This window comes from Nocardioides sp. AN3 (genome assembly GCF_054653495.1).
Map to the genome: position 1 here is coordinate 1 of NZ_BAAIGC010000008.1, position 57462 is coordinate 57462.

Genomic DNA, 57462 nt, shown 5'->3' on the forward strand with positions numbered 1-57462 from the left:
AAGAGCATACCGGTCGGCATCTACATCGCCCCGCGGGTCTTGCGCGTGGCCCCGAGGAGCGACTACTGTCTCCAACAGACCAACCGGTCGGAATGAACAGCAGTGTCGGACAGAGTGGTGAAGTGAGGCAGGTATGCACACCGGATTGACGCTTACGTTCCAGAACCTCGATCGTGAGCGCACTGACGCGGACGTCTACCTCGAGGAGCTCCCGTTCGCCGTGCGGGCGGAGGAGCTCGGCTTCGACTCCCTGTGGTGGCCCGAGCATCACTTCACCAACTACGAGCTGACTCCGAGCGTGGGTCAGCTGCTTGCCTGGGTGGCTGCGAAGACGTCGCGGATCAAGCTGGGGACCATGGTGACGGTGCTTCCGTGGCAGGACCCGATCCGCACGGCCGAGAGCTTCGTCGTGCTTGATCACCTGTCAGGCGGCCGCGGCCTTCTGGGTATCGGGCGTGGTCTGGGCCGTGTCGAGTTCGAGGGGTTCCGAGTTCCGATGGGGCAGTCACGCCGTCTCTTCAGCGAGTACGCGGACGCGGTGCTCCAGGCACTGGAGACCGGGGTGCTCGAATACGACGGCGAGCTCTACAAGCAGCCCCGGGTCGAGATCCGGCCCGACCCGTATGCCTCCTACCAAGGTCGTGCGTTCGCCTCCGCCGTGTCTCCCGAGTCGATGGACCTCATGGCCAAGCTCGGAGTCGGCGTCATGGTGATCGCGCAGAAGCCCTGGCACACGGTCGAGGAGGAGCTCGAGGCCTACCGTCGCCGGTTCGTCGAGGTCAACGGTGGGCAACCACCAAAGCCGATCATCTGTGTCTTCACCGGGGTGGCGAAAGATGCCGCCGGCGCCCGCGTCATGCGCGAGGAGTACCTCCACCGCTATGCGCTCTCGACGGTGGAGCACTACGAGTTCGACAACGTCGGCTTCTCCAAGATCGAGGGGTACGAGTACTACGCCGGTCTGAGTCGCAACATCCAGAAGCACGGCGTCGACGGGTTTGCCGGGTTCCTCGCTGATCTCCAGGTGTGGGGCACCCCTGACGAGGTGACCGAGCGCCTCCTGGACTACGTCAAACGACTCGACGCCGGTGGCATCCTGCTCGTTCCTGCGTTCGGAGGGATGCCTCGCGATGTCGCGAGTGAGAACTTGGAGCTGATGGCGAGAGAGGTCCTTCCTCACCTGAAGGCGTACGACGCCGGCGGGGATCTCGGAGTCACGTATGAAGACGTCGTCACTGCCTGAACGCCCACCCCAAGAACCCGACCCACGCGACTCGCACTGCGCCAGCCTGCGCCTGCGCCTACGCCCCAGAGAAGTGAGATGAGGAACGACATGTCCGTCGAGATCGACAACGCAGCGCAGCTGCTCATCAACGGCGAGTGGCGAGACGGCACAGGTGAGAGCATCGCTGTGTTCGACCCGGCCACCGGGCGACAGATCAGCACCGTGAACGCTGCCACCGTGAGCGAGGCTGACGACGCCGTTGGCGCTGCGGCCGCTGCGTTCGAGGGCTGGAGCTCCCTATCGATCCAGCGTCGAGTGCAGTGCCTTCATCGCATGCGCCGCAACATCGAGGACCACAAGGAAGAGCTCGCTCGCACCATCACCCTCGATCAGGGAAAGACCCTCGAGGAGGCTCGGGGTGAGGTCCTTCGTGCCACCGAGTTCATCGAGACCGCGATCGCTGCTCCGATGCTCTACCACTCATCCTCAGGCAATGTCGCCGGTCCGATCGACGCTCGGCATGTCAGGGAGCCGCTCGGCGTGTGCGTCGCCATCACGCCGCTCAACTTTCCCGTCATGAATCCCAGCCAGTTCACCGCCTGGGCACTGGTCACCGGCAACACCCTCGTCCTCAAGGGATCCGAGCAGGATCCCATCGCCACCACCTCGGTGGTCCGTCTCCTGCAGGATTCCGGCCTTCCTGACGGCGTGCTCAATCTGGTCCACGGGCGGGCAGACGTGGCACAGCGGCTGATCGACCACCCTGCGGTCGCGGCCATCTCCTGCATCACGTCGTCGCCCGTCGCAAAGGCGATCTACGAGCGCGGTGTCTTGCAAGGCAAGCGCGTTCAGGCCAATGGTGGTGCGAAGAACTCGATCGTCGTGTGCGCCGACGCTGACATCGACCTGGCGGCAGAGGGCATCGTGACATCCGCCTTCGGCATGGCGGGGCAGCGATGCCTGGCCGGCACCCGGATCATCGCCGTCGGTGATGTTCACGACGAGCTCGTGGAGAAGGTGGCGCTCAGGGTCGACAAGCTGGCGCTCGGCAGTGGCTTCGACGGTGGCACGTCAATGGGACCGGTCGTCAGCCTGGCAAGCAAGCAGCGCCTCGTCGAGGCCATCACCCGCGCAGTTGCCGACGGCGCGAGCGCCGTCCGGGACGGTCGCGAGGTCGTCTTGCAGGGTGACTCGGCCACGAGCGACGGCTACTTCGTCGGTCCGACGATTCTCACGGGCCTGCCCCTCAACCACTCGATCGACGCGGCGGAGACCTTCGGCCCCATCATCCTGATCCACCGAGTGGAGTCTGTGGAAGCCGCCCTCGCGGCGGCCAACGCCACCGAGTTCGGCAACGCTGCGACGGTCTTCACCCGGTCCGGCAGCACCGCCCGCGTCTTCGAGCGCGGTTTCCGGTCCGGCAACATCGGCGTCAACACCTTCCCGGCCCCGCCCGCGAACTTCACGATGGGGGGCCTCGGGACGTCGTTCTACGGCGACATCCACGTGTGCGGTGACGCCCCTCTGCGGTTCTACACCGAGGAGAAGCTCGTGGTCTCGCGCTGGTGACACCGCGAACACGAGGACACACAGATGACGAACACGTTCCTGTACGAGCCGGGCGCCTGCGGCAGTCCTGCCGGGGCGGTGGCAGGAGATCTGGTCTTCGCCACCGCGAGGGCACTGGACAGCGAGACGATGCGACGCGAGCGTACCGCCATCAGCATCGCCGAGGAGCCCACCGTCTGCCTCGAACGGCTTGCGCAGATCCTCGGGCAAGCAGGCTGCGGTCTCGAGGACATCGTCAAGATCAACTGCTACCTATCCGCGGACTCCTACCGATCCGAGTTCTGGAAGACCTATGACACGGCCTTCGCGGATATCGACACTCGGGCGGTCCGGCTGACCCAGGTGGTCGGCATCGCCCGCGGGCGCCGCGTCGAGCTGGATGCTGTTGCCGTGCGCCGGGACCCGACCGAGGGCGGAGCTGACGGCTACCTCTTCGCGACTGGCTCGGCGGTCGACCCGAGGACCGGCCGACTTGCCACAGGCGTCGAGACGATCGAAGAAGAGGTTGCCAGGTCGTTCGACGTCCTTGACGAGGCCCTTGGGCGTGCTGACATGAGCCGTGCGGATCTGGTGAAGACGACGTGCTGGATCACTGATGAGTCCTTGAGGGCCGACGTTGTCGCCGCCTACCGGGATAGGTGCGAGCGGGGCGTCGATCCCGTGGGGGTCATGATGACCGCCACGCTCACCGGAGGTGCTCGCTTCGCCGTGGAGGCGGTGGCTTATGCCGCCAGGACAACCCAAAGGGACACCTGATGCCCACTCCCGCTGACCGCAGCCCCTTTGTCTACGCCTCTGCCCTCGCCATCGAGGTGGCATCGATGACGCTTGTCGAAGAGGCCGACACGGTCGCACATGAGACCGAAGTAGTGCTTGCTCGAATCGGCTCTGCCCTTGAGACCGCAGGCCTGACTCTCGGCGATGTCGTCAAGACGACGTGCTACCTGAGCGACGTGAGCCACCTCGAGGAGTTCAACGAGGCCTACGCGAACGCGTTCCCGGCAAGTGGCCGCCCGGTGAGCTGCACAGTCTTCCTTGGTCTTGCAGGGAACTGTCGGGTGCAGATCGACGCAGTTGCGATCCGCGGCGTCGCCGCATGTCGCGATCCTCGAAGCAGTGAAAGGAGACGAAGTGATGGACGGTAGCGGCACGCTCGCACCCGGTCCGCTGTGGTTCGACGAGGCTCGAGTCGGACTCTCTTTCGTGACCGCTGCCCAGACGATCACCGAGACCGATGTCGTCAACTTCGCCGGCCTGTCCGGAGATCACCACGAAGTGCACACCAACGCCGAGATGATGCGCGACAGCGCCTTCGGCGCCCGGCTCGTCCACGGCGCGTTGGTGCTGTCCCTCGTCACCGGTCTGCGGAGCCGCACCGGTCGGTTCGACGAGACCATCGTCGCGCTTGTCGAGATCCGAAGCTGGAAGTTCAAGGGCCCGGTCCTGATCGGCGACACGGTGAGGGTGCACAGCGAAGTCGTCGAGGTGTGCGAGGTGTCGACGCCCGGACGCGGGATCGTCATCGAACGGATCGAGGTGCGAAACCAGCGCGGCGAGACGGTCCAACACGGCGAGATGGTGACGATGCTGAGACGAAGGGGCAGTGAATGAGGATCCGGACGGCGTCGGCCGAGGATCGTGAGGACCTCAGCGTCCTGGGGTCGCCCGAGGCCGATGCCGCGCACGGCGTCGTGTTCGTGGCCTCCCGCGGCCTGCGCAGCTGGCAGGAGGCGGAGGACGAGCTGAGCGACGCGTTCACCTTGGCTCAGCAAGCATCGATGAACGATGCCGACATCGTGTTCGTCGTCGACAGCGATGCCATGCTCGGACGGGCCTCAGCGCTGGACTCGATGGTGGCGACCGGTCTGGTGTCAGGCGCGAGGTGCCTCGCTTTCGAAGGCCTCCGAAGGGGGCGCTACGTCGGCATCATCGCCACTGACAGGACTGACTCCGCCGGGGATCTGGCCTCGGCCGTGCAGTTCGCCGTCGAGACCCGCGCAGGGCTGGGCCAAGTCATCGCCCTCGGGACCGGTCATGCAGGAGGGATGTTCCCATGACGCAGTGTGTTGTCACAGGTGCCGCTCGGGGGATCGGTCGGCAGATCGCCGCTGATCTCATCGAGGGCGGACACCAGGTTGTCCTCGTCGACATGAGCGAGGCGGTCGTGGAGACGGCGAACGAGCTGGGCGCCATAGCCGTCCGCGCCGACATCACCGACGCCGGAGGCCGTGACGAGGTGAGAGCCGCAGTCGACCGTGTCGCCGAGCCACTCACCCTGCTCGTCAACAATGCGGGAATCACCCGCGACGCGCTCATCGGGAACATGTCGCCAGAGGACTTCCGCGCGGTGCTCCGGGTCAACCTCGGAGCGACGTACGAGCTGACCACCGCTCTGGCGAGCCTGATCGTCGACGGCGGGTCGGTCGTGAACATGAGCTCTCGGGCTCAGCTGGGCAACGTCGGGCAGTTCAACTACGCCATCTCCAAGGGAGGCGTGATCGGGTGCACCCGAGCCCTCGCCTTGGCTTACGCACCACGGATCCGGGTCAACGCCGTCGCGCCGGGCTTCATCGAGTCTGAGATGACGGCAGCCATGCCCGAGCAGGCGCGCGATCGGGTGCTGGCGGCCGTGCCGATGAGGCGGGCTGGCCGAGCGGCGGACATCGCGGAGGCCGTGCGCTGGCTCGCTTCACCGTCGGCTGCCTATGTCACCGGCCAGGTCATCTACGTGTGTGGCGGACGAAGTGTCGGCTGACAGGCCTGGCGGCTCGGGAGCGAGATTCAGCATTCCCGGCGATCTCCATCATCCGATCACCAGGCAGAGGAGCAGACGGCATGTCTGAGAGCAGAGTCCCCGAGGTCCGACTCGAGATCGACCGAGGCGTCGCGCTGATCAGCCTGGATGCGCCCGCTCGGTACAACGCCATCACTGTGCCGATGGCCCGTGAGTTGAGCGCGGCTCTGGAGGAGGTCGATCGGAGTCCATCAGTGGCCTGCCTCGTCTTGCGGGGGGAGGGCAAGGCGTTCTGTTCGGGCGGCGACATCGCGACATTGAGCGCTGTCGGTCAGGACCCCGCTTCCCCAGGTGCGTACGAGGACCTCGGCGCGATGTATGACTCGTTCGTGCGGCTCGGGCGCGTGAGCGTCCCGACGATCGCCGCTGTGCAGGGGGCGGTCGTCGGCGCCGGGATGAATCTGATGCTCGCGGCAGATCTCAGGATCATCGCCGAGGACGCGCGCATACTCTGCGGGTTCCTCACGAGAGGTCTGCACCCCGGTGGCGGTCACTTCATGTTGCTCGAGCGCTTGGTCGGCCGTGAGACCGCGGCTGCGATGGCGCTGTTCGGCGAAGAGATCGATGGGCGAACCGCGCAGCGCATCGGACTTGCATGGGACGTTGTCGCCGCAGCGGACATCAGTGACCGCGCTCTCGAGCTCGCTCACCGCATCGCAGGCGACCCTGAGCTCGCGCGAGCTTCGATCGCCACCTTCCGTCGCGAGCTCGGGCCGCCGAGCGTGCCCTGGGACGTCGCGGTCCAAGTGGAACGACCCATCCAGATGTGGTCCATGCGCCGAAGCGCTCTAGCTGCAGCCGACAAGGAGAAGTGATGCGCGAGGCCGTCATCGTCGACGCGGCGAGAACCCCGATCGGCCGGCGCGGAGGAGGACTTGCGGGGGTCCATCCCGTCGACCTGAGCTCGGAAGTGCTGCGCGGCCTCGTCGCGCGGACCGCGATCGACCCCCTGCTCGTCGAGGACGTCATCTGGGGATGCGTGACCACCATCGGCGAGCAGTCCTCGAACGTCGCACGCTGGGCTGCTCTCGCTGCTGGCTGGCCCGAGACCGTCCCCGGCACCACGGTCGATCGGGCCTGCGGCTCTTCGCAACAGGCGCTCGCCTTCGCGGTCGGGGGCGTCATGTCAGGGCAGTACGACGTCGTCGTCGCTGGAGGCGTGGAGTCCATGTCTCGCGTCCCTATGGGATCCACGCGGACGAGTGGGCACGGTCAGGCGCGCGGCCCGTTGGTCGCCCAGCGCTATCCCGGTGTGGAGTTCTCGCAGGGCGTCGCTGCCGAGCTGATCGCTCAGAGATGGGGGCTATCGAGGACCCAGCTCGACGAGCACAGCCTTCGCTCACACGAACTCGCCGCCCGCGCACAGAGCGAAGGTCGGTTCGACAGCCAGCTCATCGGCGTCGGTGACATGCGAGCCGATGAGGGCATCCGGATCGGTGGGAGCCTGGACTCACTGTCGAGCTTGAAGACGCCGTTCGACGAGAACGGTGTGGTGACAGCAGGCAACTCCTCGCAGATCTCGGACGGGGCGTCCGCGGTGTTGGTCATGAGTCGCGAACGCGCCGATGACCTCGGACTGCGGCCGCTCGCGCGGTTCCACAGCTTCGCCGTCACCGGCGTCGATCCTGTCATGATGCTGACCGGCCCGATCGGCGCGACGGAGAAGGTCCTCTCACGCGCTGGACTCCGGCTCGCCGACATCGGGACCTTCGAGGTCAACGAGGCGTTCGCATCCGTGACCATGGCCTGGCTTGCGGAGACACGCGCCGATCCAGCCCGGCTCAATCCGGACGGCGGAGCCATCGCGCTCGGGCATCCGCTCGGGTGCTCGGGGACCCGGCTGACGACCACGCTCGTTCACCGCATGCTGCAGAACGGCACACGCTATGGCCTCCAGGCCATCTGCGAGGCCGGTGGAATGGCGAATGCGATGGTGCTGGAGCTGTGTTGACGAACCGACCGTCTGCAGACGCGGGAAGGGGATGCCGGACATGAGCGACGATGCAGCGCGCCTGAGGGCCCTGCGGCACGAGGTTCGTCAGTTCGTGGACGAACAGATCATGGCGAGCTCGTTCGAGGTGACGGCGGACAGCTGGCTCAGCGGCTGGGACCCCAACTTCAGTCAGGCGCTCGCGGCTCGAGGCTGGGTCGGCATGACGATCCCCGAGGATCTGGGCGGGCGCGGTCGATCGTATGCAGAGCGCTTTGTCGTGACCGAGGAGTTGCTCGCGGTCGGCGCGCCCGTGGCGGCCCACTGGGTTGCGGATCGGCAGATAGCGCCGTCGCTTCTGCGACATGGCACTCGCGAACAGCAGGAGAGATTCCTTCCCGAGATCGCAAGCGGCAGGTGCTACTTCGCGATCGGCATGAGTGAGCCCGATGCAGGGTCGGACTTGGCGGCTGTGCGGACCAAGGCCGTGCGGGTCGACGGCGGCTGGCAGCTCGACGGCAGCAAGGTCTGGACGTCCAATGCACACCGAGCGCACGCCTTCATCGCGCTCGTGCGCACGACGCCGCGCGAGCAGTCCTCGCGTCACGACGGGCTCACCCAGTTCATCGTCCATCTGGACTCACCGGGTGTCGACGTACGCCCGATCCAGTCGCTCGATGGTGAGAGCCACTTCAACGAGGTTGTCTTCGACGGCGTCTTCGTGCCGGACGCCGACCTTCTCGGCGTCGTCGGCGCCGGCTGGAGCCAGGTCACTTCTGAGCTCGGCTTCGAGCGAAGCGGACCTGAGCGGTTCTTGTCCACATTCCCGGCACTCGCGCGCTTGGTCAACATGATCCGGGCGGGTGAGTCTGACCCTGATCCGAGGATCGGTCGGAGCCTCGCCCGTCTCGCAGGACTGCACCAGCTGTCCGCCCACGTTTCTCGCATGCTTCAGGATGGGCGACCGGCTGACGTGGAGGCGGGCATGGTCAAGGTCATGGGAACGCTCAACGAGGGCGATATCGCGGATCTCGTGGCTGAGCACGCGGCCTCAGGACCCGCGTCCTGCGACCCGGCGCTCCGAGAGTTGGCCGCGCTCAGCCTGCTGCGGCGGCCGGGCTTCACGCTACGTGGTGGCACCAACGAGATCCTGCGCGGGATAGTGGCGAGCAAGCTGGGAGCACGAGCATGATGATCGAGTTTCCTGTCGACCGCGACTACGTGGCGATGGTCGATGCGGTGCTGACTCGGTGGTCGACCGAGGTCGTGCCTGGTTCGGCCGCAGCATTCGATCCGAAGGCATGGCTGCACCTGGAAGAGCTGGGACTGACCAGGCTCACCGGTGCCGAAGACCGTGGTGGCAGCGGCGCGGGTTGGCTCGAGGCCGCCGTGCTCCAGCGACTCGCCGGCTACCACTGTGCGGCGCTTCCGCTGGCTGAGCACGACCTCCTGGGAGGCTGGCTGGCCGAGCGCTTCGATCTGCCGGCCGATGATCGGTTGACCTCCGTGGGACTGCGGCGTGCGACTGACGCCGACATCGTCGTCCCGTATGGCCGGAACGCCGATCGCCTCCTCCTCCTCATCGAGTCGGACCAGTGGTCGCTTCTCGACGTGCCCGCCGCGGATGTCGAGTGGCGTCGCGACCAGAATCTCGCTGGAGAGCCGCGCGATCGGCTCATCGACCTCCCCGACGCCGGTCGGCCGGTCGATGCTGGCGTCGCGGAGGAGGTCATGGCCTCCTTGCAGCTGCGCGGCGCTCTTGCCAGGTCGGCCCAGCTGTGCGGCGCGCTCGACCGTTGCATCGAGCTCGCCGTGGAGCATGCCGCGGTCCGAGAGCAGTTCGGGCGCCCGCTGGTCACGTTCCAGGCGGTGCAGGCCCTCCTCGCCGATGCCGCGGCCGAGACGGCGTTGGCGCAGGCCGCGACCCTGGGTGCCGTCGAGGCCATGGCGGCATCCGAGCAGGCTCGCGAGGCTCAACGGGCGGTCGCCGTCGCGAAGTCGTGCGCGTCCCATGCTGCAGGCGTCGTGTGCCGCAACACGCACCAGGTGCTGGGAGCCATCGGGTTCACCACCGAGCATGCGCTGCACCGTTCAACGGGCCGACTCCTTGCCTGGCGCGACGAGTTCGGCACTCGCGACACGTGGGACCGGGCTCTGCTCGATGACGTGATGCGGCCCGACGGAGACGCTTGGCTGTCCGTCGTCGGACACTGAGCGAGACCTGGGATGTGTGGGAAGTCCTATCAACCATCGAATACCGACTGATCGGTGACGCTATGAGTCCCGTAGGAGGCTGCCATGGAACGGCCCGCTCCGTCTGACGCGACATGGTTCCGAGAGGTGCTCGGGCAATATCCCACAGGAGTCTGCGTCATCACCGCCGCCGGCGACGACAGCACCCGAGCGGGCTTCGTTGTCGGTTCCTTCACGTCGGTCTCGCTCGACCCTCCCTTGGTCGCGTTCTACCCCGACAGATCGTCGAGCAGCTGGCCGCGCATCGAGCGCGTCGGCCGGTTCTGCGTCAACATCCTCAGCGCAGAGCAGGAGTGGGTGTGTCGCCAGTTCGCGTCGAAGGACGGCGACAGGTTCCAAGGCATCGAGACTCGCGCGACCGGCTCAGGCTCGCCCATCATCGACGGCGTCGTCGCCTGGATCGACTGCGAGATCGCCGACGTGCACGAGGCTGGCGATCACTTCGCCGTGTACGGCCGGGTGCTCGACCTGAACGTCGAGAACGGGTCGTTGCCGCTGCTGTTCTTCCAAGGCGGCTACGGGCGCTTCGCGCCACTGTCGATGGTGGCCCCCGAGGGGCGCTCCGTCTCAGCCGAGCGGCTGCGGGAGGTCGATGTGGTTCGAGCGGAGATGGAGCGGCTGGCAGAGGACCTTGCCGCTCGATGCATCGCGACGAGCGTGGAGGATGACAGGATCGTCGTCCTCGCCAGCGCCGACAGTCCGGCATCGACCGGGCTCCCGACACTGGTGGGTGTCGATCTCCCCTTCGTGCCGCCGAACGGCAATGCGTTGGCTGCCTGGCTCGACGGCGACGACATCGAGACGTGGCTGAGTGTCATTCCTGGCCGAGACATGCGTGGGGAGCAGCGGGAACGACTCGACGCAGTCCGCCGGCGCGGCTATTCGATCGGACTTCTGAACGACGCTCAGCGCGAGTTCGCTTCGGCGCTCGACCGGCTGGCTCGCGACCCACGGGCGGTGTCAACCGACAGGCTGACCCACCTTGCCACCCGACTGTGCTACGACCCGCCTGAGCTCACGGATCGCACGCGCCAGGATGTCCGCGTGATCGCTGCTCCCGTCTTCGACGCGACTGGTCGAGTTGCGCTGGCATTCACCGTGTCCGGCTTTGCTCGACCGGATGGACGTGGGGGGATCGATGCCTATATCGCGCGCGCCGTGGAGGCGTCCCAGCGCGCGACCGAGCTGCTCGGTGGCCGGCGACCGACGTCCGCGTTCGCCTAGCGCACTGCGGCGCGGATAGGCGCCACGGTGCTTCCGACTCATCACCCGGGCGTGCCGTTGGCGGTCTGAGGTATCAAACTGATAGGAATGTTAGGCCCCTCCCGGGTGTCCGGGCGGCCACCTTCGAGTCCGGCGTGGAGACAGCACTGATGGCGAAAGCAAGAGGCAAGCGCGGCGTCGTGTCGAAGTCTGGACCCGTGAAACGGGACCCCGACGCAACCAAGGCGGCACTCCTCAAGAGCGCGCTCACCCTCTTCGAGAGACATGGCTACGACGCGACGTCGGTCCAGCAGATCGTGGAGAATGCGGATCGCACCAAGGGTGCGTTCTACCACTATTACGAGAGCAAGGAAGACCTGCTCCATGAGCTCCACGACACCTTCATCGACGACCAGCTGGAGCGCGCTCGCGCCGTCCTCGCGCGCGACGAGCCGGCCGACGTGCTGCTGGCCGACATGGTGACCGAGGTGCTGATGGAGCCACTCGGCCGCTACAAGTCGGAGATCTCGGTCTATCTCCAGGAGCAGCGCTTCTTCTCGGAGGAGGCCTTCGAGGAGATCCGCGCCAAGCGCGACGAATTCGAGAGCCTCGTCGTGCAGGTGGTCGAGCGCGGGATCGAGGAAGGCGTCTTCAAGGACCTCGGCCCTGCCCGGCTGATAGCGTTCGGCGTCATCGGCATGTGCGCATGGAGCCACACCTGGCTCACGACCGGCGCCGGGAAGGCAACGCCCCATGAGATCGGGGAGATGTTCGGGCAGATCCTCGTCTCCGGCCTGAAGGCGACGTAAGCGCCTCCTGCCCAAGCTGTCGAGGGCACCGAGGGCAGTCAGCGGCTGAACAGCTGCTTGGCGACCCCCATGGCTGCCATCGCCTTCGGCCAGCCGGCATAGAACGCCAAGTGCGTGAGGGCCTCGACCAACTCGCCTTCGGTGTTGCCGTTCTTCTTGGCGAGGCCGAGGTGGAACGTGAGCTGGTCGAGGTTGCCCAAGGTCGCGATCGCGGCAACGGTGATCAGGCTCCGCTCCTTGGGGGAGAGGTCGGTCCGTCTCCATACCCGCTCGAACAGAACCTCGTCAGTGATGGCCACCAGCTCATCGGCAAAGCCGCCAAGGAGGAGCTCGGCACTGGACGGCTGACGGCTGGGAACATGGGCGTTGTTGCCGTGGTCCGATCTGGTGCTCACTGATGCGCCCTCCTTCGGTCTACGTTGGTTGTCGGGCGGTGGCTGTCGAGAGACGGAATACCGCGGACTTCTTGGAATGCGATGGTTACAAACCAACGGGTCGGTATGTTAATGTGGTGCGGGTCACGACGCAACCCTTCCGAGGCGTTCGGGGAGCGGCCGGCCGCGGCGCACCGGATGCGGTTGACGACTGACAGAAGAATCATCACCATACCGACTGGTCTGTTCGTTGGAGCAGGCGCTGGCAATCGAATGACTGGGAGTTGCTGAGATGAAGATCGACCTGCTGTACGCGCTCACTAACCGAACCGGCGAGATGTCGTGGAACGACGTCCTGCAGACGGCCCGGCATCACGCGCAACTGGCTGACGAGCTCGGCTTCGATCGCATCTGGCTGGGCGAGCACCACTTCGACGTGGACGGCACCGACGCGAGCCCGAACCCGATCCAGCTCGCGACGGACCTTGCCGCCCGCACGAAGAGCATTCGCTTCGGCATGGCCGCCGTCTCCATCACTCTGTGGCACCCGATCCGAGTGGCAGAGGACCTGGCCGTGCTCGACCACTGCGCAGACGGTCGGCTCGACGTTGCGTTCGGCCGCGGCATCCTCCCGATCGAGGTGATGAACCTCAACCCGGAGGCGGACCGTTGGGGCGGCGCAGACAACAGCATCGAGATCTTCGACGAAAAGTACGAGATCGTCCAGAAGCTCTGGACCGAGGAGGTCTTCAGCCACGAAGGAAAGCGCTATACGCTTCCCACGCCGGGGACGAAGTATCTCCACGCGCCCGGTGCGCCGGACCCCGAAGGCTGGCTCGACGACGACGGCAACCTGGTTGCGTTCTCACTCTACCCGAAGTGCTACCAGCAACCGCACCCGCCGCTCTTCGCCGTCACGGAGACTGAGCGTGGGTTCCGCGATGCAGCCCGCAAGGGCATCGGCGCCATCACGTGGTATCCGACAGGCAAGGTTCTGGCCGGTCTGAACCGGGCATATGTGGAGTCGTATGAGGAGGCGCACGGAGTCCGGCCTGCCCTCGGCGCCCATACGTCAGTCCTGCGGATCGCGTTCGTGGCGGCGACCGACGAGGAGGCTCGACAGGCGACGCAGACAGCAGTCGTCGACTTCTTCAAGTTCATCTGCATGGTGCGTGGCGTCGGCGTGTTCCTTGATGCTGATGAGGACCCGAAGGACCCGCGCTGGCAGGACCTTGACGGTGACGACGCCTACGACTTCCTGATGGAGCGCGGGCATCTCTTCATCGGCTCGCCTGAGACTGTCACCCGGCAGATGCTCGCCATGACCGAATCGCATCAGGTCCACAACTGGCTCCTGCAGATGGGCGTGCCGGGCATGTCGAGCATCGAGGCTATCGACCACTCCATGCGGCTGTTCGCTGAGAAGGTGATGCCGGCCGTGCGAGAGGCCGGCGCCAAGCTGCCGGCGAGCGACATCCACTGACGGTCACCACAGGAGGAATGTCTGATGCCTGAGTACCTCAACCCTTGGGGCCTTCCTTACCCGGAGTTCGGCATGAACCCGGGTGTGGCGACCCGCGACTTCGTCTTCGCGGGCGGAATGGCCCTCGACTTCGACACCATCACGCGTCGCCAGGACGCCGACACGATCGCCTCGGAGACGCGTATCTGCCTGGAGGAGATCCAGGCGATCCTCGAAGCAGCGGGCTGCACCATGAAGGACATCGTGAAGATGACCTGCTATCTGAGCGACGACGCGTACCGCCAAGAGTTCTGGACCGCCTACACCGAGTTTCTCGGAACCGGCCCATACCCGGCCCGGGTGACCTTCTCGGTCGGGATCGCCGGCGGCTGTCGTGTTGAGCTCGACGCGATCGCCGCGCGACCGTCGGCGTCGTGACGGCGATGTCGAGCGGCGAGGGCACGCAACGGCGGAGCCTCCTCGACTGGCACACTCACATCTTCAAGCCAGAGCACTGCGGGCCGGTATGGACTGATCGCGGAACCGAGCTCGTGGGTCGTCCAGCGTTTGGCGAGGCGGACCTCGCCGAGCACGCCCGGGTCATGGCCGAGGCCGGTGTCGACAAGTTCGCGCTCATCGGGCTGCAGATCGCCAAGATGGGCATGTTCGTGCCCAACGACTACCTCGGTGCCTACCTCGAGCAGAACCGAGATCGAGCGATCGCGGTCGGAAGCGTCGATCCGACGCAGCCTGGCGCGGCCGTCGCCCTGCGTACGGCGGTCAAGGAGTTTGGTCTTCACGGCGTGAAGCTGTCACCGCCCTATCAGGGCTTTCACCCTCACGCGCCTGAGGCTTACGAGATCTACCGGGCCGCCGCCGACTGTGGCATCTTCTTGATGTTCCACCAGGCCAGCGTGTTCGCGCCCGACGGGTTCTTGGAGTATGCCTATCCCAGCCAACTCGACAAGGTCGCGCGCGATTTTCGTGGCACGAACATCCTGCTTGCCCACTTCGGGAAGCCCTGGATGAACGAGACGGTCGAGCTGATGATGAAGAACCGGAACGTCTTCGCCGATGTCTCCACGCTGCCCATCAAGCCCTGGCAGATGTACAACGGCCTGCGCCTCGCTATCGAGGGACACGTCACCGACCGGCTTGTCTTCGGCTCGGACTTTCCCTCGTTCGACCCCAGGGATGCGGCCAACGACTTCCTGGCGATCGCCGAGCTCGACATGCCGTTGCCCATCCCGCGGGAGGTGGTCGAGGACATCCTCTTCAACCGTCCCTTCGAGCTCCTCGTTGGTCGCTAGCCGCCCGTCCCCAGATGAGAAGGAGACAACCTCATGACCCGATACCTCAATCCCACAGACGTCGGCGACTACTCCGAGCTCGGGCTCTCGTCCGGCGTCGCCACGGACTCCCTGGTGTTCGCCCCTGGCATCGCGTTGGACCGAGTGACGTTGCGGCGACGTTCGGACGCGGTCACGATCGCCGACGAGGTGCGCATCGTCTTCGAGCACATCGATCTGATCCTGGCGGACGCGGGACTCTCTCGCAGGGACATCGTGAAGACGACCTGCTACCTGCGCAGTGACGATCTGCGCCCGGAGTTCATCGCTGCCTACAAGGAGGAGTTCGGTGCCGGTCCCTACCCGGCTCGGTGCACCTTCGTCGTCGGTCTCGCGGCGGACGTCCGTGTCCAGATCGATGCGATCGCGGTCCGACCCGAACGCGGGTGATCTGAGAGTCGACCACATCGCGGGGCCTTGAGGGTGTGGTTGCCGATCCACGCCGGCTGATCGGCAACCATGCTCCGCTTCGTCCCGTCTCCGTCGCGCTGCCGGAGGCGGCGAGACGTGTCTGCGCTCGGCGCCCTTCTGCGACGGGGCGTGGGCGGTGTCGTCGAAAAAGATCTCCCAACCCCTAGCCGTAGCCGCCGATCCGTGACTATGGTCATATCAAACCAACCGGTAGGTATCTAAGGAGCGAGTCGATGTCGAACCCGCGAAACGAGGTGCACGTGCCTCGCCCCGCAACCGCCGACCTCGCGGCAGACCGCGGCTCGATGGCGGTTGTCGGCGTCGCTGCTGGATACCGCCGAGGACCCGACGTCATTCACGATGTGTCCTTTGAGGTCGGGAGGAGCGAAGTCGTTGCCATCCTCGGACGCAATGGCGCGGGGAAGACCACGCTGCTACGGACTCTGTCGGGGTTGTTGAAGCCGCGGCGAGGCGAGATCACGCTCGACGGGAGGCCCCTGAGCCTGCAAGCCCCGCATGCGATCGCTCGAACGGGGCTCGGGCACGTCCCGGAGGGTCGTCGTGTGTTCCAGGGCATGACGGTCTTGGACAATCTCCGGCTCGGCGGACACACGGTGCGTCCGACTCGACGTGCTGCTGATCGTCTCGGGGAGATCTTCGAGATCCTGCCCGTGCTCGCCGGATGGCGGGCGCGCCTTGCCGGAACGCTCAGCGGTGGAGAACAGCAGTTGCTCGCCATCGGCCGGGCACTCATGGCCGATCCATCGCTGCTCATGCTCGACGAGCCCCTCACGGGTCTGTCGCCCTCCATGCGCGGCCACGTCCTCGAAGCACTCTCGAATGTGCGAGCGACGGGGCGATCGATGGTAATCGTCGAGCAGAACGTCGTCGAGACGTTGCCGCACGCTGACCGCGCTCTCATCCTCGACGCGGGCCGCATGGTGATGCAAGGAAGCGCCAAGGCCATGCGAGACGACCCGTCCGTGCAGGCCGCATTTCTCGGGAAGAAGTCCCATCCCCACCACACGAAGCACAACTGAAGGGAAAGAGATGCGACACCTGCGATACCGACGCCCCCTCTTCATGGCCGTCCTCACCGTCGCCATCGGTCTGTCCGCAACCGCATGTGGCTCGAGTGATGGCTCTGCGACTTCGGAGGCTCCGATCAAGGTCGCCGTCGCCGTGCCCTACTCAGGCGCAGCGGGAGCCTACGGTGAAGTCACCGACCAGGCCTTCGCTCTCGCGCTGAAGAAGTACGGCGCCGATGTCGATGGGCGTCCGATCAAGCTCATCAAGGTCGATACGCAGTGCACGCCGTCGGTCGCGGCGCAGGCGATCAACCGAGCGCTCGGGCAGAAGCCTCTCGCGGTCTACGCGGCCTGTGCTGGCGACACCCTGGCGATGAAGTCAACACTCGCGGCGCGCAGGATCCCTCTCGTCACGGCCACACTGACACCCAGCGTGATGTCGGACCAGCCCACGTACATCTGGGACGCCCAGCCGTCGCTCTCCCGGGTGACGGACGCCTTGGCCGGCTACATGCGCAGCAAGAAGGGCGCCAAGGTGGGTGTCATCACCGACACCACAGCTTACGGCGCGGCCTTCGGGGACTCGATGGTCACGAGCGTCAAGAGTGCCACTATGTCCGTCACAGCGCGGGCTACGTACGACCCGGCGGCCACCGACTACTCCGGCCAGATCCTGCGGATCAAGCGGGCGGACGTCGACTCGCTCTTCGTCGAGGGCTACTCCGAGTCCGTTGCGAAGTTGGTGAGCCAGGCTCGGAGTCTCGGCATCACGGCACCCATCTACGCGTCGCCCGACGTCTATGACAACACGGCGTTCAAGGCCGGCGGTGCCGCTCTCGATGGCGTTGTCTTTGCCTCGCCCTACGTCGCCAACGACAATGCCGAGTCGACGACCTTCCAGAGCTCGTGGGAGGCGGAGCACCACGCGGTCCCGACCTTCACCGAGGATGTCCTCTATGAAGGCGTCGCCGTCTTGGTGAGGGCCCTGCATTCTGCCGGCGCCAGCCCGACCGCCTCAACGATCGGGTCGGCTCTCGATGGGCTGCAGATGGACCTTCCGTCTGGCCACTTCGCCTTCAGTCCCGGGCACTCGCGCGCGGCCGCCCCCGTCTATGTCGGCAAGGTGGAGAACGGGGCCGCGACGCTCATCTCGACGGTCCACTAGGTCCTGTCCTGAGTCATAGGCGACGTTGCGGGCGCAAGGTCTCGAGCCTGCGCCCGCAACCGAGCCCCACTGCGGGCCATGAAGGGAAAGGCGTGATCGATGACAATCGTTGTTCAAACGATCATCAGCGGAGTGATCGCCGGGACTGTCTACGGGCTGCTCGGCCTCGGTCTCTCGCTGTGCTACAAGACGACTCGCGTCGTCAACTTCGCCCATGGATCCATTGCGATGCTCGGTGCCTACACCGCGTACTCACTTGACGAACACGGCGCTTCCATCTTGGCCGCGTCCGTGGCGGGCATCTTGACGGCCGCCTTCGCTTCGGCGGCGATGGAGTTGCTGGTGCTGTGGCCGCTCTACCGGCGTTCGCTGATCAGCGCCATTCTTGCCACCTTCGGCGTCGCCATCGTCGTGGAGAGCATCATCCAGATGACCTGGGGCAGCGTCGCGAAGGCACCGCCGGCCCTGCTGTCCACCCGCTCCCTTGATCTCGGTGTCACGCTCTCGGAGAACGACCTCGGGACATTCGGGCTGGCCGTCGCCATCAGCGCAGCGTTGATCGTTGGGCTGCAGTCGACGCGCATCGGACGCGCCATGCGTGGTGTCGCGCAGGACAGCCACGTCGTCGAGCTTCTCGGTGTGCCGTCACGCAGGCTGTATCTGCTGGCTCTCGCCCTTGTGGGGGCGACTGCCGGTGTCGCGGGACTCCTGATCGGACCTAGCATCGGGCTCGCCCCCGACAGCGGACTCGGGCTTACCGTGTACGGATTCGCCGCCGCGGTTCTCGGCGGCCTTGGAAGCCTGCACGGCGCGGTCGTGGGCGGCATCCTGATCGGGGTCACCCACAATGTCGCGGCCGTATACGTCACGGGCACCTACGCGGATGTCGTCCAATACGCGGCGATCGGTCTCGTGCTCCTCGTTCGCGTGCGCGGGCTCTTCGGCGATGAACTGGAGGCTGTTCGTGGTGTCTGATATCAGCAGCGTGGTGGAAGCCGCACGGTCCGATGGTCGCGCAGTCGCCCGTGATCTGGCAGCCAGGATGCGGTTGCGCCCGATGCCCGGCGATCGTCCGGCGCTCTCGCGATTCATCGCGCTGGCCCTCGTCGGCCAGGTAGCGGTGGGACTCCTCTCGGATTCGGCGGTGCTCACCTTCGACCTTGCCTGGGTCTACGCGGTCGCCGCCATCGGCCTGAATGTGATCTTCGGTCTCGCGGGCCTGGTCTCAATTGCGCAGGCGAGCGTGATGGCGCTGGGCGCCTACTCCTTCACGATCTCCCTCAGTCACGGGCTGAGCACCATGTCGGCCGTGGTGATGTCGGCGGCCATCGGCGCGCTGCTGTCGATGGGCATGGGGCTCCTCGGAAGTCGCTTGAAGACCCACTATTTCATCCTGGCCTCGCTCGTCTTTGCTGAGATCGTGCTCCTTGTCATCAACAACGCAGCCGGGCTCACCGGCGGCGCCAACGGGGCTCCGATGATCGGCGACGGCCTCGCGACGGCGCTCTCGACACCCTCGACCTTCTTCCGGGTGGGGTTCGTCATCGTGCTCCTCGTCGCCTACTGCGCGGACGCACTGAGATGCTCGCGGTTCGGCCTTGCGATGTCGGCGGTCACCATGAGCGAGGTCACGGGAGTGGCGTCCGGTGTGAGCCCTCGTTCCTGCCATCTCGTCGCCACAGCCGTAGGTGGCCTCTTCGGCTCGGTGGCGGGTGCCATGCTGGCCTTGCTGAACGGGTACGTCGGCCCAGGCGACTTCGGACTTGGCACCGCAGCGCTGCTGTTGGTGGTCGTCGTCGTGGGCGGCCGCGGTCGAAACGGCAGTGTCATCATCGCGGCGATCGCCTTGACCTACCTGTCCCACGGACTCGCCAACTTCCAGGGGCTCGGGCAGTTGACGTATGGCGTCGGCCTGATCTTGCTCCTGATCTTCGCGCCGGATGGCATCTTCGGGCTTGCCTCCCGGGTCCGGAGCAGACGCTTCAACAGTCCTGTGCCGGCGGAGGGAGAACACACGTGACTATCCACATGGAACCAGTGCTGCGCTTCGAGGACGTTCATGTCGACTTCGGGGGCGTGAAGGCGGTCGACGGAGTCTCGCTCTCGGTCGCCGCAGGCGCTCTGCACGCGATCATCGGTCCGAACGGGTCCGGAAAGACCACCCTCTTGAACGCGGTGTCTGGTTTTGTGCGCGCGACCGGGTCCATCTCGCTGCTGGGTCACGAGATCGCGCACGAAGCTGCGTATCGCCGCGTGCATCGCGGCCTGGGGCGGACCTTCCAGAATCCACACGGCGACCACACCCTGACCGTCCGGCAGCTGTTGCGGCTTGGCGCGCATCGCCGTAGCCCATCGCCGTGGTGGGTGGCGGCAGTGGCGCCTCGGCGACATGACCACCGACTCGTCGAGTTCGACGCGCGAGCCAGCGTCCAGCTGGAACGCGTCGGGTTGACGTCCGATGTGTTGGACGTGCGACTCGTCGACCTTTCCGCCGGCGTAGCCAAGCTCGTCGATCTCGTGAGGGCCCTTCTGGGCGAGCCGGGCGTCCTTCTTCTCGACGAGCCGACCTCCGGCATGAACGTCGAGGAGATCCACGCATTGCAGTCCCTCCTCAGTGAGATGCGAGCCAGTGACCTCACCGTTGTCCTCGTCGAGCACAACTTGGACTTCGTCGGGGCAGCCTGCGACAAGGTCACCGTTCTGGCGTCAGGTTCGGTCCTGGGGAGCGGCGCACTCGATGAAGTGCTCGCGCTTCCGCAGGTGGTCGAGGCCTACTTCGGCGCCCGTCAAGCGACGTCGCTCCCATCCGTGATCCCTCAGTCCTAGTCTCGCGGACACGATCCTTGCCGCCGGGCGGATCACGGCACGATCAAGGTGATGCTCTCCGCGATGCACACAGGGCGCGAGCCACCTTCACGTTCGATCTTCCAGTTGACGCCCACCTGGGTTCCCGCCTGGACGCGCCGCGTCCACGTGATCGTGGGTGTGCCGCGCAGCTGCGATCCAACCGGCATGGGGGCGGGGAAGCGGACCTTGTCGAGCCCGTAGTTGAGGCGCGCCGAGCCTGTCGCGAAGACGTAGATCTGCTGGGCGAGGGACGGCAGCATCGCCAGGGTGAGATAGCCGTGTGCAATGGTGCCCCTGAATGGCGAGAGGGCCGCTCGCTCAATGTCGACGTGGATCCACTGACGGTCGCCCGTCACATCTGCGAACTGGTCCACCTCCGCCTGGGTCACGTTCATCCAGGCGGTAGTGCCGAGCGCCTGTCCGACTGCTGACTCGACCTCATCGATCGACCTGAAGATGTGGGTGGGCATGGGGGGCACCTTTCCGCCTTGACATACCGACCGGTATGAATGATTCTTGGAGAGTCTACAGCAATCCAGGAGGGAGGCGGTTGCGATGGTTCGTGAGGCACGACGGGTCGGTGTGGCCGACCCGTTGCCGCGTGCCGAGCGGATGCCTGGGTTCCCGTCGCAGCTGGGGTCGTCGACGGGCTGCCCGCGGACCGCATGCGTCGTTGCCGTCGGCAAGTTCGACGGCGTGCACCTCGGTCATCAGGCTGTGATTCGCCGGGCGCGCCGCTTGGCCGACGACCGAGGACAGTCGGTCGTGGCGGTGGTCTTCGCCCCTCACCCGTCGGCCCTGCTGCCGGACCGCCGCGGGTCGGTGCTGACCCCGCTCCGCATGAGGGCTGAGCTCCTCCACGCGGCTGGTGCCGACGCAGTTCTCGTGGTTCCGTTGGATCGCGATGTCGTGACGTGGTCACCGGGCTGGTTCGCCGAGTTCATGGCGGTGGATGGGCTCCGCGCGTCCGCCGTCGTTGTCGGCGGCGACTTCAGCTTCGGTGAGCGTGCCGTGGGTGGCATGACGAGGCTGCATGATCTCGGCGCTCAACACGGCTTCGGTGTCGAGGTCGTGGCCCTCGAAGGCGACCCAGAGGTGTGGTCCTCCACGCTGGTGCGCACACGCCTTGCTCGCGGGGACATCCCCGGTGTGACGGAGGCTTTGGGGCGCTGGTTCGCAGTCCGCGGCGAGATCGTCGAAGGGGACCGGAGGGGTCGCCTGCTCGGCTACCCCACAGCCAACCTCAGCATTCCTCGCGATGTGGCGATACCCCCCGATGGCGTATACGCCGGGACGCTCACTGACTCTCGGACCGGTGAGGTGTGGCCCGCCGCGATCAGCGTTGGGAGCAATCCGACCTTCAGAGGTGAACGTGCGCGGCGCATCGAGAGCCATGCTCTCGATCGGGACGACCTTGATCTTTACGGCGCGGAGGTGGAGGTGCGGTTCGCAAAGCACCTCCGAGGCATGGTCGCGTTCGACTCTGTCAATGCTTTGGTCCGGCAGATGCGGCTGGACGTCGCGGAGGTAGGCGAGGTGGTCACGACGTCCGCCGAGCCGCCGGCGGTGGGGGATCGCTCCGGCGCGTGCGGGCAGATCGGGGCGTGACGTGTCGGGTCCGTGGTACCAATCCCGCCGGACGCGGCGGCCACGATCCAAGGATCGGGCGCAGTTGAGAGCTGCGCGAGACGAGCGTCGGCTCGCAGCGATCGGTGACGTACTCTCGGACCTGGGTGATCGTGCCAGTCACGCGGAGGTGGCACGCCGAACCGGGATCCCCATCGGCTTTCTCGAGTGGGCCTATCCGAAACTCGGCGAGTTGACGGTCGCGCCACATTCTCAGGAGGCGGCATGGCGGAAGTGAACTTGCCCTTGCGCGGTCGTCGCATACTAGACCTCACGCGCGCACTCTCCGGGCCTTTCTGTACGGCGTTGCTCGGGGATCTCGGCGCCGACGTCATCAAGGTCGAAAGTGCAGACGGTGGCGATGTCGTGCGGAGCTGGGGCCCTTTCGACGGCGAGGAGAGTCTCTACTTCGTCGCTGCCAACCGCAACAAGCGGTCCGTGGCTGTCGACCTGTGGACACCCGCCGGGCGAGCCCTGCTTCGCCGATTGGTGCAATCGTCCGACGTCCTGGTGGAGAACTTCCGTCCGGGCGTTCTGGCCGCGCTGGGACTCGACGACGAGTGGCTCGGTGCCGAGGCGCCGAATGTCGTGGTGGCGTCGATCAGCGGCTTCGGTCACGTCGGACCTCTCAGCGATGATGCCTGCTTCGACCAGGTCGCCCAGGGCATGAGCGGCTTCATGAGTCTGACCGGGACCGCGGAGTCCGGTCCAGTGCGTGCCGGAATCCCCATCGCGGACCTCGTTTCGGGGGTATTCGCGGCGCTCGGCATCTGTGCTGCGCTGGCGGGCGGCGAGGGGGGACGCCGCGTCCAGACATCGCTGCTCGAGAGCATGATGGCGTTGCTCGTCTTCCAGGGTCAGCGTCAGGTCAGCTTGGGTGAGACGCCCGGAGTGGCTGGCAATGATCACCCGGTCGTATCGCCGTACGGCGTCTTCCCGACTGCTGACCTTCCCATCAACGTGGCGGCGGCAACGCCCGGGCAGTGGGGCAAGCTCTGCGAGATCATCGAGCGCCCTCACCTCGTCGACGACCCGCGATTCCGAGACCCTGCGGGGCGTGACGCGAATCGCATGGCTCTGCGGCGCGAACTGGAAGGGGTCCTTCGCACGCGGACGGCCGCGGAGTGGCTCGCACGCTTCCGAGACGCTTCCGTTCCTGCCGGTCCTGTCCACGACCTGGCAGGCGCCTTCGACGATCCACAAGTAGTGGCGTTGCGGATGGTCGAGAACGCCCTGCATCCGACGCTTGGCGTGGTGCCGGTCGTGCGGGGACCGGTCTGGTTCGATGGGGAGCCGCTGCACGTGCGTCAGTCGTCGCCGATGCACGGCGAGCATTCGCGCCAGGTGCTGCTCGAGTGCGGGCTCACCGAGGCAGAAGTCGCGGTTCTCATCGAGACCGGTGCCGTTCGCGAATGGGAGGGCCTACAGCAACGCTGACCTTCATTTCCGACCACCAGCGTCTCGCGTCAGCGACGACCGGCATGATGGGCCCGGATCGCGACGTGTCGCGACGCGGGTCGACGAGAGGTGGTGTGGGATGCCCCTGCCGGTGGAGATCGGCTATGCGGCGGCGCTGGAGCGCATGAGCCCGGGCGAGGCGGTCGAGCTCGCGGCGTACGCGGAGGCCCATGGGTTCACGGGCACGCTGGCGACCGACCACTTCCAGCCGTGGTTGCCCCAGCATGGGGAGAGCCCGTTCGTGTGGAGCGTGTTGGCGGCGCTGGGCGAGCGGACGACGACGAGCTTCGGTCCCGGGATGTCGGTGCCGGGCTATCGCTACCACCCGGCCACGATGGCTCAGGCTGCGGCGACGCTGGGGGCGATGTATCCGGGGCGGCACTGGTTCGGCGTGGGCCATGGTGAGGCGCTGAACGAGCATGTCGTGGCGGGATACTGGCCCGAGGCGCCGGAGCGGATCAGCCGGATGTTCGAGGCGATCGAGCTGATCAAGAAGCTGTTCGCCGGCTCGATCGCCGGCCGAGAGGTGAGCTTCTCGGGCACTCACTATCGGATGGAGTCGACCCGGCTGTGGACGATGCCCGAGGTGGCCCCGCCGCTGCTCGTCGCCACCAGCGGTCCGGGGACCGCGCAGCGCGCGGGGAAGGTGGCCGATGGCATCGTCACGATCGGCACCTCGGTCGACCGGGCCGCGGTCGTGCTGGAGCGGTTCGACCGGGGTGCGAAGGCGGCGGGTCGTGACCTCGCCGCGACGTTGAAGGTGGTGCACCTGCACCTGTCCTGGGCGCAGACCGATGAGCTGGCGCTGGCGCACGCGGTCGAGCACTGGCCGATCGCGGCGATGTCGTTCACCAAGGGCGACATCCGCAGCCCGCGGGTCTTCGAGCAGATGGCCCGTCATCTGGACCCGGCCGCGTTCGAGCAGCGGCTCACGATCAGCGCCGACCCGGACGTCCATCGTGCCCGGATCCAGGAGTTCATCGATCTGGGGTTCGACCGGATCTACCTGGACAACGTCGGCCCGAACCAGCGGGAGTGGATCGAGCGGTTCGGCGCCGACGTGCTCCCAGCGCTCTCTAGACGATGACGGCACTCAGGCGGTAGTCTGCCCTTCCGTCGGCGCCTAGATTGACGCCGCGAGAGGCCCCACGATGCGGGTCTCGCCCTGATTGACGTCCGCAGAGTAGTCGGGCGGTTCATGGAGCATGCCGATGCCTCGGCGTGCTCCCGGCCTCTCACTCTGCTGGAGTCACCCGTGTCTGTCTCTCATGTCATCGCCGTCGTCGGCGGGACCGGCCCGCAGGGCCGCGGCCTTGCCTACCGCTTCGCCCTCGCGGGGCACCGCGTCATCATCGGATCGCGCACCGTCGAGCGTGCCTCGGCGACCGCCGAGGAGATCAACGCCAAGCTCGGCGTCGCCCCTGTGCCTGCTGTCGCAGCGGCGACCAACGCCGAGGCGGTGGCCGCTGCCGACCTGGTGCTGCTCGCCATCCCGTGGAACGGCCACACCGACCTGGTCACCGATCTGGCCGACGGATTGGACGGCAAGATCGTGATCAGCTGCGTGAACCCCCTGGGCTTCGACAGCGCCGGTCCATTCGGGCTGATGCTCGAGGAGAGTGCCGCCGAGGAGACCCAGCGCCTGATCCCCACCGCGCGTGTGGTGGGGGCCTTCCATCATGTGGCGGCGATGTCGTTGTGGGCCTCGCCGGAGCTGTTGAGCCATGAGGATGTCCTGGTCTGCGGTGAGGACAAGGACGCCAAGGCGGTGGTGATGGAGCTGGCCGCCGCGGTGACGGGGAAGATCGGCGTCGATGCCGGCAACCTGCGGATGACCCGCAAGCTCGAGCCCCTGACCGCGGTGCTGATCAGCCTCAACAAGATCTACAAGACCCGTTCCGGCATCGCCATCACCGGCGTCCCCGCGGTCGTCGCCGCGAGCGCGTGACCCCATGACCACCGAACCGGCCACCGACCGCATGGACACCTCGACGATCGGAGAGCGGGAGATCGCCCGGGCGGTACGCCGCGCTGAGGAGGCCAAGTCGCTCGACCTGGGCGAGGCCACCGCCCTGCTCGCGGCGCGTGGTGAGCTGCTGGACCGTCTCACGGCGGTGGCGGCTCGTGTGCGGGATGCGGGTCTGGCCGATGCCGGTCGTCCGGGGGTGGTGACCTACAGCCGCAAGGTGTTCATCCCGCTGACGCATCTGTGCCGGGATCGCTGTCACTACTGCACCTTCGTGACGACTCCGCGGCTGTTGGCCGCCGAGGGTCGGGCGCCGTTCCTGAGCCGTGACGAGGTGGTCGCGATCGCGCGGCAGGGCGCGGAGCTGGGCTGCAAGGAGGCGTTGTTCACCCTCGGCGACCGGCCCGAGGACCGGTGGCCGGAGGCGATGGCGTGGCTGGAGGAGGCGGGCTACGCCTCCACGCTGGAGTATCTGCGGGCGATGGCGATCGCGGTGCTGGAGGAGACAGGCCTGCTGCCGCACCTCAACCCAGGCGTGATGTCGTGGACCGAGCTGTCCCGGCTCAAGCCGGTCGCGCCGTCGATGGGCATGATGCTGGAGACCACCAGCCGTCGCCTGTTCGAGACCAAGGGCCAGCCGCACTACAAGTCGCCGGACAAGGACCCCGCGGTCCGGCTGCGGGTCCTCGAGGATGCCGGCCGGTTGAACGTCCCGTTCACCACCGGCGTGCTGGTCGGCATCGGAGAGACGCTCACCGAGCGGGCCGAGAGCCTGTTCGAGCTGCGCAGGATCGCGCGTCAGTACGGCGCCATCCAGGAGGTGATCGTCCAGAACTTCCGGGCCAAGTCCGACACCGGCATGCGGCACGCCGATGACCTCGACCTGGACGAGTACCGGGCTGCGATCGCGACAGCGCGCATCGTGCTGGGGCCTGGGGTGCGGATCCAGGCCCCGCCCAATCTGGTCGACCTGGCGGAGTGCCGGATGTTGATCGAGGCCGGGGTCGACGACTTCGGCGGCATCAGCCCGCTCACCCCTGACCACGTCAACCCCGAACGCCCCTGGCCGCAGATCGACCGGCTGACGGCGCTGTGTGAAAAGGCCGGGTTCGCGCTGCGTGAGCGACTGACCGCGCACCCGCCGTACCTCGACGTCCCCTGGGTCGACCCACGCCTGGACGCCCACATCGCGGCGTTGCGGGGGCCCGACGGGCTCGCCGACCCGGCGGCCCGACCGGTGGGGTTGCCGTGGCAGGAGCCTGATGGCGGGTTCGAGGTCACCTCTGGACGCGCCGACCTGCACGTCGAGATCGACACGACCGGACGCAGCACCGATCGTCGGTCCGACTTCGACGACGTCTACGGCGACTGGTCGATGCTGCGCGACCAGGTCCGATCCGCCCCGACGTCGATCGCGGCGCCGGGCGCAGCTGGGCGTCGCCTCGATGACGATGTTGCCGCGGCCCTGCGGCAGGCCGAACGTGAGCCCCGCGCCCTGACCCACGACCAGACCGTGGCGCTGTTGACCGCTCCCGAAGGGGCTGAGCTCGACGCGGTGACCGCGTTGGCCGACCAGATGCGGCGGGACGTGGTCGGCGACGTGGTCACCTATGTGGTGAACCGCAACATCAACTTCACCAACGTCTGCTACACCGGCTGCCGGTTCTGCGCGTTCGCTCAGCGCAAGACCGACGCGGACGCCTACACCCTGTCCCTCGACGAGATCGCCGCCCGTGTGCACGAGGCCGCGGCGGTGGGGGCGACCGAGATCTGCATGCAGGGCGGAATCGACCCGCAGATGCCGGGCACCGCCTACGTCGACCTTGCGCGAGCGGTGAAGGCCGCCGAGCCGGGTCTGCACCTGCACGCCTACTCACCGATGGAGATCATGAACGGCGTGGCCCGCACCGGACTCTCGGTGCGCGAGTTCCTCACCGCGGTCAAGGAGGCCGGTGTCGACTCGCTTCCCGGCACCGCCGCCGAGATCCTCGACGACGACGTCCGTTGGGTGCTGACCAAGGGCAAGCTGCCGACCAGTGCGTGGATCGAGGTCATCTCGACCGCCCACGAGGTGGGGCTGCCGACCACGGCCACGATGATGTACGGCCACGTCGACCACCCGGGCCACTGGGCCACCCACCTGCAGGTCATCGCCGGCGTGCAGGAGCGCACCGGCGGGTTCACCGAGTTCGTGCCGCTCCCGTTCGTGCACCAGTCCGCACCGATCTACCTGGCAGGTGTCGCCCGGCCCGGCCCGACCGTCCGTGACAACCGGGCCGTCCACGCCGTCGCCCGGATCCGGCTGCACGGACTCATCGACAACATCCAGTGCTCGTGGGTCAAGCTGGGCCCCGAGCAGTGCACGCAGGTGCTCAACGGCGGCGTCAACGACCTCGGCGGCACCTTGATGGAGGAGACCATCTCCCGGATGGCCGGCTCGACGAACGGCTCACGCAAGGAACGTGAGGAGCTCGAGCAGATGGCGGCCCTCGCAGGCCGCCCGGCTCACGAACGGACGACGTTGTACAGCCCGGTTCGGGGAGCTGCGGCATGAGCACGAACCAGAGCCCGAGCTCGGCCGCGACCTGGACTGCGGTGATCCCCGTCAAGGCCTGGGCCCAGGCGAAGTCGCGACTCGAGATGGCCGAGGATGATCGGACCGAGTTCGCACGGGCGGTCTCGTTGGACACCCTCGACGCCGTCGCCGCGAGCCGGCTGGTCGCGCGGATCCTGGTCGTGACCTCCGAGCCGCAACTCGCCGAGGCCACGGTCAGCCTTCCGTCGGCGGTGGTGCTGCATGAGTCCCCGGGCGAGTCGCTCGACCCGCTGAACGACGCGATCCGACTGGCGCGCGACTGGGCGATCACCCACGCGCCGACATCGCCGATCGTGGTCATTCCGGCCGACCTGCCTGCCCTCACCACGGCCAGCCTCGAGGCGGCCCTGGACCAGCTGGCCTGGTTCGACCGTACCCACGTCCCCGACCACCGAGGCACCGGCACCACCCTCTCGGCCGCCGTCGGGCCTGACCTCCTCACCCCCCGCTACGGCCCCGGTTCCGAGCGCGCTCACGCAGCCGCGGGATCGGTGCCCATCCTCGAGGTCGACGGTGGAGTGCGGCTCGACGTGGACGACCTCGAGGACCTCGCGAGTGCGACCTCGCTCGGGCTGGGGCCTCGCGCCCGCGGCGCCCTCTCACCGATCGGGTGAAACCGGCTGGCCCTCGTCGATGAGCAGCTGGACGGCGGGCGCATAGCTCGCGCGCACGGCCTCGAGGTCATCGGTGATGGCGGGGGAGTGGTAGACGCGCAGCATGCTGACCAGACCGCTCAGCGCCGCGACGACGAGCTCCGCCTGCCGCCGGGGGTCCGGACCCTTCAGGACCTCAGCGAGAGGGTCGACGTACCCGGCGAGGAAGCGGACTCTGATGGCCTCCGGCTCTGGCGACGTCAGGTGGAGCAGCAGCGCTCGGCCGAGGTGCTCGATCTCGCCGCGTCGGTGTCGGTCGATGATCTCGGAGACCAGCGCGGCCCCCAGACGAGATCGAGGGACGTCGGGGAGAGCGGGCGGGTCGATCGTCGCGGTCTGCTGGTAGAGGGCCTGCTTGCTGCCGGCCGTCTTCATCACGAGGGCTGGTGAGACCTTCGCCCGGGCGGCGATGTCGCGGATCGTGACCTCGTTGAACCCCCGTTCGGCGAAGAGCTCGCGGGCGGCCTGCTCGATGGCACGCCGTGAGCCCGCGGTCTCGACCGACGATGCCGGGTGTACGTCGCTGCTCACGCGAGCGGTGTCCCGAGGGTCAGGTCGACGCTGCGGGCCGCCTCCCAGATCGTGACCGGGCGTGCGCCGAGGGCTCCACTGGGGTCGACGACGGTGAGGACATAGCGGCCGTTGGCGGGGCGGGGGATCTCATAGCGCCCGTCGTGGTCGGTCCGGATCGAGTCGACCATCTCGCCGGTCTGCCGGGTGAGGACCACCAGGGCATCGCTGGCCGGGCGACCATGGTCGTCCGTGATCACCCCGCTGAGCGTCAGCCGGTGGCGCAGCACGATGGGCGGCAACGGCACGTCGCTGTCGAGGGCCATGATGCGGGAGCGCGGCTGCCAGCCTTCGGCGGCGGTGACGACCAGATAGTCGGCTGCGGCCGGGATCGCTGCGGTGAACCGGCCCTCGGAGTCGGCTTGGCCCCAGTCGACGGGTTCACCATCGGGGGTCAGCACGGTGACCACGGCCGTCCTGACGGGGTGCGCGGAGGGGTCGAGCACCTGGCCGCGGACGACCTTCGCCGGACGGGCGGTGGCGATGGATCCGGTGCGCGCGGGCTCGTCGCCGAACTCGCGGATGCGCAGCATGGGGATCCCGAGCAGGGCGGCCCCGAACGCCGTGGCGGCGGCTATCCAGAAGAGCACGGTCAGGCCGGTCAGGCTCGGATACTGCTCTCCGCCAACGGTGACGATCAGGGTCGTGGTGATGGCCGCGGTCGCGGCACTGGCCGTCGAGGTGCCCAGGGAGCGCAGCAGCACGTTGAGTCCGTTGGCTGAGGCCGTCTCGGTGACCGGCACAGCGCGCATGATCAGGGTCGGCATGGCGCCGTACGCCATCGCCGTCCCGATGCCGACGACGACGGAGCCGATCACGACCTGGGCGAGGCTGTCGCTGAGGAAGACCCGCGCGACGTAGGCGATGCTCATGACCGTCGCCCCGGCCAACATCGTGATCTGCGGGCTGAACCGTCGGGTCAGCCACGCCGAGACCGGCGCCATGAGACCGAAGGCGACGGCGTTGGGCACCATCCACAGGCCGGTCTGCAGGGGGTCGAGACCCAGGCCGTAGCCGGTCGAGGTCGGCATCTGGAGGAACTGGGTCGTGAGCAGCATGTTCGCGAACATCGCGAACCCGGCCAGCACCGAGGCGGAGTTGACCAGCAGCACGGGGCGCCGGCCCGCGACGCGCAGGTCGACCAGCGGGCCGGGCGTGCGCAGCTCGAGCGGTGCCCACACGGCGAGCAGGACGAGTCCCAGCGCGGCCACGGTGATGGTGGTGGGGGACGTCCATCCCCACTTCTCGCCTTTGGACAGGGTGAGCAGGATCGCGGTCAGCGCGACCGAGAGCAGGACCGCTCCGCGCAGGTCGAACGTGCCCTTGGTTCGCACCGGCGACTCCGGCAGCACTTTCATCGCGGCGACCAGCAGGAGGGACCCCACCACGGCGGTGAGCCAGAAGATGGCGTGCCAGTCGAGGTGCTCGGAGATCAACCCCGACAGGGGCGGGCCGACTCCCGCGCCGATCGCAAGGGTGGCGCTCATCAGCGCCACGCCCAGCGGGACCCGCTCGCGCGGCAGCTCGTCGCGCATGATCGCGATCCCCACGGGGATCAGCGACATCCCGACGCCCTGAAGGGCGCGGGCGCCGATGAGGAGAGGGACGGCGTGGCTCATGGCCCCGAGCAATGAGCCGAGGACGGAGACCCCGAGCGCGAGCACCATCATGCGGCGCTTGCCGTACATGTCCGCGAGCCGAGCGACCGAGGGCGTGGAGATCGCACCGGTCAGCAGCGTGGCGGTCACCAGCCACGACGCGCTGTCCGGTGTCGTGTCGAGGAGCTGCGGCAGATGCGGAAGCAGCGGCAGGAGGAGCGTCTGCTGGAGCGCGACCACGATGCCGCACAGCGAGAGCGTCGTGACGACGAGCGTGGAGTTGCCGCGTGGCTGGTCGCCGGCCACCTGGGTCTGCGTCGAGGAGGCAATGGTCGGCGCTGTCACAGGGGCCCTTCGCAGTCGTCAGGTCGGGGTGAACGTCTGTTCACCCTGGAGTAGTTGACCAGAGGAAGGGGGTCGGGGGCCAGCGAATGTCATCCGGCTCACGCGCGGGCGCGGTCGGCGATGCGCACACCCAAGTCGTCGAGCTCGGCCGCCAACGAGGCCGCGACCCAGATCTGGTTGCGTGTGCGCTGGGTCAGCGGCCGAATCACGCCTGCTTCGTGCAGACGGTTGATGGCGGCGTAGATGCTCGACTGCGCTCCACCGACCCGCTCCTCAGCCTCGTTGGCGGAGAAGACGGGTTCGATCAGGAGTTGGTCGAGGATCTTTCGAGCAGCGCTTCCAGTGCGCGGCTTGCCCGCCGCCGTCGTCCATTGCTCCCGCATGGCCGCCAGACGTGAGGCCGTCACCCGGGACTCCTCCGTCGCCACGGCGGACGCGGCGACGAACGAGCGACCGACCAAGTCGGAACAGTCCCGCCGCTATTCCGACTTAGGGGGACCGCCGCGGCCGCCTCGGTATGGTCCGGGGTCATCGGTGCCGCCGCGATGGCGACCAACTCGCTCGGTTGAACGTGAGGAACCCGATGCTCCACCGGATTCCCGCGGCAGTGTCCCATCGTGTGGTCGTCCTCTGCCCGAGCGCCACGCCACTGCTGGTCATCGACGGGGCCCGCGTGGGCGGTGAGCACATCGAGCGGGTTCACCTGATCGCGCGGCTGGGGTTCGGCCTGCGGCATCGCGATCTCGGTTCGGGCGGCCGGCCCGTATCGGCGCTCAGCCGGGGGCGCGCGTCATCTGAACTTAGGTTTGCGAAGGGGCCGCACGGCAGTTTGAAGTCAGACGCTCGACTTCGAGTTCGATGAGCTCGTCCAGCCTGTGGCGGTCGGTTCCCAGTCCCACAATTGTCCAGCGGTGGTCCTTGGCTTCGAACGATTCAACGTCTGCGGCTTGAATCCAAGAGTCGCCGTCGGTGGTGAAAAATGGTTCCTCCGTGGTGGCGTCGCGCCTGACGACTCCCTCGACGATATGCACCCGGCGCTCATAGACGACTCTGGCCTCACCGAACGAGTCCCGCACTGTCCGTTCCAGCACCGTTGCACCACGTTTGCATTGGGCATACCGCCGAGCTTCATCAGCAGTTGAGAAGATCTCGACCTCTGTGTCCGCGATGCGCACCACGTGAACCGTGCGAACGTCGTGATAAAGGTTCATCTGGTGTCTACCTGTCGGTGCTGAGGATGCCAATGTCGCCACGAGGGCTGATCCGCGGCGGTCACGTTGGTCGTCGCCGCTTCGGACGCCGACTGATCCCCCTCTACTTTCGACTGAACCATGTTGGTCGCTTCCATCTGGCACGCCGAGCGGCGACCGTTGAGCCTCCGCGTTACGAAGGGGCGGCTCTCAGGCGGCTCGCAGGGCCGAACTACTTCGCGAGAGACGGCAACGTGCCGTTCTGACGGCGCCGTGAACGGGCGAGTTGCAGAGGGAGGGTGGCCGGACCCAAGCCCCGGCGGTGCGGGAACATAGCAATTGCCGAGATCCAAGTGTCCCTGAACCTCGTGTACGACGTCAGGCAGGGTTGTGAACTTGGGCGAAACCATCATTCCTCCTGCCGTGACCGTTCATGAGCGAGGTTGTGACGCATGATGAAACCTAAGAAGGGCGTGTGGAACGCCCAACGACGGCATTCCGGTGAATGGAACGGGTCCTGACGCCCTCACTCGGGGCGGCGCGGAGTGCCAACCGCGCTGATGTCAAAGACAGTTCCGGTGACTGTGAGCGCGTCGCTTTGTGAGGCAAGCAACGCGTATGCACCGACGTAGTCGGCGGGCACGACCGCTCTCTTCAATGCGGTGTACTTCTCCAGGTAGTCCTGAATGGGAACGTCCCGGATCTGCCGCTCGGCGAGGCCGAGCGACTTGGGCCCGCTCAGGTTCGTCGCCATACCGCCGGGGGCCACTCCGTTGACCCGCACCTCGGGAGCCAGTTCGTAGGCCAGCTGCCTCACCACGCCAAGACCGGCATGCTTTGTCGCGGTGTAGAGGACACCACCGCCCTGTGGGTAGAAGGATGCATTGGAGAGCGTGAGGATCAAGGAACCGCGCGATTCCTTCAACGCGGCAGCTGAGGCTCTCGCTCCGAACAGATAGGCCAGCACGTTCACCGCGAAGAGGTCACGGAACCCTTCCTCGAGCTCAGTGGGTGACAGGTCCAGCAGGTTGCGGCTGAAGTCCCACATTCCGACGTTTCCAATGAACACGTCGAGGCGCCCGAATATGTCCACGGCGGCAGCCACGGCACGCTCGTTGTCGGCGTAGGACGTGACGTCTCCGGGCACCGCGAGCAAGTCGCGGCTGCCGATGGCCTCGAGGGAGGCGACTTTGTCGCGGTCTCGTTCGAGGACCACGATCCGTGCGCCCTCTTCGAGGAAGCGATCCACGATGGCCCGCCCCACGCCAGAGCCGCCGCCGGTGATCAGGACGACGCGATCTTTGAGTCCGTGCACGTTGCGAGTCCTTCTCCGCGTCTTCTCAGTGGTTCGTGACGAATTCGGTGACCAGCCGATTGAACTCGGCGGCATGCTCGAGTTGTGCCCAGTGACCGCAGCGATTGAGCAGAACCATCCGGGAGTTCTGGATCATGGACATTGCCCGGAGGCTTACCTCCCAGTGGACGGTCCGATCGTCGCGGCCGTGAATGATGAGGGCCGGCACGCTAGAGGTCGGCAGCGCCGCCGCCGCGGACATCAAGGCCTCTTGGCCGAGCCCGGCCTTCATGCGCTCCAGCCAGTCGTGGAGGTGTTCGGGGTGGGCCAGGGCAGCGCGGGAGCGCTCCTGGGCGAGTTCGTCGGTAGCGAAGGTCGGGTCGAAGCACATCACCTGAACCAGTCGCTTGAAGTTCGTCGGCGACGGGTCCTGGTACGCCTCGAAGAGGACCTTGAGGCCTTCAGTCAACCCGGCCGGCGTCAGGACGTTGACGCCCCAAACGCCGGACCCCATGGTGATCAGATGGGAGATGCGCTCCGGCCAGCGCGCCGTCATGATGATGCCGACTCCACCTCCCATCGAGTTGCCCACGATTGCGGCCCGCTCGATGTCGAGCGCGTCCATCAGCTGCTTAAGAGCCTCGCCCTGGTCGAAGCCTGACTCCACCGTCTGTCGGCTCGACTCGCCCCAACCCGGCATGGTGACTGCGACGACGCGGAAGCGCTCCGAGAGTGGACCAATGTTGGGTGCGAAGTTGGACCAACCAGTCGCGCCCGCACCGGTTCCGTGGATCAGGATGACTGGATGGCCTTCGCCCGTCTCGTTGACCTGGATCTCGTAGTCGGGGGTGCGAACGATCTTGCTCGTGTTCTCGAATGTGACTGCTGACGTCAGGTCTGTCTGGGTCATGGCGTGCGAACTCCTTGGGTCGGTAGTTGGCTCAGTCGGGGATGTCGACGAAGACGTCGTTGCCCTCGACCTTTACGGCGTAGGTCGCGACGGGGCAGGTGGCCGGAAGGCTGAGCACTTCGCCGGTCTTGATGCAGAACTTGGCGAAGTGCCATGCGCACTCCACGACGTCACCGTCGACGTACCCGTCAGCCAGGGATGAGTCGTCGTGTGTGCAGGTGTCATCGATCGCGAAGTACTCGTCATCGACGTTGAACAGGGCGATCGGGTTCTCCCGCGCGAGCTGGAAACCCTCGCCCTCCTCAATGTCGGACGTGCTGCACGCCCTACTCCAAGTCACTTGGTCCTCACACCTCTCTTCGGTTGCTCGCGGCTTCAGCCGCGCGTCATGGCCTTGGTCAGGCTCCGGACTTCGACGCGGTCATCGATAAGCGCGTCACGGTGCGTTCCAACGGGCAGCCCGACGAGGCGCCGCGCTGCACCGAGGTCACGCTGGCGGTCCAAGCCGCACACCGCGACAACGACCCCGTCGCGAATCCAGAAGCCCAGGTAAGACTTCGAAGTCGAGTCGCGCCGAAGAAGGAGGTCGTCGGTCAGCGTCGGCCGGCCAAACATCTGGAACGTCAGTCCGAACTGGTCCGACCAGACATAAGGCGTCTCCGTGAACGTGGTCGGGTGCCCGGCCATCGTCGCGCCGACTGCGGCGCCATGCTTCAGAGCGACGTCCCAGTGCTCGATCCTCCCCGGTCCGGCGACGAGGTGGGGATGAGGTTGACTGGCGACGTCTCCCGCCGCATAGATCCATGGCACGTTCGTGCGGCCGTAACTGTCGACGACGATGCCTTGCCTGTCGGTGTGCACTCCGGCGGCCTGGGCCAACTCGACTCGTGGCTCGACCCCTACGCCGACGATCACCGTGGACGCCGAGATCCGAGTGCCATCGTCGAGCACGAGTCGGTCGACGGCGCCGTCCCCTTCGAAGCGGTGCACGGTCCTCCCGAGGTGGAACCGGACGCCTCGGTCCTCGTGGAGTTCAAGCATCCGCAGGCCGATGGCGGCGTCGAGTGTTTGGAGCGGTCGTTGGCCCACTTCGATGACGGTGACGTCGAGCCCGCGCTCGCGAGCGAGTGCAGCGATCTCTAGGCCGATGAACCCTGCCCCGACGACTGCGATCGGGCCGCCGCGGGCGATTCGATCCGCCACGAGCTCGGCGTCGGAGGCGTCTCGCAGTACGTGAATGTGGGCGAGGTCGGCGCCGGGTACCTGCAGCCGTCGTGCGGCAACACCGGTGCTGAGCAAGAGTGCGTCGACCTGCTCGGAGTCGTGCCCCGCGAAGTAGAGGGTTCGCGTAGACGCCTCAATCGAGTGAACCTCACAGCCGAGCCGCAGGTCGATGTCGAGGTCCGCGAACTGGCTCGGCGGGACGATCGGCCGGAGTGTGCGGTCCGCCATCTTCGAGAGCGGGGGCCGCTCGTAGGGCGGGCGTGGGTCTCGGTCGACAAGAGTGATGCGTCCGCCATACCCGCGTGAACGCATCGCAACCGCGGCCGAGACGCCGGCGGCGCTGGCACCGATGATCACGCTGTGTTCCATCAAAGTCCTCGCGTTGCTCGAAGTGACGTTGCATATTCTGACGTCTGAGATACCGTATGTCACATCTCGTTCGTTTCCCAGAGTGGAACAACATCGGCAGCGGCGGCAGGACAGGAGCGGTCTGGTGGATCTCCAGCAGGCAAAGAATGTGGGCGCATCCAGCAGTCATGACACCTCGGCCGGCAAGGCTCTGGCTCTCTTAGACGCACTGGGCGGACCGCGCGCCATCATGGGCGTCTCAGAGCTTGCCCAAGCGGTCGGGCTTCCCAAGGCGACCGCTCATCGCCTGCTGGCAGTGCTCATCGAGAGCGGCTACGTTCGCAGGGCCGGTGACAAGTACGCACTGTCGACCCGTGCATTCGAACTCGGGAACCAGGTGGCGGTCGCCCGGGCAAATGGCTTGCGGGACAGGTCGATGCCCGTGCTGGCCGAGCTGTATGCACAGACCCGTGAAGTGGTCCACCTAGCGGTGCCAGCCGGACCAAGCGTCCTGATCGTTGAGAAGTTGTTCGGGCCGGAGTCTGCCCGCGTCGGCACCGCGGTTGGTATGCGCCGTTCCCAGCACTCAACTGCCCTGGGCAAGTCCATACTTGCGCACGCCGAGTCGAGTCCTATCAACTCCATGCACGCGCGCTACTACCGATTCACGGCGTTCACGATTGCGTCCCCTGACCTCTTGGGGCAAGCGCTCGACCGGGTGCGCGAGGAGGGCTTTGCCACCGACTTCGAGGAGACGTTCATCGGGGTGTCATGCATCGCGGTCCCAGTCCTCGACCGTCGCACGCTCAAACCTGTGGCTGCCATCTCCGTGGCCACAGCATCCGTAGGCCGCTCCGTCCTTCGCTATAAGAACGTGATGCTCAAGGCAGCCGAACAGCTCTCGGGCAACGTCAGCACGCTGGTCGCCTGATGACTCAAACGCTCTGGTTCGGCCAGACGGAACAGCTTCATTGTCGGACGGCCCAACCCCTCGCAACATCGGTGCATCAGTTCGACGTGAACCAGATGGGACGGATCCACGCATGACCAGAATCGAAGCACTCGGATACTTGGGACTTCGAGTCAAGAGTCTCGACGACTGGGAGGTCTTCGCGACCGAGATCCTCGGCATGACCGCATCCCGCCAGGAGATCGACGGTGAGGAAGCCTTGGTCCTGCGCATGGATGAGCGTGCACACCGGGTCACCCTGCGTGCCGGCGACGACGAACTCGACTACGTCGGATGGCAGGTCTCCGGCCCAGACGCCCTCGACGACGTGGCGGCAGCACTCGACGAGGCTGGCGTCGCCTACAAGGACGATCCTGAACTCGCGCAAGTCCGCGGTGTACAGCGGCTGCTGACCTGCACCGACCCGGCCGGGTACGCGCTTGAATTCCATTACGGCGCGACCATGTCGCAGGTGCCGTTCGTGTCGCCGACCGGCGCGCGATTCGTCACCTCCGCTCCCAACGGCGCTGACACTGGGCTGGGCCACGTGGTGGTGACCTGCCGCAACGTCGACGAGTCAATCGCCTTCTACCGGCAGGTCCTCGGATTCAAGGTGAGCGACCACATCGTCCCCATCCCAGGCATGCTCCTCACCTTCCTGCACACCAACCCGCGACACCACTCTCTCGCCGTTGCCCCGATCCACGGTGAAGGCCCAGGAGGGATCAACCACTTCATGGTTGAGCTGGAGAACCTGGACGTGGTGGGTCGTGCCCTCGACAAGGTGCAGCAGCGCGGGATCCGGCAGCTCGCGACGCTGGGCCGGCATACGAACGACAAGATGCTCTCCTTCTACGTGCAGACCCCCTCCGGCTTCGGTGTCGAGTACGGCACCGATGGGCTGCTCATCGACGACGAGACCTGGTCGGTCGTGACCTATGACGCCTCGGCGTACTGGGGCCACGCCTTCGACCGCGACTGACTTGCTTTGGCAACGAGTGGAGACCTGATATGACCATCGCCGCGCCCGGAACCCCGGGATATCTCGAGTCGCTCGTCAACGTGGAAACCGGTGAGCTTGACCGCCGGATCTTCAGCGACGACGACATCTTCGAACTGGAGATGAAGCACATTTTCGGCCGAGCCTGGCTGTTCCTGTGCCATGAGACGCAGATCCCGAAGCGAGGCGACTTCTTTGAAGCGCCCATGGGCCGCGACAACGTCCTCGTGGTGCGTCAGCGCGACGGCAGCATCAAGGCCATGCTCAACACCTGCACACACCGCGGCAACGCTGTGTGCCGGGCTGAAGAGGGCAACGTCCGCAACTTCATGTGCACCTACCACGGTTGGACGTTCGGACTGGACGGCGAACTCGTCGGCGTGCCCGGAATGTCGGACTTCTACCACGACGACCTGGACAAGACGAAGTACCCGCTTCGGAAGGTCGCACAGCTGGACAGCTACAAGGGATTCGTCTTCGCGACCATGGACCCCGGCGCGCCGCCCCTCCAGGAGTTCCTCGGCCGAACCGGCAGGATCGCCATCGACCTGCTCGCAGAGCGCGGCGACATCGAGGCTCGCCCGGGCGTCCAGAAGTTCACGCTCAACTGCAACTGGAAGTTCGCCGCCGACAACTCCTTCGATTACTACCACCCGCAGATCACCCACATCTCCGCACAGGCCGTGGGAATGATCCCCAGCGCCGAAGCGACCGACACCGGAGGCGCCAAAACCGACGAAGGCAAGGCGCTCGGCGTCCAGCGGCTCCCTACTGACCTCGACACCCTCGTCGCAATCGGCGAGTACGGCCACGCCATCTCCGGACCGAGCGTCGACTCGATGCTGAGGACCTTGCCCCCGGAGATGCACGAGGTCGTCACTTGGCGCCAGGAGCCTGGCCCGCTTGCCGAACTAGGCCCGGTCGGCTCGCGTTTCGCCGGCCACCCGCACATCTTCCCGACCTCATGGTTCACCATGGACGCCCAGCTCAGCCTGAGGGTGCCGCGCAGCGCCACCGTCACAGAGGTGTGGTGGTTCAGCTTCAGGGACCGCAACGACTCGCCGGAGGAGCAGCGCGCGCAGCTCGGCCGTCAGATTCACGCCTTCGGGCCGGCGGGCTTCCTCGAGCAGGAGGACGGCGAGAACTGGTCCCAGAGCACGCTGCAGACGTTCGGCGGCACCAGCCGAGAGATTCCGCAGCTGCTCAAGATGGGCCTCGGCCGCGGGAAGATCCTCCACGAGGACGGTGTGGCCCGTATCGAGGCCCCCGTCAACGAGCACGCTCAGCTGTGGACCTATCTGTCCTGGCTCCAGTGGGTCAAGGGCACCAGTTGGGACGAGCTGCGTACGGCAACCACCCCCGGCGACTACATCTGAGGACGGAGGCAGCGATGGGAACCATGCATCTGGAGACAGCGATCGCTCCGGAGAAGATCGCGGCGATGTATCTGCAGTACGAGGTCGAGAAGTTCTACACGCACGAGGCCGCGCTGCTGGACCACCAGCGGTTCGAGGAGTGGGTGGAGCTCTTCACCGACGACACTTCGTACTTCATGCCGATCCGTCGAACCGTCCCGCGCCGCAACCTGGCCAAGGAGTTCACGCAGCCCGGCGAGATGGCCTTCTTCGATGACGACAAAGCCACCCTCGTCGGCCGCGTTCAGAAGCTCGGCACCGGGACAGCCTGGGCGGAAGACCCGCCTTCCCGGACCCGGCACACGGTGACCAACGTCCGCATCGTCGAGGACTCGGGCACCGAGCTCACCGTTGAGACCTGCTTCCACCTCTACCGCACCCGTTTGAAGTCGGAGATCGACGAGTGGATCGGCCGGCGAGAGGACGTGCTGCGCCGAACCGACGACGGGTTCAAGGTCGCACGGCGGCACATCTATCTCGACCAGACAATCCTGCTCTCCCAGAACCTCAGCAACTTCTTCTAAGAGACCGAATCAGCACGCCAGACGGCGGCCGTCGGCCGGCGTCCGGGCGGCTGCAACGATGAGGAGGCCCGGTGGGATCGACCCGCCACGACCTGCGTGCGGAGGTCACCCGGTCGGTCACCGCCAACGGGATAACGCTGCGCTGCGCGACGTACGGTAAGCCAACTGGCGAGCCGCTCCTGATGATCATGGGCATCGGCACCCAGCTGGACGGCTGGGACCTTGCGTTCTGCGACGGACTCGTCGACGCCGGATTCCTCGTGATCCGGTTCGACAACCGCGACGTTGGACTGTCGGATCGCATCCCCGGGCAGCCAGACATCGCTGCAATCCGAGGCGGCGACCTGCGTACGTTGCCGTACACCCTCGCCGACATGGCCGCGGACGCCGTCGGGGTCCTCGACGCACTCGGCATCGATCAGGCCCACATTCTCGGAGCGTCCATGGGCGGCGCGATCGCACAGCATCTGGCCATCGGGTGGCCAGACAGAGTCCTCTCTCTTTGCACGATCATGTCGAGCACCGGCGACCCGTCGGTCGGCCGCGCCGACCCGGTCGTCCTCGAACTAATGCGGCGACCTGCGCCGAGCGCACGCGAAGAAGTGATCGCAGCCGCCGTCGAGCGATCCAGGGCACTGGCCGGCAGCGGCTTCCCCTTCGACGAGAACGCCGCACGACGCCGAGCGGCCGCGGCCCATGATCGAGCCCACGAACCCGACGGCAGAATCCGCCAGCAGGCGGCAGTTATCGCCACCGTCGACAGGACACCTGCCCTGCGCGACCTGCAGGTGCCGACCCTGGTCATCCATGGCACCGACGATCGCCTGGTCGACATCAGCGGCGGCCGGGCAATTGCCGGCGCCGTGCCCGGCGCTCAGCTAGAGATCGTCGAGGGCATGGGCCACGGCATCGCGCCCGGTGCATGGACCCAAATCATCAAGGCGGTCCGCCGTAATGCGGACCGCGCCACAACCTTCCCAGGAGACGTCAGGTGACCGTGCAGATCGACAAGGAAGGGCTCGGGTTCGACCCGGACGCACTCCGCGAGAAGTACCGGATTGAGCGGGACAAGCGGCTGCGCGCCGACGGCTCGCGCCAGTACAAGACGGCAGTAGGGGAGCTCGCTCACTTCATTGACGACCCCCATACCCCCAGGATCGAGCGCGACTCGGTGCACGACCACGTCGAGGTCGCGATCATTGGGGGCGGCTTCGGAGGCTTGCTTCTCGGTGCGCGCCTGCGCGACCTCGGCTACGAGAACATTCGCCTGCTTGAACAGGGCGGCGACTTCGGCGGCACGTGGTACTGGAACCGCTACCCGGGCGCCGCGTGCGACACCGAGGCCTACATCTACCTCCCGCTGCTCGAGGAAACGGGCTACATGCCCTCTGAGAAGTACGTCAAGGGCCCCGAGATCCTCGAGCACTGCCACCGGATCGCACGCCACTACCGCCTCTACGACAAGGCGCTACTGCAGACCCGGGCCTCAGGGGTCACCTGGAGCGAGGACACCGGACTCTGGACGGTCGAGACTGACCGCGGCGACGTATTCACCGCCCGCTACGTCTGCATGACCGCCGGGGCGATGCAGAAGCCGAAACTTCCCGGTGTGCCCGGCATTGAGACCTTTGAGGGCCACACCTTCCACACGAGCCGGTGGGACTACGCCTACACCGGCGGCAACAGCACCGGCGGGCTCGACGGCCTCGCCGACAAGAAGGTCGCGATCGTGGGGACCGGAGCCACCGCTGTCCAGGCGGTGCCAGCTCTGGGCGCGAGCGCGGGTCATCTCTACGTCGTGCAGCGCACGCCGTCGGCGGTGAGCGCGCGAAACAACCGGCCGACCGACGAAGTCTGGGCGTCAACGCTCGTGCACGGGTGGCAGCGCGAGAGGATGGACAACTTCTCGACCTTCGTCGCGGGCGGTGATGCGGAGACCGACCTGGTCAACGACGGCTGGACCGCCATCTACCGGCTCCGCACTCTCAGCGGCGGCGTCCTCGACGAGATCGACGACTTCAAGAAGATGGACGAGATCCGCTCGCGTGTGGACGACATCGTGCGAGACCCGGCGACGGCAGAGGCGCTGAAGCCCTGGTTCCGTGCCCTCTGCAAGCGGCCATGCTTCAACGACGAGTACCTGCAGACGTTCAACCGCCCTAACGTCACCCTCCTCGACACCGACGGCCAGGGCATCGACCGTGTGACCCCGACCGGGATCGTGGTCCAGGGCACCGAGTACGACGTCGACTGCCTCATCTTTGCCAGCGGCTTCCAGGTTGCCGCGCCGTTCGTGACACGGCTCGGCTACGACGTCGTCGGCCGCGGCGGCCGGAAGCTCAGTGAGAAGTTCGCCTCCGGGATCTCGACCCTCTACGGCATGCAGACGAACGGCTTCCCGAACTTCTTCATCGTTGCTCTCAACCAGGTTGGCGTCAGCTCGAACTTCGCTCACGTCCTCGACGTCCAGAGCCGGCACATCAGTCAGGTCATTCGAGAGACCGACCAGAGGGACGCGCGGGTGGTCGACGTCGTCGTTGCTGACGAGGATGCTTGGGTGCAGACCGTTTACGAATCGTCTCGCGCCAACATGGAGTTCCTGGAGTCCTGCACTCCGGGCTACTACAACAACGAGGGCCACCCGAACGCGACGGCGGCACGGCGGAATGGGGCCTACGGTCCCGGGATCGTCGCCTTCGACCATCTCATCAGCGACTGGCGCGCTGACGGGCAGTGGCGCGGACTCGTCTTCGAGCCTGCAGAGGAGGCGGAGCAGAGTGCCTGAGTTTGGTGCCGGCGCACCACTGTCCCGCACGGTGAATGCACGCCCGTCCACGAAACCATGAGGATCGCACGAGTGCGGCTCGGACCTGGCGAGGAGGTCTGGGCTCGCATCGACCCGGATCGAGCAGTAGAACTCCTCACCATCACCGACCTTACGCAGCAGGGCCGCGATCTGGGTCCGGCTCACGCGTTGCAGTTCGTCAAGCCAGTTACGCCGACCAGCACAGTGATCTGCCTGCTCGGCAACTGGAAGGGACGCGACGGCCGCGACGGCCCGAGCTTCTTCGTCAAGCCGACAAGTTCGCTCATCAGTGACGGCGAAGAGATCGTCCTTCCCCGCGGTGTCCCTACTGTCGTCTATGAGCCCGAGGTCGCGGCGGTCATCAGCCGGACTTGTCGCGACATCACGCCCAGTGAAGCAAGAGCGCACGTCCTTGGTTGGACCTGCGTCAACGACATCACTGCCACCGACCTCGGTCTGGCTACCAACTTCCCGTTCCTCCCTGGCAAGTCCTACGACACTTTCGGCGTCCTCGGCCCAGTCATCGAGACGGAGTTGGACCCTGACGCCACGGTGCTCCGCGCCCGGATCAACGGCGAGCTCGTCACGGACACGGTCACCTCGCGGATGAACTGGTCGACGGACGAGGTGGTCAGCTGGGTCAGCCGCTTCACGACCTTGCGTCCCGGCGATCTGGTCTGCTTCGGCACCCCGCCGGAGATCGAACCCATCCAGGCGGGCGACGTTGTCGAGGTCGAGGTAGGGGGCATCGGCACCTTGCGGAACCCCGTTGTGGCTCAGCCGAACAACTGAGCCCGAAGGGAACGGGTCAGCCAGTCGCTGAACTCAGCCTTGGCCCAGCCTCGGCGCTTGTGCAGCGACTGCCACAGCAGGGGGTCGTTGTGCACCCACAGAACATCGGCAGCCCGTCCGATCGACAGATCAGGCCGTAGTTCTTCACCTAGAAGCAGCGCGGTCCGGGTAGCGGCCTCGTGCCGCTCGCGGTCCAGGCCGGCGAGCCGATCGCGTAGTTCCTCTGACTCCGAGGCAGCCTGGGCTAGCACCTCGTGAATCGGCCCGACCGACTCGAAGACGTCCGTGACCACCGCGACGTATCGCTCGAGGAGAGCGACCGCGCCCATCACCCCCGCCCAGCGCTGCGTCAACCCCGCCTCATGCGGCGGTCGTGGATCGTCAACTCCCACGATCGCCAGCCGATGGGCGGCGCAGAGCAGAGCTGCCTTGCCTCCGACGGCCTTGAAGACCGTTGCCCTCCCAACGCCCGCGCGTGCAGCGATCTGGTCGACCGTTGTGGGGCCGTAGCCAAGCTCGATGAAGAGTTCCGCGCCAGCAACGATCACCGCGAGCCGGGTCTCGCGTGCGCGCATCGTCCGTACCGCGGAGCGGTACGGACGGCTGGGCATGTCGCTGGTCGGCATTGATCATGAGCATATTCGAGAGACTCTCAGTATTGCGAAATGGAGACCCCATGACGATGACGCACGACCTGACTGAATCGACCCTCCTCCGAACCTTGGGTGACCTACTCGAAAGCGAGGAGTACACCGAGGGCGTTGTGGAATCGGATCGCGCCGGCCGAATGGCACTCAGCAACGTCAAGGCCCTGCAGGACCTCGGGGTGGTCGGTCTTCCGGCGTCGACAAGGTTTGGGGACGCTGGGCCGACGCTTGCCCTCTCCCTCGCCGTCATGGAGCTGATCGGGCGCCACGACGCATCCAGCGCGGTTGCGATCAACATGAACTGGTCCGGAGTGCGCGGACTGAAGCAGCTCCCGTCCTTTCCGCGTCGCGACGAGGCGCTCACGGCTCTCCGGGCGAATCGCGGTGCGGTTTGCGGAGCGTTTTCGATTCCGGCGGCCGAACTCGATTCGCGCAAAGCGAGGTTGTCGTGCCGCATTCGGGACGGAGAGGTTGTTCTGAACGGACGGGCCGGATTCGGGTCCATGAGCGACGCCGCCACGCACGCGATGCTGGGCGCCACAGTCGACGGAAGCGATCCGGCCGACCCGGCGTTTGTGCTCACCCTGGGACGGTTCGGCGAACCCGGCCTGATCAAGCACGACAACTGGAGCGCAATGGGAATGCGAGGAACGGGGAGCAACGACATTGAGTGCCGCGACCTGAGAATCCCGGTCGCAGAGTGCCTGGTCGCGCCGGTGAGCCAGTTCAAGCAGCGACGTACGGGGGATTCGGCTGCGACCGCCCTGGGCATCGCAGCCATCTGGATCGGACTTTCGCAAGCGGCGATGGACTTCACCGTCGAACACGTTCACCATCGGTACGGGTACATGGCGGAAGGTGCATTCAACACGTCGACAACGCAGTACCGGGCTGATGAAGCATGGGCGCAAATTGGCATCGGCAACATGGATCACTGGCTCGGCACCGGGCGGGAACTCCTGGGCGCGGTCGCTGCTCGGCTGGACGCCGGTGAAGACGTGCCCGCCCGAGACCTGGTCCGCACACTGTTTCACCTGCGCCGAATGACTGAGGAGGTATCGATGGGCGCCATGAAGGTTTGCGGTGCTCACGGCTACTTGACCGCCCAGAAGCTCGAGCGGATCTTCCGTGATCTGGTCGGTGGCATCGTGATGGCCTGGAAGACCGACCAGCTCCAGCAGACACTTGGCGTTGGCGCCCTTGGTCGACCGGTCGTCTTCACGGGCCTGGCCGGTTCCTGAGCGGCTGTCTGACCGGCGTTCAGGAACCGACACGGCCGGTTCCTGAGCGCCGCTTAGACCGCCATCCCGCCGCCCATGTCAATCATGGCGCCGTTCATAGCACTGGCTGCGTCGCTAGCCAGGAAGGCGACCATGTTGGCCACCTCCTCAGGCAGCTCGTAGCGCTGAATCGCCGTGCGCGCCCGCGGGTAGAGAGTGGCCGGGTGGTCCTCGGTCAACGCCCGACCTGGGCCCCACATCGACCCGGCGTTGACGCCGAGGACCTGGATCCCCTGCGGCCCGAGCTCCTTGCCGAGAAAACGGGTGAACTGTCCCAGACCGGCCTTCAGGGCGCCGTAGACGGTGAGCCAGGGCATCGCCGAGCTTCCTGCTTCGGACCCGATGTTGATGATCCGGCCGCTTCCCTGAGGCAGCATGTAGTCGAGCACAGCGCGGGAGCAGTACATCGGTCCCATCAGGGTGCCCCGCACCGAGCGGTCGATCTCCTCCCGCCCGAAGGTGGCGAACTCGCCTACGACGACGTCGGCGGCATTGTTCACGAGGATGTCAATGCCGCCGAGCTTCGCGGCGGCATCTGCCATAACCGCCTGGACGCCGTCCCAGTCCATGACATCGCCATGGACCGGCACCACCTTGGTTCCCCACTTCTCTGCCGCGGCCGCTGCGATGCTTTCGGCGTCAGGTGCGTCGGGGTGCCGGGAGAAGCCCCGCTCGCGAACCTGCTCCGCACTCAGGTCCACGACGGCAACGTGGGCGCCCAGGCCGGCGAGCCGGTTCACGCACGCCTGACCCAGGTTGATGCCCGCGCCACCGGTGACGACCGCACGTCGACCGCGCAGGTCGAGCAGATCCGTGACTCGCTTGTCGATGCTGTCGAGCGGAATCCGGGTCTCGTCCCACCAGACAGTCTGCGACCCGCGGCCCGCGTCGATGTGGTCCTGAAGCAGTTGGTGCATGAAGTTCGTGGTCACGGGCGTTCCTCACTCGTTGTAGTGGTGACAGTTGTGACGTCGCGGCCGCGCACGAGCGGTCGGAACATCGAATAGGGGATGGTGTGTTGGTTCACGCCTAGCTCCTGGCTGCCGCGCCAGCGGTACATACACAAGCAGCGGTTGGGGCTCCGGTTCGTGATGTGCCCGGTGGTGGGAGTGGTCACGACAACGCCGATCGCCTCGAAGTAGCGGGTTGTACGCGCGAGGTCCGGCAGCGCTGCATCCATGGCGAGCAGTTCGATCGGGGTCGCGCCGCGCTCGTCTTCCGCAAGTTGCGCTCGAGCGTCGATCGAGCTGATGGGGCCGGGGAAGCGGTCCGCCCACGCGTTGAACCAGCCGAGGTAGGGCACGTCTGGGCTAGCCGCAGGGTCGATGTCAGCGAACGACAGACGCTGGGAGTGACTGGAGAGCCGTACGCCGAGGAGCCGTGCCTGCTCCTGCCATGGGATGCGGGGCTCAACTACCAGCGGCACCGTGAACCGGCTGACATAGGCAACCGGCTGGTCTGGAACGCGGGGGAGGGAGTCGATGTACGTGCCCGGGTCGATGCCGAGCCGGGCTGGAAAGCCGGCCTGCAGGTAGGTCGCGGTGGCTCGTGCCCAGAGGTCTTCCCACAGAGACCGCAGTCGCCGGGCTGCCGACCGTGTGCGAACTCCGAGCATCTCGCCGTTGTCGCTGGCCGTGAGGTCATAGGCGACCATCAGCGAACCGGGCGTCGCCGACTCTTCGCTTCGGCCTTCCTCGGGCTGGTCGCCGTCGAATCGGGCTGCGATCGTGCGCCCGTCGTATGACGTCGCCAGCCGCGACCAAGTGCGACGGTCATCGAGGTGGTGACCGGTGAGCACTTGTTGGTCCTGGCTGGCCACGATGTACTGGTCGAGTGTCAGCATGACCCGCTCGGCGCCGGCCAGTTCGGCCATCACGGCGGCCTCATCCAGGTCGAGGTGGGGGGCTTCGCGGCTCACCTCGTAGTCAAACCATCCCCAGTCATCGGTGGTGTTGACGAAGCCGTTCGCTGGGGCCTCAGCGTAGGAGTCCATGTCTGGAAAGATTGAGCGGAACCGGTCCCTCGTTAGATGTGAGGAGAGCTCGTGAGGGAGGAAGCTGACGGAGCGGCCCTCGCCACGCAGTTCCAATAGTTCGTTGTCGTCGTACGGGCAGCGGGGCACGGCGATGGGCAGGCCGAGCAGGCGGGCTCGTTCGGCCCAGATGGCACGATGCAGCCGCGTCTGCTGATCGGTCGACAGCGGTTCGGCGGCGACCGCCTCGACCGCGGTCGCGGTCAAGCGCGGCTCCGGTGCAGCACCTTCACTTCGGTGAAGGAGTGCAGACCCCATGGCCCGTTCTCGACGCCGATGCCGCTCCACTTCGCACCGCCGAACGGCTGATCGGGTCGGAGGGCCAGGTGGGTGTTCACCCAGGCCGTGCCGCAGTCGAGGGCGTCAGCAACGGCTGCGGCACGGTCGGCATCGGTGCCCCAGACTGAGCCCGAGAGGCCGAAGTGGGTGCCATTGGCGCGCTCGACTGCCGCGTCGATGGACTTGTAGGGGACGACTGGAAGCACCGGCCCGAACTGTTCTTCGTCGACGACGGCCATCCCGTCAGAGGTGCCTCGAAGGATGGTCGGCTGGTAGAAGAATCCAGGCCTGTCCAGAGCCGAGCCGCCGGTCACGGCCTGGGCGCCCCGGCTGACAGCGTCGTCGACCAAGCCTGCGACGCGGTCACGTTGTGGCGCGTTGTTGAGGGGGCCGAGCTGGCTGGCCGGGTCACTGCCGGCGCCGACAGAGACCGAGTTTGCGACTGCCGCAAGCGCCTCGACGACCTCGTCGTAGCGGCTTTGCGGCACATAGACTCGCTTGACCGCCGCGCAGTACTGGCCGTTGTTGCGGAACGCTGACCAGAAGAGCCGTTCCGCGACGGCGTCGATGTCAATGTCGTCGAGCAGGATTGCTGGGTCGTTCCCGCCGAGCTCCAAGGTGATTCGCTTGAGGTCGGGCGCGGCTGCGGCAGCGACGTGCTTGCCGGTCGCGACGGAGCCAGTGAAGGAGATCTTGCGCGGTACGGGGTGACTCGTCATGAGGGCGCCGAGCGGATCGGACCCACTGACGACGTTGAACACGCCCGCCGGAAGCACGTCTGCTAGGACGCGACCGAGGAGCAGCGTCGCAAGCGGGGTGTACGGCGACGGTTTGAGCACCATCGTGTTGCCCGCTCGCAGCGCCGGAGCAATCTTCCAGGCGGCGAGGCCAAGAGGGAAGTTCCACGGAGTGATCGCTGCCACCACGCCGACCGGTCGACGCTCGACACGGATGTAGGCCCGGTCGTCGTCCTGCAAGATCTCATCGTCGACCTGGAGGTCGGCGAAGTAGCGGAGCCACAAAGCGACAGACCGGACCTCCATCTGCGCGTCGGCCAGCGGTTTGCCCTGCTCACGGGTGAGCAGCGGCGCAAGCTCTTCGGTCGCCGCCAGGACGGCGTCAGCACTCGCGAGCAACAGCTCCTTGCGCGCCGTCTCATCCCGCCGCCAGCGATCGAATGCGTCCGCGGCTGACTGCATCGCAGCGTCGAGCTGCTCCTCCGTGCACTCCGGCGCAGCTGCGAACGGCGCTCCGGTGGCCGGGTCAGTGACATCGAACGAGCCGGTTGGAACCACGGCTTCGCTATTGATCGTCATCGCGACGAGACCCGTGGAGTGCTTCATCGGCTCACGCTTCCCGCGACAGCTGGAGCTGGCGACGCGCACCGTCGACGTTGGCGATGTCCAGGTCAAGATCGCGGGCAAGGGCGGCTGCACGCGCGACGAGAGGCGCGCTTCCATGCGCAAGCTCGCCCTTTCGGAGGTACAGCGTGTCCTCAAGACCAGCGCGGCAGTTCCCACCGAGTGCTAGCCCGATCGCAGTGAGGTCCAGGTTGGCCCGGCCGATAGCGATGACCTGCCAAATGGCATCCCGCGGGAGCCGCTGCACCATCATCATGAGGTTCTCAGCAGTCGCCGCCATGCCGCCGCGGACGCCGAGAACGATGCTGAATTGCAGCGGCCCTGCCAGTAGCCCTTCGTCGCGCAGCCGCAGGCACGCCTCGAGGTGGCCAGTGTCGTAGACCTCGAGCTCCGGCTTCACACCGAGTTCGAGCATGCGCCCCGCGAGGCGGCGGACGCCGGCCGGCGGGTTAAGGAACTCGCCCTCGCCGAAGCTCATGCTGCATGGGTTGAGTGTCGCCATCTCCGGTCGCAGTTCGACCAGGCGCTCCCGCTCTTCGAACGACACGCTCAGCCCGACGCCGGTGGAGAGCTGAATAAGGATGGGGCAGCGCTCTCGGATCAACTCGACGGTCCGGGCAGCGATGTCCAGGTCCGCGGTCGGCCGATCCTCACGGTCGCGCAGGTGCAGATGCGCGACGGCGGCACCGCCGGCGTACGCCTCGGCCACCTGGTCGGCGATCTCGTCTGGCTGCGTGGGCAGCCAGGCGTTGTCCTGCTTGGTCGCAATAGGGCCTGTCGGCGCCACGGTGATGATCACGCTCACGTCACAACAATATATGGCGTATGGTATCTCAGCAACAGGAGCAGGTAGACGATCCAGAGAGAGCAGGACAGCCGTGGTCGATCCCGTGACCGTGTCGGTCATCACCCACCGGTTCGAGGCGATTGTGCAGGAGATGGGCGAGGCCATGCTCCGCACGGCCTACTCCCAGATCCTCAACTCCAGCCGGGACTTCTCAACCGCGATCACGGACGCCGAAGCACGGCTGGTCGCCCAGGCAGAGCACGTGCCGATCCACGTCGGCTCGATGCCGTGGGCGGTCCGGGCGATCAACGAAGCCTTCGGCGATTCAATCAAGCCCGGCGACGTCTACCTCCTCAACGACCCGTACCACGGCGGCAACCATCTGCCGGACCTCACCACGTTCGTTCCCGTCTTCTTCGACGGCGAGCTCCGCTTCTGGTCGATCAACCGCTCACACCAGAGCGACATCGGCGGCTCGACACACGGCGCCTACAACCCGAACGCCACCGAGATCTGGCAGGAAGGTCTGCGCATCACCCCGCTCAAGCTCTATGACGCCGGCGCTGTCCGTGAGGACGTCATGCAGATGATCGCGGTCAATGTTCGCCACGCCGACGACTTCCTGGGCGACCTCCGCGCAATGATCGGCTCGTCGTGGGTGGGTGAGCGCCGTGTGCTGCAGCTGCTCGAGGAATACGGCTCCGGGACGGTCGTCGAAGCCGTCGACGCCATCCTCGACAGCGCCGAACGCCAGACGCGGGATTGCATCTCCACCTGGACCGATGGCGTCTACAAGGGCGAAGCGGTCCTTGACGACGACGGCCATGGCACCGAGGACGTCTACATCCGAGCGACGGTCACCGTGGCAGGCGACTCGCTTGACGTCGACCTGAGCGACTCCCATCCCCAGGTCACCGGGTTCATCAACTCCTCCTACCCGAACATGATGTCCGCGGTCTACATGGCCCTGTCATTCCTCATCGACCCGCGCACACCCAAGAACTCCGGCACCTTCCGGCCGCTCACCGTCACAGCCAAGGAAGGGACTGTCGTGTGGGCGAAGGCCCCTGCTCCGGTCACGCTCGCGACGAACCACTGCGCTCAGGAGATCGCGGAGTCGGTGATCAAGGCCCTTGTTGGCGCTTGCCCCGACCGAGTCATCGCCGGTTGGGGACGCCGCTTCCGCATCGCGATCAAGGGCGTCGACCCGCGCAACAATCGACAGTTCATCTGGCACCTCTTCCACGCCCGCCCCGGTGGGGGCGCCTCGCCGGCCGGCGATGGGTGGGAGACCGCCGGTGAGGGCCAGGCAATGGGCTCCTCGAAGTTCGGCTCGGTCGAGGTCGCCGAAGTCCGTTTCCCGCTCTTCTTCGAGCACCACGAGTTCCGGCCCGACTCCTTCGGTGACGGCCAGTACCGCGGAGGCGCGGGTTCCGTCCTGCGACTGAGGATGGAGACCGAGGCGACGTCCGTGGCCAACACGGCGGGCGACGGCGTACGGCACCCGTCCTTCGGGACCTGCGGGGGACAGGACGGCGTCCCGCACCGCTACCGACTCTTGACCGATAAATCCGCCCGCGAACTGAAGACCAAGGAAGTTGACATCGAAGTCCCGCCCGGCTCCGTCTTCCTCGTCGAATCCGCCGGCGGCGGCGGATACGGGCCGCCGGCCGACCGCGCCCCCGAGGCTCGGCGCCACGACATCGAAAACGGATTCGTCTCAGTCGACGCATCCACCGACGGCAGCTTCACCAAGGCAGGGGTCTGACATGTATCGCATTGGCATCGACATCGGCGGCACCTTCACCGACCTGGCCGCAGTCGACGAGAACGGCCGTGTGGTTATCGCCAAGTCGTCCTCGACCCCGCGCGATCCCTCCGACGGCCTCCTCGAGGGTCTGAACAAGCTGGCTGCCGCGCTCGGTACGACGCGGGAGCAGATGCTCGGCGCCACTGAGCGGATCGTGCACGGCACTACGGTCGCCACGAACGCTCTCCTGGAAGGCAAGGGCTCCAAGGTCACCTTGCTCACCACCGAGGGCCACCGTGACGTGATCGAAATGCGTGAAGGGATGAAGGAGGACCGCTACAACGTGCGGATGGCGCCGCCGCCGCCTCTGGTTCCTCGAGCCCGACGCATCGGGGTCGCCGAGCGAATGCGAGCCGATGGCACCGCATCGCAGCCTCTCGCAGTAGAGTCGCTCAAGGCCGCTGTGCAGGCGGCCGCCGAGTCGGGCGCCGAGGCCATCGCGGTCTGCTACCTCCACTCCTACCGCAACCCAGAGCACGAGCAGCAGACTGCGGCGGCACTCGCGGACGCGCTCCCCGACACCTACGTGTCAATCTCGAGCGAAGTACTCCCGCAGATCAAGGAGTACGAGCGGGTCTGGACCACCGTCGTGAACGCCTATGTAGGCCCAGTCCTTGCCGACTACCTCTCACGGCTTAGCGGCCGGCTCGCCGACGCTGGCTACGAGGGCGAGGTCATGATCATGCACTCGCACGGCGGCGTGGCAACGATCGCCGAGTCCAGTCGGCTGGCCGCCGGCGCCGTCCTCTCGGGACCCGCCGGAGGCATCGCGGCCACCAAGCAAGCCGCCAAGCTCGTGGGAACGGGCGAACTGATCACGTTCGACATGGGCGGCACGAGCACCGACATTGCACTCCTCCAAGACGGGGAGGCCCCCCTGACCGGCGAGAAGCAGGTCGGCATCGCCAAAGTTTCCCTCCCGACCCTCGACATTCACACCCTCGGCGCGGGAGGCGGCTCGATCGCGCGAGTGGACAGCGGGATCCTTCACGTCGGCCCCGAAAGCGCCGGCGCGCTTCCTGGACCAGCCTGCTACGGGCGCGGCGGCACCATGGCCACGGTGACCGACGCAAACGTCGTCCTCGGTCTGCTGGACCCGGCCAGTTTCGCCGGCGGCGACATGCCCCTCGATGCCGACGCCGCGCACAAGGCGGTCGGCGCCATCGCGAGCGAGTTGGGAATCAGCACCGTTGAAGCAGCGGCTGGAATCTCCAAGGTCGTCAACACCACCATGGCCGAAGGCATCCGGATCGTGTCCGTCCGACGCGGCGTCGACCCCCGCGGCTTCACCCTGATCTCGTTCGGCGGTGCCGCAGGCGTCCACGTGACTGAGGTCGCCCGCCTTCTCGACATCAAGCGCGTCGTCGTCCCGAACGTCGCCTCTGTGCTGTCTGCATGGGGCATGCTCGCCACGGACCTCCGCTACGAAATGGTCCGCTCCCACATTGGCGACGCCGCCTCGACGTCAGCCGAGGGAATGCGACAGGTTCTCCGCGACATGGAACGTGAGGGACGCTCCCGACTCGACGGGTTCGACGGGCAGATCGAGGTGCAGCGCGCCCTCGACATGCGATACGGCGAGCAGATCTACGAGATCACCGTGCCCATCACCGACGTCGACATCGACACGGCTGACTTCATCGGCGACGTCGTTGAGAGGTTCCACAAGCGGCACCGCGAGCTTTACGCCTACAACGCGCCGGGGCAGGAGGTCGTGATCGTTAATGCACGGACGACCGTCGTCGGCAAGCTCCCGGAGTTGCGTGCACAACCCCTCTCGACCGGTACTGAGCACAGCAAGCAGATCGGCGTTCGCCATGTCTACCTCGACGGCTGGATCGACGTCCCTGTGCACCGCATGGAGTCCGTCGCCCAGGGCGAGCGCGTGCAGGGGCCGGCGCTCTTCGAGTCGGCCACGACCACAGTGCTTCTCCGGGCCGGCGACTCCGCCGCCGTCAACGAGCACGGCTGGCTCGACATCCAGCTGTCCTAGCCCCTGCCCAATCTTCCGACCGCCCGCAGCCTTCACAGGAGGAGCGCATGACCAGCACCGACGTCGAGACCGAGCTCCGAGAGGTGCTCGCGGAGGCCGAGCAACGATATGTAGCCAGCAACCCGCGCAGTCACCGCCGGTTCCTGGACGCATGCACAGTGATGCCAGGAGGCAACACCCGCACGTCCCTATACTACTCACCCTTCCCAGTAACATTCGCGTCCGGCGAAGGCCAGTACCTCACCGACCTCGATGGGCACCGCTACACCGACATGCTGGGGGAGTACTCCGCCGGCATTTACGGGCACTCCGACCCGACGATCCTCGCTGCGGTACGGGAAGCGCTTGACGACGGCCTCTCGTTCGGCGGACCCAATCGCTACGAAGTAGAACTAGCCGGCGAAATCATCGAGCGGTTCCCATCGGTCGACCTGCTGCGGTTCACCAACTCCGGGACCGAGGCCAACCTCTTCGCCATCGGAGCTGCCCGCGCGGCGACTGGCCGGAGCACAGTGCTCGCCTTCGAGAGCGGCTACCACGGCGGCGTCCTCAGCTTCCGCGGCGAAGCCCCGCTCAATGCCCCCTACCCCTTCGTTGTATGTGATTACAACGACGTACCCGGCACCCTCGCGGCAATCGAGGAACACCGCGAGGACCTCGCAGCCGTCATCCTCGAACCAATGCTCGGCGGGGGCGGAGCGGTGCCCGCGTCCGCGGCATTCGCGCACGCCATCCGCGAGGCCACCTCCCGTCACGGCATCGTCCTCATCATCGATGAGGTGATGACTTCTCGGCTGGCACCAGGCGGGCTGCAGGAACGACTCGGAGTGGTCCCCGACATGACCACATTCGGCAAGTACCTCGGCGCTGGCTTCAGCTTCGGTGCGTTTGGTGGGACACGCCGACTGATGGAGCCGTTCGACCCCAGCGTGCCCGGAGGCCTCTCGCATCCCGGCACCTTCAACAACAACACGGTCACGATGGCGGCCGGCCTAGCGGGACTGCGCGACGTCCTCACGCCCGAACGCGTGCTCGAGCTGAACGCTAGGGGTGACTGGGTACGCGACCGTCTCAATGCGCTTTTCGTCGAGATCGGCGTGGCGGCACAGGCGACAGGAGTGGGCTCCATCCTCGGAGTTCACTTCCAACGAACGCCGATCGCCAGCGGTCGCGACATCGACCCAGCCCCCGACAAGCGAGCTCTGCTGCACCTCGAACTGATGCTCCGGGGCTTCTACATGGCCAGGCGCGGATACGTGGCCCTTCCGCTACCCATCACCGACGCCGACGCTGCAGCATTCGTCGACGCCGTGAGAGACGTCGTGGGCACCCACCACCACATCCTTCGCTAGCAACCCGCTGGCGAACAGGGCTGTACGCGTGCCTCGCTCGCAGACTTGCCCGCAGACAGGACCGGGGTGGGTTGGAAGAGGCGCGCGGCCAAGGTGCGTCGATTCGGCCCCGGGTCTTGAGGAACGTCGAGAGCGGTCGCTCCTCTCGAGCGACACGGGTGAACTGCCCGTCTGGTGATCACGAGTGAATCGTATGTGGATGGCGTGGGCGCTCTGCGCCTAGCAAGCCGTCGCCCGATTCGTGTCCGTCGGCTGCGTCGACGCCGGCGACTTTGTCGGCCGGACCTGTGTGGCGTTGGGCGATCGGATGGGTGTGCAGGCTGTGTGTGCTCCTCGGCAGGAGAACCATCGCCGCTCGGGCGGGAAGCGGGCGAGGCAACTCGAACGCCGCCGATCTATAGCCGGTCGGAAGCGGGACCAGGTTGGCAGGTGATGGCGATGGGGAGTGCGTCGAATTCGAAGGGTTCGCCTCGCCGGTTCTCGACCAGACGCGAGCATGGTCAAGATAGTCAACCGCCACGGCTCCGCCCCCAATGAGCGGCGGATCTCATGGGGCAAGGCAGAGCCGTGGCGGTGAGTTTGGTTCCCGCGTCAGGCGGGCTGGCGGTCCAGGTCGAGCTGGAATAGGTCGATGGCGTTGCCGCGCACGATCTTGTACGTCGTGTCCGCGTCAATCCCGGCGAACTGGGTCGCAAGGTGGTCGACCGTGTGCGGGTAGGGGCCGTCGGCGTGCGGGAAGTCGACCTCGAACATGAGGTTGTTGATGCCGATCTGGTGTGCGTTCGCGATGGCGTGCCGGTCGGCGAAGATGCAGCCGTACATGTTGCGCCGGATGTAGGTGGAAGGCAGCTCCTTCATCTTGACGTCGCCGTGTCCCCAGGTGTGCTCGCGGTAGGCGTGGTCCATCCGCTCCATGGCGTAGGGCATCCACCCGGCCTGTCCTTCAGAGTAGGCGAGCTTGAGGCCGGGGAATCGGTCGAGCACGCCGGAGAAGATGAAGTCGGCCATGGACGCGTACGAGTTGGAGAACTGGAGCGTCGTCGCGACAACGTCGGGGGCGTCGGGCGGCATCGGCATCATCTTCGACGACGAGCCGATGTGCATACAGACAACGGTGCCCGTCTCCTCGCAAGCCGCAAAGAACGGGTCCCAGTTGCCGTGGTGGATGGTCGGGAATCCGAGGTGTCCGACGATTTCGCTGAAGGTGACCGCGCGTGCACCTCGCGCGGCGTTGCGACGAACCTCGGCTGCTGCGAGTGCGGGGTTCCACAGGGGGACGACCGGGAGCGGGATGTGACGACCGCCGGAGTCTCCGCACCACTCCTCGACGATGAAGTTGTTGTACGCCTCGACACAGGCGAGGCCGAAGTCTCGGTCCTTGGTGGTCTGCTCGCTGAGGGCCTGGCCGCAGAAGCGCGGGAAGGTGGGGAAGGCAAGCGAGGCCTCGACGTGCTGGGAGGTCATGACTTCGAGGCGAGCCTTGGGGTCGTAGCACGCGGGGTGCATCTCGTCGTAGGTAGCCGGCTCGTTACCGCGCATGTCAGCGGTGGTCTCGACCCCGTCGAGGATGAGAATGGGGCGGCGGAGCACGTAGGCGGAGTCTCCGAAGAGCCAAACATCGCCGGGGTCGCCGTCGGGGTCCTCGACCAGGCCGTTGAACAGCTTGGACTCCTTGCTGATCATCCGCCGTTCCACCCGCGGTGCGCGGTCCTGGTACTTCTCGGGCAGCCACCGCTGGAACAGGGTCGGGGGCTCGATGATGTGGTCGTCGACGCTGATGATCATCGGCAGGTCGGTGCTCGTCATCTCAGGTCTCTCTCTCGCGGTGCGCTGTTGTTCAGATGAGAATATCTCAGATATCACGTCTCAGCGTTGGTCGTCCCGACCGAGAAGAACGACATCGCCGAGGGCGGCCACGAGCGCGATCTTGGGGTCGAGGACCTGGTTCGCGGCTGAGGTGCCGCGCAGCTGGCGCACCGCCTGGACGATTCGTTGGAAGCGCTGCGATTCCCCAGTGTGGGAGTGCGACATCGTGCCGCCGTCAGTCACGATTGGATAGCGTCCCGTGACCTCGATGGCGTCACCGGCGACGAAGTCGGCACCTTCGCCTACGTCGCAGTAGCCGAACGCCTCGAAGTATCGGATGATCTCCCAGCTGAAGTTGTCGTAGAGCTCGAAAAGGTCCACGTCGTCGCGGGCAATCCCGGCACGCGCGAAGGCGCGGTTGGCGGCGTCGCG

Annotated in this window: 56 protein-coding genes (1 of these 56 only partly in view); 39 read left to right on the forward strand and 17 right to left on the reverse strand. The window is 66.5% G+C overall.

The window, feature by feature from the left end; translation table 11 throughout:
- Nucleotides 1-145: 145 nt before the first annotated feature.
- The 13 genes from ACYQ1K_RS11015 to ACYQ1K_RS11075 all read left to right on the forward strand — a co-directional run bounded on the left by ACYQ1K_RS11015 (nt 146) and on the right by ACYQ1K_RS11075 (nt 11783).
- Nucleotides 146-1243, forward strand: coding sequence for an LLM class flavin-dependent oxidoreductase (locus tag ACYQ1K_RS11015; protein ID WP_459983027.1), 1098 nt, complete (start codon nt 146-148; stop codon nt 1241-1243).
- Between the two features lie 90 nt (nt 1244-1333).
- On the forward strand, nt 1334-2794 hold the full coding sequence (locus tag ACYQ1K_RS11020) for an aldehyde dehydrogenase family protein (RefSeq protein ID WP_459983028.1): 1461 nt from the start codon (nt 1334-1336) through the stop codon (nt 2792-2794).
- 24 nt (nt 2795-2818) lie between these two features.
- Nucleotides 2819-3550 carry a RidA family protein gene (locus tag ACYQ1K_RS11025; RefSeq protein WP_459983029.1) on the forward strand — a complete coding sequence of 244 codons (732 nt, stop codon included), beginning with the start codon at nt 2819-2821 and terminating at the stop codon, nt 3548-3550.
- Entirely contained in the window at nt 3550-3939 is a 390-nt protein-coding gene (locus tag ACYQ1K_RS11030; RefSeq protein ID WP_459983030.1) for a RidA family protein, read from the forward strand. The genes ACYQ1K_RS11025 and ACYQ1K_RS11030 overlap by 1 nt, the downstream gene beginning before the upstream one ends.
- Nucleotides 3929-4405: a MaoC/PaaZ C-terminal domain-containing protein gene (locus ACYQ1K_RS11035; RefSeq protein ID WP_459983031.1), complete on the forward strand. Its 477-nt coding sequence runs from the start codon at nt 3929-3931 to the stop codon at nt 4403-4405. The genes ACYQ1K_RS11030 and ACYQ1K_RS11035 overlap by 11 nt, the downstream gene beginning before the upstream one ends.
- On the forward strand, nt 4402-4851 hold the full coding sequence (locus ACYQ1K_RS11040) for a hypothetical protein (protein ID WP_459983032.1): 450 nt from the start codon (nt 4402-4404) through the stop codon (nt 4849-4851). Before ACYQ1K_RS11035 ends, ACYQ1K_RS11040 begins: the two co-directional genes overlap by 4 nt.
- Nucleotides 4848-5549, forward strand: coding sequence for an SDR family oxidoreductase (locus ACYQ1K_RS11045; RefSeq protein WP_459983033.1), 702 nt, complete (start codon nt 4848-4850; stop codon nt 5547-5549). The genes ACYQ1K_RS11040 and ACYQ1K_RS11045 overlap by 4 nt, the downstream gene beginning before the upstream one ends.
- Nucleotides 5550-5629: 80 nt before the next feature.
- A complete protein-coding gene (locus tag ACYQ1K_RS11050; RefSeq protein WP_459983034.1) occupies nt 5630-6403 on the forward strand; it encodes an enoyl-CoA hydratase/isomerase family protein in 774 nt (257 codons plus the stop codon).
- Nucleotides 6403-7539: a thiolase family protein gene (locus tag ACYQ1K_RS11055; protein ID WP_459983035.1), complete on the forward strand. Its 1137-nt coding sequence runs from the start codon at nt 6403-6405 to the stop codon at nt 7537-7539. The genes ACYQ1K_RS11050 and ACYQ1K_RS11055 overlap by 1 nt, the downstream gene beginning before the upstream one ends.
- A 40-nt stretch (nt 7540-7579) precedes the next feature.
- A complete protein-coding gene (locus ACYQ1K_RS11060; protein WP_459983036.1) occupies nt 7580-8710 on the forward strand; it encodes an acyl-CoA dehydrogenase family protein in 1131 nt (376 codons plus the stop codon).
- Nucleotides 8707-9732 carry an acyl-CoA dehydrogenase family protein gene (locus ACYQ1K_RS11065; RefSeq protein ID WP_459983037.1) on the forward strand — a complete coding sequence of 342 codons (1026 nt, stop codon included), beginning with the start codon at nt 8707-8709 and terminating at the stop codon, nt 9730-9732. The genes ACYQ1K_RS11060 and ACYQ1K_RS11065 overlap by 4 nt, the downstream gene beginning before the upstream one ends.
- 84 nt (nt 9733-9816) lie before the next feature.
- Complete coding sequence (locus tag ACYQ1K_RS11070; protein ID WP_459983038.1) at nt 9817-10995, forward strand: flavin reductase; 1179 nt, start codon at nt 9817-9819, stop codon at nt 10993-10995.
- 197 nt (nt 10996-11192) lie between these two features.
- The gene (locus ACYQ1K_RS11075) at nt 11193-11783 is read left to right on the forward strand and encodes a TetR/AcrR family transcriptional regulator (protein WP_459983039.1); all 591 of its coding nucleotides are present in this window, start codon (nt 11193-11195) and stop codon (nt 11781-11783) included.
- Nucleotides 11784-11821: 38 nt separating this feature from the next.
- Here the strand turns inward: ACYQ1K_RS11075 and ACYQ1K_RS11080 are convergent, their stop codons facing one another.
- Nucleotides 11822-12178, reverse strand: a complete 357-nt coding sequence (locus ACYQ1K_RS11080) for a carboxymuconolactone decarboxylase family protein (protein WP_459983040.1) — start codon at nt 12176-12178, stop codon at nt 11822-11824.
- Nucleotides 12179-12449: 271 nt separating this feature from the next.
- Here ACYQ1K_RS11080 and ACYQ1K_RS11085 point away from each other — a divergent pair, with 271 nt between their 5' ends.
- From ACYQ1K_RS11085 to ACYQ1K_RS11125, 9 genes are all read left to right on the forward strand, one after another.
- Nucleotides 12450-13640: an LLM class flavin-dependent oxidoreductase gene (locus ACYQ1K_RS11085; RefSeq protein ID WP_459983041.1), complete on the forward strand. Its 1191-nt coding sequence runs from the start codon at nt 12450-12452 to the stop codon at nt 13638-13640.
- Nucleotides 13641-13664: 24 nt separating this feature from the next.
- A complete protein-coding gene (locus ACYQ1K_RS11090) occupies nt 13665-14057 on the forward strand; it encodes a RidA family protein (protein WP_459983042.1) in 393 nt (130 codons plus the stop codon).
- Nucleotides 14058-14170: 113 nt separating this feature from the next.
- Entirely contained in the window at nt 14171-14929 is a 759-nt protein-coding gene (locus tag ACYQ1K_RS11095) for an amidohydrolase family protein (RefSeq protein ID WP_488199516.1), read from the forward strand.
- 33 nt (nt 14930-14962) lie between these two features.
- Nucleotides 14963-15358 carry a RidA family protein gene (locus ACYQ1K_RS11100; protein WP_459983043.1) on the forward strand — a complete coding sequence of 132 codons (396 nt, stop codon included), beginning with the start codon at nt 14963-14965 and terminating at the stop codon, nt 15356-15358.
- Between the two features lie 254 nt (nt 15359-15612).
- On the forward strand, nt 15613-16419 hold the full coding sequence (locus tag ACYQ1K_RS11105) for an ABC transporter ATP-binding protein (RefSeq protein ID WP_459983044.1): 807 nt from the start codon (nt 15613-15615) through the stop codon (nt 16417-16419).
- A 10-nt stretch (nt 16420-16429) separates the two neighbouring features.
- Nucleotides 16430-17572, forward strand: coding sequence for an ABC transporter substrate-binding protein (locus ACYQ1K_RS11110; RefSeq protein ID WP_459983045.1), 1143 nt, complete (start codon nt 16430-16432; stop codon nt 17570-17572).
- Between the two features lie 132 nt (nt 17573-17704).
- The gene (locus tag ACYQ1K_RS11115) at nt 17705-18547 is read left to right on the forward strand and encodes a branched-chain amino acid ABC transporter permease (protein WP_459983046.1); all 843 of its coding nucleotides are present in this window, start codon (nt 17705-17707) and stop codon (nt 18545-18547) included.
- Between the two features lie 82 nt (nt 18548-18629).
- Complete coding sequence (locus ACYQ1K_RS11120; protein ID WP_459983047.1) at nt 18630-19592, forward strand: branched-chain amino acid ABC transporter permease; 963 nt, start codon at nt 18630-18632, stop codon at nt 19590-19592.
- Nucleotides 19589-20398, forward strand: coding sequence for an ABC transporter ATP-binding protein (locus tag ACYQ1K_RS11125; protein ID WP_459983048.1), 810 nt, complete (start codon nt 19589-19591; stop codon nt 20396-20398). The genes ACYQ1K_RS11120 and ACYQ1K_RS11125 overlap by 4 nt, the downstream gene beginning before the upstream one ends.
- 32 nt (nt 20399-20430) lie before the next feature.
- On the opposite strand, the gene ACYQ1K_RS11130 is transcribed toward ACYQ1K_RS11125, so the two are convergent.
- Nucleotides 20431-20889 carry a MaoC family dehydratase gene (locus ACYQ1K_RS11130; protein WP_459983049.1) on the reverse strand — a complete coding sequence of 153 codons (459 nt, stop codon included), beginning with the start codon at nt 20887-20889 and terminating at the stop codon, nt 20431-20433.
- An 85-nt stretch (nt 20890-20974) separates the two neighbouring features.
- On the opposite strand from ACYQ1K_RS11130, the gene ACYQ1K_RS11135 reads away from it, so the two are divergent.
- The 6 genes from ACYQ1K_RS11135 (at nt 20975) to cofC (ending at nt 28679) form a co-directional block, all read left to right on the forward strand.
- Complete coding sequence (locus tag ACYQ1K_RS11135; protein ID WP_459983050.1) at nt 20975-22027, forward strand: bifunctional riboflavin kinase/FAD synthetase; 1053 nt, start codon at nt 20975-20977, stop codon at nt 22025-22027.
- 243 nt (nt 22028-22270) lie between these two features.
- Nucleotides 22271-23482: a CaiB/BaiF CoA transferase family protein gene (locus ACYQ1K_RS11140; RefSeq protein ID WP_459983051.1), complete on the forward strand. Its 1212-nt coding sequence runs from the start codon at nt 22271-22273 to the stop codon at nt 23480-23482.
- A 100-nt stretch (nt 23483-23582) separates the two neighbouring features.
- Entirely contained in the window at nt 23583-24590 is a 1008-nt protein-coding gene (locus tag ACYQ1K_RS11145; RefSeq protein ID WP_459983052.1) for a TIGR03557 family F420-dependent LLM class oxidoreductase, read from the forward strand.
- A gap of 168 nt (nt 24591-24758) precedes the next feature.
- Nucleotides 24759-25451, forward strand: a complete 693-nt coding sequence (npdG, locus tag ACYQ1K_RS11150) for an NADPH-dependent F420 reductase (RefSeq protein ID WP_459983053.1) — start codon at nt 24759-24761, stop codon at nt 25449-25451.
- A gap of 4 nt (nt 25452-25455) precedes the next feature.
- Nucleotides 25456-28023 carry a bifunctional FO biosynthesis protein CofGH gene (locus ACYQ1K_RS11155; protein ID WP_459983054.1) on the forward strand — a complete coding sequence of 856 codons (2568 nt, stop codon included), beginning with the start codon at nt 25456-25458 and terminating at the stop codon, nt 28021-28023.
- Nucleotides 28020-28679 (forward strand): 2-phospho-L-lactate guanylyltransferase, encoded by a 660-nt coding sequence (gene cofC / locus ACYQ1K_RS11160; protein WP_459983055.1) that lies wholly within the window; start codon nt 28020-28022, stop codon nt 28677-28679. The genes ACYQ1K_RS11155 and cofC overlap by 4 nt, the downstream gene beginning before the upstream one ends.
- On the opposite strand, the gene ACYQ1K_RS11165 is transcribed toward cofC, so the two are convergent.
- The 8 genes from ACYQ1K_RS11165 to ACYQ1K_RS11200 all read right to left on the reverse strand — a co-directional run bounded on the left by ACYQ1K_RS11165 (nt 28665) and on the right by ACYQ1K_RS11200 (nt 36218).
- Complete coding sequence (locus ACYQ1K_RS11165; protein WP_459983056.1) at nt 28665-29249, reverse strand: TetR/AcrR family transcriptional regulator; 585 nt, start codon at nt 29247-29249, stop codon at nt 28665-28667. The two genes, cofC and ACYQ1K_RS11165, sit on opposite strands and share 15 nt — an antisense overlap.
- Nucleotides 29246-31231: an MFS transporter gene (locus tag ACYQ1K_RS11170; RefSeq protein ID WP_459983057.1), complete on the reverse strand. Its 1986-nt coding sequence runs from the start codon at nt 31229-31231 to the stop codon at nt 29246-29248. The genes ACYQ1K_RS11165 and ACYQ1K_RS11170 overlap by 4 nt, the downstream gene beginning before the upstream one ends.
- Before the next feature lie 98 nt (nt 31232-31329).
- Entirely contained in the window at nt 31330-31638 is a 309-nt protein-coding gene (locus ACYQ1K_RS11175) for a hypothetical protein (RefSeq protein ID WP_459983058.1), read from the reverse strand.
- A gap of 393 nt (nt 31639-32031) precedes the next feature.
- Complete coding sequence (locus tag ACYQ1K_RS11180; RefSeq protein WP_459983059.1) at nt 32032-32442, reverse strand: hypothetical protein; 411 nt, start codon at nt 32440-32442, stop codon at nt 32032-32034.
- A gap of 505 nt (nt 32443-32947) precedes the next feature.
- On the reverse strand, nt 32948-33736 hold the full coding sequence (gene hcaB, locus ACYQ1K_RS11185; protein WP_459983060.1) for a 3-(cis-5,6-dihydroxycyclohexa-1,3-dien-1-yl)propanoate dehydrogenase: 789 nt from the start codon (nt 33734-33736) through the stop codon (nt 32948-32950).
- Between the two features lie 25 nt (nt 33737-33761).
- Complete coding sequence (locus tag ACYQ1K_RS11190; protein WP_459983061.1) at nt 33762-34625, reverse strand: alpha/beta fold hydrolase; 864 nt, start codon at nt 34623-34625, stop codon at nt 33762-33764.
- A 31-nt stretch (nt 34626-34656) separates the two neighbouring features.
- Nucleotides 34657-34965 carry a bifunctional 3-phenylpropionate/cinnamic acid dioxygenase ferredoxin subunit gene (locus ACYQ1K_RS11195; protein WP_459983062.1) on the reverse strand — a complete coding sequence of 103 codons (309 nt, stop codon included), beginning with the start codon at nt 34963-34965 and terminating at the stop codon, nt 34657-34659.
- Nucleotides 34966-35000: 35 nt separating this feature from the next.
- The gene (locus ACYQ1K_RS11200; RefSeq protein ID WP_459983063.1) at nt 35001-36218 is read right to left on the reverse strand and encodes an NAD(P)/FAD-dependent oxidoreductase; all 1218 of its coding nucleotides are present in this window, start codon (nt 36216-36218) and stop codon (nt 35001-35003) included.
- Between the two features lie 124 nt (nt 36219-36342).
- Here ACYQ1K_RS11200 and ACYQ1K_RS11205 point away from each other — a divergent pair, with 124 nt between their 5' ends.
- From ACYQ1K_RS11205 to ACYQ1K_RS11235, 7 genes are all read left to right on the forward strand, one after another.
- Nucleotides 36343-37128 carry an IclR family transcriptional regulator gene (locus ACYQ1K_RS11205; protein ID WP_459983064.1) on the forward strand — a complete coding sequence of 262 codons (786 nt, stop codon included), beginning with the start codon at nt 36343-36345 and terminating at the stop codon, nt 37126-37128.
- 112 nt (nt 37129-37240) lie between these two features.
- Entirely contained in the window at nt 37241-38128 is an 888-nt protein-coding gene (locus ACYQ1K_RS11210) for a VOC family protein (protein ID WP_459983065.1), read from the forward strand.
- Nucleotides 38129-38157: 29 nt separating this feature from the next.
- Entirely contained in the window at nt 38158-39522 is a 1365-nt protein-coding gene (locus ACYQ1K_RS11215) for an aromatic ring-hydroxylating oxygenase subunit alpha (protein WP_459983066.1), read from the forward strand.
- A 14-nt stretch (nt 39523-39536) separates the two neighbouring features.
- The gene (locus ACYQ1K_RS11220) at nt 39537-40085 is read left to right on the forward strand and encodes an aromatic-ring-hydroxylating dioxygenase subunit beta (protein ID WP_459983067.1); all 549 of its coding nucleotides are present in this window, start codon (nt 39537-39539) and stop codon (nt 40083-40085) included.
- A gap of 71 nt (nt 40086-40156) precedes the next feature.
- Nucleotides 40157-41080: an alpha/beta fold hydrolase gene (locus ACYQ1K_RS11225; protein ID WP_459983068.1), complete on the forward strand. Its 924-nt coding sequence runs from the start codon at nt 40157-40159 to the stop codon at nt 41078-41080.
- A complete protein-coding gene (locus ACYQ1K_RS11230) occupies nt 41077-42870 on the forward strand; it encodes a flavin-containing monooxygenase (protein ID WP_459983069.1) in 1794 nt (597 codons plus the stop codon). The genes ACYQ1K_RS11225 and ACYQ1K_RS11230 overlap by 4 nt, the downstream gene beginning before the upstream one ends.
- A gap of 72 nt (nt 42871-42942) precedes the next feature.
- Nucleotides 42943-43683: a fumarylacetoacetate hydrolase family protein gene (locus ACYQ1K_RS11235; protein WP_459983070.1), complete on the forward strand. Its 741-nt coding sequence runs from the start codon at nt 42943-42945 to the stop codon at nt 43681-43683.
- Here ACYQ1K_RS11235 and ACYQ1K_RS11240 read toward each other — a convergent pair.
- Nucleotides 43668-44309 carry a TetR/AcrR family transcriptional regulator gene (locus ACYQ1K_RS11240; protein WP_459983071.1) on the reverse strand — a complete coding sequence of 214 codons (642 nt, stop codon included), beginning with the start codon at nt 44307-44309 and terminating at the stop codon, nt 43668-43670. The two genes, ACYQ1K_RS11235 and ACYQ1K_RS11240, sit on opposite strands and share 16 nt — an antisense overlap.
- A 50-nt stretch (nt 44310-44359) precedes the next feature.
- Here ACYQ1K_RS11240 and ACYQ1K_RS11245 point away from each other — a divergent pair, with 50 nt between their 5' ends.
- Complete coding sequence (locus tag ACYQ1K_RS11245; protein ID WP_459983072.1) at nt 44360-45571, forward strand: acyl-CoA dehydrogenase family protein; 1212 nt, start codon at nt 44360-44362, stop codon at nt 45569-45571.
- 53 nt (nt 45572-45624) lie between these two features.
- On the opposite strand, the gene ACYQ1K_RS11250 is transcribed toward ACYQ1K_RS11245, so the two are convergent.
- Genes ACYQ1K_RS11250 through ACYQ1K_RS11265 form a run of 4 tightly spaced genes read right to left on the reverse strand, consistent with a single transcriptional unit; the run spans nt 45625 to nt 50087 of the window.
- A complete protein-coding gene (locus ACYQ1K_RS11250) occupies nt 45625-46542 on the reverse strand; it encodes an SDR family NAD(P)-dependent oxidoreductase (RefSeq protein ID WP_459983073.1) in 918 nt (305 codons plus the stop codon).
- Entirely contained in the window at nt 46539-47849 is a 1311-nt protein-coding gene (locus ACYQ1K_RS11255; protein ID WP_459983074.1) for a hypothetical protein, read from the reverse strand. The genes ACYQ1K_RS11250 and ACYQ1K_RS11255 overlap by 4 nt, the downstream gene beginning before the upstream one ends.
- Nucleotides 47846-49264, reverse strand: a complete 1419-nt coding sequence (locus ACYQ1K_RS11260; protein WP_459983075.1) for an aldehyde dehydrogenase family protein — start codon at nt 49262-49264, stop codon at nt 47846-47848. Before ACYQ1K_RS11260 ends, ACYQ1K_RS11255 begins: the two co-directional genes overlap by 4 nt.
- 4 nt (nt 49265-49268) lie before the next feature.
- Nucleotides 49269-50087, reverse strand: coding sequence for a beta-keto acid cleavage family enzyme (locus ACYQ1K_RS11265; protein WP_459983076.1), 819 nt, complete (start codon nt 50085-50087; stop codon nt 49269-49271).
- 73 nt (nt 50088-50160) lie between these two features.
- Here ACYQ1K_RS11265 and ACYQ1K_RS11270 point away from each other — a divergent pair, with 73 nt between their 5' ends.
- Genes ACYQ1K_RS11270 through ACYQ1K_RS11280 form a run of 3 tightly spaced genes read left to right on the forward strand, consistent with a single transcriptional unit; the run spans nt 50161 to nt 55224 of the window.
- Nucleotides 50161-51837, forward strand: a complete 1677-nt coding sequence (locus ACYQ1K_RS11270) for a hydantoinase B/oxoprolinase family protein (RefSeq protein ID WP_459983077.1) — start codon at nt 50161-50163, stop codon at nt 51835-51837.
- Nucleotide 51838: 1 nt separating this feature from the next.
- Nucleotides 51839-53872, forward strand: a complete 2034-nt coding sequence (locus ACYQ1K_RS11275; protein WP_459983078.1) for a hydantoinase/oxoprolinase family protein — start codon at nt 51839-51841, stop codon at nt 53870-53872.
- A gap of 47 nt (nt 53873-53919) precedes the next feature.
- Complete coding sequence (locus ACYQ1K_RS11280) at nt 53920-55224, forward strand: aspartate aminotransferase family protein (protein ID WP_459983079.1); 1305 nt, start codon at nt 53920-53922, stop codon at nt 55222-55224.
- Between the two features lie 591 nt (nt 55225-55815).
- Here ACYQ1K_RS11280 and ACYQ1K_RS11285 read toward each other — a convergent pair.
- Both ACYQ1K_RS11285 and ACYQ1K_RS11290 read right to left on the reverse strand, forming a co-directional pair.
- Nucleotides 55816-57030: an amidohydrolase family protein gene (locus ACYQ1K_RS11285; RefSeq protein ID WP_459983080.1), complete on the reverse strand. Its 1215-nt coding sequence runs from the start codon at nt 57028-57030 to the stop codon at nt 55816-55818.
- 60 nt (nt 57031-57090) lie between these two features.
- On the reverse strand, nt 57091-57462 hold the 3' end of the coding sequence (locus tag ACYQ1K_RS11290) for a thiolase family protein (RefSeq protein WP_459983081.1). 741 nt of this gene lie beyond the right edge of the window; only the last 372 of its 1113 coding nucleotides appear in the window; its start codon lies off the right edge, out of view; its stop codon occupies nt 57091-57093.

Coding starts and splice junctions, on each gene's coding strand:
- ACYQ1K_RS11020 (WP_459983028.1), top strand. CDS start 1,334: ATGTCCGTCGAGATCGACAACGCAGCGCAGCTGCTCATCAACGGCGAG.
- ACYQ1K_RS11025 (WP_459983029.1), top strand. CDS start 2,819: ATGACGAACACGTTCCTGTACGAGCCGGGCGCCTGCGGCAGTCCTGCC.
- ACYQ1K_RS11030 (WP_459983030.1), top strand. CDS start 3,550: ATGCCCACTCCCGCTGACCGCAGCCCCTTTGTCTACGCCTCTGCCCTC.
- ACYQ1K_RS11035 (WP_459983031.1), top strand. CDS start 3,929: ATGGACGGTAGCGGCACGCTCGCACCCGGTCCGCTGTGGTTCGACGAG.
- ACYQ1K_RS11040 (WP_459983032.1), top strand. CDS start 4,402: ATGAGGATCCGGACGGCGTCGGCCGAGGATCGTGAGGACCTCAGCGTC.
- ACYQ1K_RS11045 (WP_459983033.1), top strand. CDS start 4,848: ATGACGCAGTGTGTTGTCACAGGTGCCGCTCGGGGGATCGGTCGGCAG.
- ACYQ1K_RS11050 (WP_459983034.1), top strand. CDS start 5,630: ATGTCTGAGAGCAGAGTCCCCGAGGTCCGACTCGAGATCGACCGAGGC.
- ACYQ1K_RS11055 (WP_459983035.1), top strand. CDS start 6,403: ATGCGCGAGGCCGTCATCGTCGACGCGGCGAGAACCCCGATCGGCCGG.
- ACYQ1K_RS11060 (WP_459983036.1), top strand. CDS start 7,580: ATGAGCGACGATGCAGCGCGCCTGAGGGCCCTGCGGCACGAGGTTCGT.
- ACYQ1K_RS11065 (WP_459983037.1), top strand. CDS start 8,707: ATGATGATCGAGTTTCCTGTCGACCGCGACTACGTGGCGATGGTCGAT.
- ACYQ1K_RS11070 (WP_459983038.1), top strand. CDS start 9,817: ATGGAACGGCCCGCTCCGTCTGACGCGACATGGTTCCGAGAGGTGCTC.
- ACYQ1K_RS11085 (WP_459983041.1), top strand. CDS start 12,450: ATGAAGATCGACCTGCTGTACGCGCTCACTAACCGAACCGGCGAGATG.
- ACYQ1K_RS11090 (WP_459983042.1), top strand. CDS start 13,665: ATGCCTGAGTACCTCAACCCTTGGGGCCTTCCTTACCCGGAGTTCGGC.
- ACYQ1K_RS11100 (WP_459983043.1), top strand. CDS start 14,963: ATGACCCGATACCTCAATCCCACAGACGTCGGCGACTACTCCGAGCTC.
- ACYQ1K_RS11105 (WP_459983044.1), top strand. CDS start 15,613: ATGTCGAACCCGCGAAACGAGGTGCACGTGCCTCGCCCCGCAACCGCC.
- ACYQ1K_RS11110 (WP_459983045.1), top strand. CDS start 16,430: ATGCGACACCTGCGATACCGACGCCCCCTCTTCATGGCCGTCCTCACC.
- ACYQ1K_RS11120 (WP_459983047.1), top strand. CDS start 18,630: ATGCCCGGCGATCGTCCGGCGCTCTCGCGATTCATCGCGCTGGCCCTC.
- ACYQ1K_RS11130 (WP_459983049.1), bottom strand. CDS start 20,889: ATGCCCACCCACATCTTCAGGTCGATCGATGAGGTCGAGTCAGCAGTC.
- ACYQ1K_RS11135 (WP_459983050.1), top strand. CDS start 20,975: ATGGTTCGTGAGGCACGACGGGTCGGTGTGGCCGACCCGTTGCCGCGT.
- ACYQ1K_RS11140 (WP_459983051.1), top strand. CDS start 22,271: ATGGCGGAAGTGAACTTGCCCTTGCGCGGTCGTCGCATACTAGACCTC.
- ACYQ1K_RS11145 (WP_459983052.1), top strand. CDS start 23,583: ATGCCCCTGCCGGTGGAGATCGGCTATGCGGCGGCGCTGGAGCGCATG.
- ACYQ1K_RS11155 (WP_459983054.1), top strand. CDS start 25,456: ATGACCACCGAACCGGCCACCGACCGCATGGACACCTCGACGATCGGA.
- cofC (WP_459983055.1), top strand. CDS start 28,020: ATGAGCACGAACCAGAGCCCGAGCTCGGCCGCGACCTGGACTGCGGTG.
- ACYQ1K_RS11180 (WP_459983059.1), bottom strand. CDS start 32,442: ATGAACCTTTATCACGACGTTCGCACGGTTCACGTGGTGCGCATCGCG.
- ACYQ1K_RS11190 (WP_459983061.1), bottom strand. CDS start 34,625: ATGACCCAGACAGACCTGACGTCAGCAGTCACATTCGAGAACACGAGC.
- ACYQ1K_RS11200 (WP_459983063.1), bottom strand. CDS start 36,218: ATGGAACACAGCGTGATCATCGGTGCCAGCGCCGCCGGCGTCTCGGCC.
- ACYQ1K_RS11210 (WP_459983065.1), top strand. CDS start 37,241: ATGACCAGAATCGAAGCACTCGGATACTTGGGACTTCGAGTCAAGAGT.
- ACYQ1K_RS11215 (WP_459983066.1), top strand. CDS start 38,158: ATGACCATCGCCGCGCCCGGAACCCCGGGATATCTCGAGTCGCTCGTC.
- ACYQ1K_RS11220 (WP_459983067.1), top strand. CDS start 39,537: ATGGGAACCATGCATCTGGAGACAGCGATCGCTCCGGAGAAGATCGCG.
- ACYQ1K_RS11240 (WP_459983071.1), bottom strand. CDS start 44,309: ATGCCGACCAGCGACATGCCCAGCCGTCCGTACCGCTCCGCGGTACGG.
- ACYQ1K_RS11245 (WP_459983072.1), top strand. CDS start 44,360: ATGACGATGACGCACGACCTGACTGAATCGACCCTCCTCCGAACCTTG.
- ACYQ1K_RS11260 (WP_459983075.1), bottom strand. CDS start 49,264: ATGAAGCACTCCACGGGTCTCGTCGCGATGACGATCAATAGCGAAGCC.
- ACYQ1K_RS11275 (WP_459983078.1), top strand. CDS start 51,839: ATGTATCGCATTGGCATCGACATCGGCGGCACCTTCACCGACCTGGCC.
- ACYQ1K_RS11280 (WP_459983079.1), top strand. CDS start 53,920: ATGACCAGCACCGACGTCGAGACCGAGCTCCGAGAGGTGCTCGCGGAG.
- ACYQ1K_RS11285 (WP_459983080.1), bottom strand. CDS start 57,030: ATGACGAGCACCGACCTGCCGATGATCATCAGCGTCGACGACCACATC.